Below are 56,148 nucleotides of genomic sequence, written 5' to 3' on the forward strand. Positions count from 1 at the left end.
AGCAAGCATCTCGCGCGCCATTTCAGCATAGCGACCTTCGTCAGAAGGGATTAGGTGACGATAGTTCAAAGTGCCGAACCAAATGATCGTATAGACCACTAGCACAGCAAACGCTAGGCCAAGTTTGACAGGGGGCTTATTCATACGGTATCAAGCAGAATAGCAGCCAATACTTGCCGACCTTCGCCCATCAAAATATTGTAAGTGCGGCAGGCTGCCTGTGAATTCATGATTTCAAAACCCATGCGTGCTTGAATAAGGGGTTTTAGTAGTTCTGGCCGAGGAAAATGCTGACGAGCCCCTGTGCCCAAAATAAATAATTCGGGCTGGCGCGCACAAATTTGCAAAAAATCGGCTTCGGTCAGCGCTGCAAAGTTTGCTACCGGCCAAGCCACTATTGCGCCCGAGGGGCTGACTAAGACGGCATGCTGATAGGTTTTCTGGTTGATCTGAATATAGTCAGTACCATAGCCCGAAATCGTATTTAGGCCGGAATGGTCGTCAGAATGAAGCTTCACGTGCGCGCTCTGTCATAATTGAGTGAATTATAGCCAGCCTCTCTATATACCTATTCCTTAAGAATGGGCATTAGATGGCCAATAGATGACCAGTAGACCGATTGTGAAAACCGTCCTCAAATCCGCAAAACTCAATAACGTGTGCTACGACATTCGTGGCCCTGTGCTCGACCTTGCCCAGCAAATGGAAGAAGAGGGCCAGAAAATTATCAAACTGAATATCGGGAATGTGGGGGTATTTGGCTTTGATCCTCCCGAAGAAATTCAACTCGACATGATTCGTAATTTGGGTAATGCATCCGCTTACTCCGATTCAAAGGGCATTTTTTCTGCGCGTAAAGCGATCATGCATTACTGTCAACAAAAAAATATCCAAGGTGTCACTTTAGATGATATTTATACCGGTAACGGCGTATCTGAATTGATTGTTTTGGCTATGAATGCCTTGTTAAATGATGGTGACGAAGTGTTGGTGCCTGCCCCAGACTATCCCCTTTGGACAGCGGCAGTAAGTTTATCGGGTGGTAACCCAATTCATTATTTATGTGATGAAGCCAATGGCTGGGCGCCCGATCTAAACGACTTACGCAGCAAAATTACACCACACACTAAAGCAATTGTAGTAATCAATCCCAACAATCCGACTGGTGCTATTTATTCCTCAGAAGTGCTCTTGAGTTTAATAGCCATTGCCCGTGAACACGGCCTCATTTTATTTGCCGATGAAATTTACGACAAGATGGTTTATGACCAGGCTGAACATATTTCCTTAGGGGCTTTATCGACCGATGTCGTTACCATTACTTTTAATGGCTTATCGAAAAACTATCGCTCTTGTGGGTATCGGGCTGGCTGGATGGTGGTTTCCGGCGATAAAAGCCACGTTTTAGATTACATTGAAGGTTTAAATATGTTGTCTTCGATGCGTTTATGTGCAAACGTACCAGGTCAATATGCAATTCAAACCGCATTGGGTGGCTATCAAAGCATTAATGACTTGGTAGCCAGTGGCGGACGTTTAGCTCGCCAGCGTGAACTAGCCTGGAACTTAATTACCGCTATTCCCGGCGTGACTTGTGTCAAGCCTAAATCTGCTTTATATCTTTTTCCAAAATTAGATCCCGAGGTATACCCCATTACCGACGATCAAAAATGGATTACTGATTTTTTGCGGGAAGAAAAAGTGTTATTAGTGCAAGGTACTGGCTTTAATTGGGTCAAGCCTGACCATTTCCGCGTCGTCTTTTTACCGCATGAGGATGTTTTACGTGAAGCGATTGGCCGCTTAGCCCAGTTTCTGGAACGGTATCGACTAAAACACGGCACCAACAAAGCGTTAACGACTGCTAAATCATCATGAAAAAAAATGGCTTGAAACCGATTCAGGTCGGTCTTTTAGGAATTGGTACGGTCGGCGGCGGCGTGTTTGCGGTGCTTGAGCGCAACCAAGAGGAAATACAACGGCGCGCGGGGCGTGGTATTCACATTCATACCGTTGCCGATTTAAATGTATCTCGAGCTAAAGAATTGGTGCAAGGTCGGGCTCAAGTGGTTGCTGACGCGCGCACGGTAATTGCCGATCCAGAAATTGATATCGTGATCGAACTTATTGGTGGTTATGGCATCGCCAAAGATTTAGTGATGGAAGCCATTGCTGCTGGCAAGCATGTCGTTACCGCAAACAAAGCTTTAATTGCCGTGCATGGAAATGCCATTTTTGCAGCAGCGCATGAAAAAGGTGTCATGGTGGCCTTTGAAGCTGCAGTTGCTGGCGGGATCCCTATTATCAAAGCATTACGCGAAGGCTTATCGGCTAATCGTATTGAATGGATCGCTGGAATTGTTAATGGCACGACCAATTTCATTTTGTCAGAAATGCGCGATAAGGGCTTAGACTTTGCTACCGTCCTGAAGGAGGCGCAACGCCTTGGGTATGCTGAAGCCGACCCTACTTTTGATATCGAGGGTATCGACGCAGCGCATAAAGTGAGCATTATGAGTGCCATTGCATTTGGTATTCCGATGCAATTTGAACAGGCCCATATTGAAGGTATTACTCAATTGTCAGCTATCGATATTCGCTATGCCGAGCAACTGGGTTATCGCATTAAATTACTTGGCATTACCAAGCGTACGCCTGCAGGCATTGAACTGCGGGTGCATCCCACCTTAATTCCTGCCAAGCGCCTGATTGCCAACGTTGAGGGGGCGATGAATGCAGTGCAAGTTTTTGGCGATGCAGTAGGCACAACTTTGTATTACGGTAAAGGGGCCGGCTCTGAGCCAACCGCTTCCGCCGTTATTGCCGATTTAGTTGATGTAACTCGCTTAATGACAGCTGATCCGGAAAATCGTGTTCCCCATTTAGCTTTTCAACCCGAGGCGATGCAAAACTTACCTATTTTGCCCATGAGCGAAATTACGAGTAGCTATTACTTGCGCCTATGTGTGGCAGATCAGGCAGGGGTCTTGGCAGAAATTACGAAAATTTTGGCTTCACATCATGTTTCAATTGACGCGCTCATCCAAAAAGAAGCGCTCGAAGGTGAAAGACAAACTGATTTAGTGATGTTAACTCATGCGACTAAAGAAAAAAATATGTTGGCAGCAATTCAAGAGATTCAATGTTTGCCGACTGTTATGGCCGACGTTGTTAAGCTGCGGCTTGAAAACTTATCGTAAGTGCGGCTACGTATAGATAAGCACAATGCTGTATCAATCTACCCGCGGTAATAGCCCGCTAGTCAGCTTTCAGGCCATTTTACTTGGTGGCTTAGCTCCCGATGGCGGTTTATATTTGCCAGTGCATTATCCACAAGTCAGCTCGGCGCAACTCGATGCTTGGCGCAAATTAACGTACGCCGATTTAGCATATGAGGTGTTACATTTGTTTTGTGATGACATACCAGCAGCAGATTTACTTGACATCACTCGTAAAACCTATACCGCAGCGGTTTATTGCAATGGTCGGCGCACTGATTTAGCAAGCGATATTACTCCTTTGCATTATTTGGGAGAAGAGCAGGGTACTAGCCTCAGCCTTTTAAGTCTTTCTAACGGGCCTACCTTAGCGTTTAAGGATATGGCGATGCAGTTGCTGGGCAATTTATTTGAATATGCTTTGCAAAAAACGGGGCAACAACTTAACATCTTGGGTGCGACATCGGGTGATACGGGTAGCGCAGCAGAATATGCCATGCGCGGTAAAGCTGGTATTCAGGTATTTATGTTGTCACCGCAAGGTAAAATGAGCGCGTTTCAAGCCGCACAAATGTATTCTTTACCTGATGCCAACATCCATAATTTAGCGCTTACAGGGGTGTTTGACGACTGCCAAGATATTGTTAAAGCAGTAAGTAATGATCTAGAATTTAAAGCCCGCTACCACATTGGTACTGTGAACTCAATTAACTGGGGGCGGGTTGTAGCTCAGGTCGTGTACTACTTTCAAGCCTATTTTCTGGCCACTAAAGCGAATACAGAGCAGGTGTCTTTTGCTGTTCCTTCAGGCAACTTTGGTAATATTTGTGCAGGCCATATAGCGCGCATGATGGGTTTACCAATCGAGCATTTAGTGTTAGCTACGAATGAAAATAATGTACTTGATGAATTTTTCCGCACAGGCATTTATCGCGCTCGTAAAGCGGCGGAGACTTTACATACCACTAGTCCATCAATGGATATCTCGAAAGCCAGTAATTTTGAGCGCTTTATTTTTGATTTATTAGGTCAAGATGGTCAACGGACTGCTGCTTTATTTAAGCAAGTCGAGAAGACTGGCGGCTTTGATTTATCGACTGACCCAGCCTTTCAAGCGATACAGCAGTTTGGCTTTATTTCTGGAAGTAGTAGTCACCAAAATCGCCTCGACACGATTCGTAATATCGATATGCAGTATGGCGTGATGATCGATCCGCATACCGCTGACGGTGTGCAGGTAGCACGCCATCATCTACAGGCGGGGATACCCATGATTGTGCTTGAAACTGCTCTGCCAATTAAGTTTGCAGAGACCATTGAAGCTGCGCTAGGGCGCCCGGCTGATTGTCCGCCTGCTTTTCAAAGTATTAAAACTTTACCGCAACGGGTGCAGACAATGAGACCCGATGTCAATCAGGTGAAAGCTTTTATTACTTCACATCTTCAATAAAAACTATGCTCACTGCTCAAGAAGCTTTAGATCATTTACTGCCGCATGCTCAGGCGGTTAGCGAAGTAGAGCGTGAGCCAACTCAGACAGCTCTAGGACGAGTGTTGGCAGCTGATTTAGCTAGTTTAGTAGATGTACCGCCCCTCGATAATAGTTCGATGGATGGTTATGCAGTACGTTGTGCCGATTTAAGCGCTGCTGATATGACATTGCACATTGGTCAACGTATTCCTGCGGGAACAGTTGGTCAGACATTAGAGTTAAGGCAAGCTGCACGTATTTTCACTGGCGCTCCGATTCCTGAGGGTGCAGATGCGATAGTCATGCAAGAAGAAACCAGCTTGTTACCAAGTGAAATTGCGGGACAAACAGATCGCGTACAGATTCTGCATTTACCTCTCGCGGGGCAATGGATTCGTCGCCGTGGCGAAGATCTTACAGCCGGCAAAGTGGCCTTGTCAGCGGGTACTTTTTTACGTCCCCAAGAATTGGGGGTTGCTGCATCTGCTGGTCTTACCCATTTAATGGTGAAACGCCGCGTGCGAGTTGCTGCATTTTTTACTGGTGATGAACTAGCTTTGCCTGGCGAACCATTAAAGCCTGGCGGAATTTATAACTCGAATCGCGATACTTTATTAGCTTGCTTAAGATCGTTAGGATGTATCCCTACTGATTTAGGTATCGTACCCGATCGCTTAGACGCTACTCGCGCGGCGTTGCGGGCGGCAAGTGTAAATCATGACCTGATCATTACATCAGGTGGGGTTTCGGTTGGGGAAGAGGATCATATTAAGCCCGCTGTTAGCGCAGAAGGACGCTTAGACCTTTGGCAAATAGCAATTAAACCTGGTAAACCATTGGCCTTTGGTGCGGTGCGTAAAGGGGCTGATGTTGCGAGTGGTGAAACTTGGTTTATGGGTCTGCCAGGTAATCCCGTGTCGAGCTTCGTTACATTTTTATTATTTGTCCGGCCATTTATTTTGCGCTTACAGGGTCGTCATGAGATAAACGCACCAAGATATTTTATGCGGGCAGATTTCGATTGGCTCAAAGCCGATCGCCGTAATGAATTCTTGCGAGTTAAGGAGAACGCAGCAGGCGGCCTCGATTTATTTCCTAATCAAAGCTCAGGGGTCTTAACAAGCGCATCATGGGGCGATGGTCTAGTTGACTGTCCGCCAAATCAAGCAATTCAACGCGGTGTAATGGTAACTTATATGCCTTTTAGTGGGCTCCTGAGTTAAGCATCATTCAATCTATAAAATCGTTTAGGATGGCACGATGAAACTACAGTTACGCTTTTTTGCCTCCCTACGCGAAGGCCTCGGTTTAAGCGAGGAATTGGTTAGTGTGCCGCCATCTGTAGTGAATACTGCAGAGTTGCGGATTTGGCTCATGCAGCGGGGTGAAGTTTGGGCGCAATTATTTAATGCCGAACGGCCCATACGTTGTGCTGTAAACCAACACATTGCGGCAGAAGATGTGCGCATCAGCGACGGCGATGAAGTCGCTTTTTTCCCCCCTGTTACCGGCGGCTGAAATGACAGTTCGTATTCAAGTTGCTGATTTTGATTTGAGCACCGAAATTGCTGCGCTACGCTCTGGTGATTTAGAGGTCGGCGCAATTGTTTCTTTTGTCGGTACTGTGCGCGATATGAATAATGGTAGTCAGGTAAACAGCATGGAGTTAGAGCACTATGCTGGCATGACCGAAAAAGCGCTAGCAGCAATTATTGCCGAAGCGAAGGCGCGCTGGCAGATTCGCGACACATTAGTGATTCATCGCATCGGCAAAATGTTGCCTGGCGAGCAAATTGTTTTGGTAGCAGTGACAGGCCAACATCGTGGCGAAGCCTTTGCCGCCTGCGAATTTATTATGGATTACTTAAAAACCGCTGCCCCTTTTTGGAAAAAAGAGGCTACACCCACTGGCGAGCATTGGGTCGATGCTCGCATTACCGATGATGAAGCACTGAAGCGGTGGCAGAAGTAGTAATTTATTGCTATTCAGGTATAGTGAAGAAAAAAGACGATTATTTATTTTATAAATTATTGACCGACATTAAAAAAATTACCCCTAGGAGACAACTATGGTTCAGACAACTATGATTCGTTTATTACAATTAGTGGCTCTTTTTGCCATCAGCTTTTCAAGTGCATTTGCTCAACCTGCAACCGAAGCAGAGGTATCTAAGGCGATGGAAAGGTTGAATGCTGCCATTCTTTCAGGCGATGCGCAAAAGCTCAGTGCAATTTCAGGAGCCCAAGTTAATTATGGGCATTCGGATGGCAGGGTGCAGAACAAAAAAGAATTCATCGATGCTCTAGTTGAACGGAAGTCGGTATTTACTAAAATTGATGTGACTAATCAAAAAATTGTCATGATGGGGGATCTTGCCGTTGTACGTAATCATGTATCGGCTGATATTGCGCCGGGCGGCAAACCAGGGCATGTCGAATTAGAAATTATCTATGTATTTCGAATTGAAGGTGGTGAGTGGAAGTTGATCGGACGCCAGGCATTTAAGATTTAGTTACCCATTACTGCAATTGACTAGGCAATTAAAAATATCCTAAATGTCTCCGGCAGCTTGGTAGGCATATTGATTAAATCCCTACTCAGTAATGTGTGTGGGTAGCAATGTGGCATGCAACTCTCAGCTTGACTCTCCTATTTACTCTATACCTTGGCTAAAGCTTGGGCGAGGTCTTCTTTTAAATCATCAATATGTTCAATGCCAACGCATAAACGCACCGTATCTTCGGTAACCCCAGATTTAGCCAATTCTTCTGGCGAAAGCTGGCGATGGGTGGTTGAAGCAGGATGTGTAGCGAGAGAGCGGACATCGCCAATATTGACTAAACGGGTAAATAAATTTAAGGCGTCTAAGAAACGTTCACCCGCAGCTCGCCCACCTTTAACACCAAAAGTCATTAGGCCCGATGCTTTGCCGCCCATTATTCTTTTTACTAAGGCATGGTCAGGGTGGTCGGGTAAGCCTGCATAGTTAACCCACTGCACCTTCGCCTGTTGTTTCATAAAATTAGCTACCGCTAACGTATTTTCACAAATACGATCCATGCGCAGCGGCAAGGTTTCAATTCCTTGCAAAATTAAAAAGGCATTAAACGGTGAAATAGCAGCGCCCATATTTCTTAGTGGTACTACCCGTGCGCGACCAATATAAGCTGCGGGTCCTAAAGCTTCGGTATAAACCACGCCGTGATAACTCACATCGGGCTCATTAAGTCGCTTAAATTTTTCTTTATGTTCGGCCCAAGGAAACTTGCCAGAATCAATGATGGCGCCGCCTAAGCTATTGCCATGGCCACCCATATACTTGGTTAAAGATTGCACCACAATATCGGCACCATGCTCAATGGGGCGGCATAAATAGGGGCTAGGTACCGTGTTATCAACAATGAGAGGGACGCCATGGCGGTGTGCCATTTCCGCTATGGCAGCAATATCAGTCACGTTACCTTGGGGATTGCCCAACGATTCAACATAAATTGCTTTGGTACGGGCATCGATTAGCGGCTCAAAACTTTTGGGATCATGATAATCGGCAAAGCGAGTTTCAATTCCATATTGAGGCAAAGTATGGGCAAATAAATTGTAGGTTCCGCCATAAAGGGCATTTGAAGAAACGATGTTATCGCCCATTTCAGCGATAGTTTGAATTGCGTAAGTGACTGCAGCTTGCCCTGAAGCCAGTGCGAGGGCAGCGATGCCGCCCTCGAGCGCAGCCACACGTTCTTCAAGCACTGATTGGGTTGGATTCATAATACGGGTATAGATATTGCCAGGCACTTTTAGATCGAATAAGTCGGCCCCATGCTGTGCGCTGTCAAAGGCATAGGCTACCGTTTGGTAAATTGGGGGCACTACTGCCTTGGTAACTGGATCGGGTTTGTAGCCAGCATGTACAGCTTTAGTTTCAAATTTCATATGGTTGCCTCCGGATTAAGACGTTTATTAGTAGTTAGTGTAATTGAGCCCGATAAGATTGGGGTAATTATCAAAAAATTGACAATCAGGAATAGAATTTCTATCTTAATTAGGATAAACATCTGTTTTATAAGGGGTTGGCGATGAATTCACCCAAAAAAGTCATTGGCTTTATTAATCTGGCGCATTTTATTGATCACTATGCCATGCTGGTGTTTGCAGCCGCAGTCATTGTGATGGCGCCAGTATTTAATATGACCTATGCGCAGCTACTGCCGTATGCTACCCCTGGCTTTATTGCCTTTGGTGCTGGGTCGTTAATTAGCGGGTGGCTAGGCGATCGCTGGAGCAGAAGAAATATGCTTGCCATCTTTTTTATTGGCATGGGATCTGCCCTCTTAGGCACTGCCTTGATACAAACACCAATGCAGCTAGGGATTGCACTATTTGCAGTTGGGATCATTGCTTCGATCTATCACCCTGTAGGCATGGCCATGCTAACGTCTTACTCAGCAAAACTGGGGAGGGAACTAGGTATCAACGGTGTTTACGGTAACTTAGGAGTAGCCTCATCAGCACTCATCACGGGCTTAATTTGTGAATATTTAGGCTGGCGTTGGGCTTTTGTTTTACCCGGTGTCATTGCCATCGTCATTGGGCTCATTTTTATGAAAACCATTCATGATGAAAAAATTGCCAAAAAATCCTTGGGCGTGGGTAATGCCAGAGTATCAAAAAATGTGATGGCGCTAGTGGTGGTGTCCTTAGTCTTGACAATTATTGCTAGCTCAACCACTTTTAATGCGATCACGGTAGCGCTGCCAAAATTATTTCAAGAAAGACTCGCCGAGATCACCCAAAATACTGCGCTTTTAGGTTTAATTGCTTCTACGGTTTATGTGTTTGGTGCTTTAGCCCAATATACGATTGGTAATTTGCTGGATAAATATCCGCTTAAAAAGATTTTTATGCCACTAGCTATTTTTTTAGTAGCGATGCTGTATGTTGCAGCAGAAACATCTGGTTTTATGCTAATTCTCGTTTCGATTGGGATTGTGATTAGTATTTTTGGTCAGGTAACTGTAAACGACACGATGGTTGGTAAATATACTTCGGATGAGTGGCGCGCCCGCGCTTTTGCGGTTCGCTATTTCCTGGGCTTTACTGCAGCAGGCGCTTCGGTAGGCTTAGTGGCCTTACTCTATGCCAACGGTGGTTTTACTTTAATGCTACAGGCCTTTGCAGCATTTTGCTTCTTGGTTGTGATTGGCGCCTTTATTTTCCCTACCGAACAAATGAAGACTTCTGCCTAACCGATTCAGCCCAGCCATAAGCCTATATTTTAATTGGGTTTAGAGCGCCTAATTGATATTTTTAAGAATATGTTGCGGCTAGTCTTGACTCTGGCTGGACCACGATGTAATGTAAGCGCATGGCAAGTGGGTTAAGGTGCGAATTATTTCACTTGCTTTACGGTGAATATTTTTGCTTAACGAAAGGATATTGAATATGCTTTTTACTGAATCTCAAAGCCCGATGGATAAGATTTTGAAACTAGCTGGTATTGCTGGAATGATTATTAGTATTACCACTGCATTTTATTTAATTTTCCCTGCTGGCCAGTCAAAAGTCGCTGTATTTTTAGCGTCTTTAGGTATAGCGCTTTTTTTAAGTTATTTGTCTTTTGCAATTCAGGATAAATCAGCCGGTTAAGTTCTTAATAATTCAGCATTTGGCTGCTTGAATCATGACTCTCGAGTGAGGGTCATTTTTTTTGGAGTAAGCGAGCTTTTTAGTTAAGCTTATTAGTTGCCATAATTGCATGGCATACCCATGCAACCGCCCTCAGTAATTTGATTCTGAATCGTGTTTTGCATGCCGGGGGATGAGTCCGAATAGGGCGCAACCTGACAGCCATAGATGGCAATGGATAGCAAAAATAAGGCAATTATTTTGTTCATTTCAAACCTATTAAAGGGGCACGGTAAGGCGTTAGGCTAATCATAAAGCAAGCTCTAATATCGGCTTTGATTTTATCCAATTCTCGGATTTATGGTCGATTGATAGTGTGGTTAATTTTTTTCATCAGTCCACCATAGCCCCGCACAAAATAGCCCACCATGCGCGGTGAAAATGTCATAGCCACCAACCAATACAGGGACCACAAGTAGCGCCCCTCAGAAACGCCAAAGCACCCCATACCAAGAAAGAATGCAAGAATTAGTTTCCTACCAAGCCCAGGGGGTAGCCAGCGGCTAAATAAGGCAGGCGCTTGCGGAGTAAGGGTTGACTGCTCGGTAAATTCTTCTGATTTAGACTTTTCGTTCATGCTCGAATTGATCTCATTAATATAATCCGCCAATCTTATCTGAAGTACCTATTTTAGGGTGTTATTGTTGCACCTATGACAAATGTCGCTAATTCTGAAATTGAAATCACCCCTGAATATGAGGCGGTGATGGAGGCAATTGCTCGGGGTGACCCCTATATTTTTGTGAGTGGCAAAGCAGGCACTGGCAAGACAACCTTAATTGGCTATTTACGTGAAAACCTTGCTGGCAATGTAGTGGTCTTGGCCCCTACTGGAGTAGCAGCCTTGCAAGTGCGTGGTGTGACCATCCACTCTTTTTTTCGTTTTCCTCCTCGACTAATATTTCCTGAAGAAGATATTAAGGTGCTGCGCGATAAGCGCCTGTATGAAGGGATGCGCTTACTCATTATTGATGAAATTTCAATGGTGCGTGCCGACTTGATTGATGCAATGGATTTATTTTTACGCGCGAATGGGCCCAAACGAGGAGAGCCTTTTGGCGGTATACAAGTTATGTTTGTAGGTGATTTATTTCAATTACCTCCGGTCGTAAGAAGTGAAGATATGGAAATATTGCGTGAGCGCGGTTACGAAGGCGCTTACTTTTTTTGTGCCATGGTCTTGCATCGTAAAGCGGTAACCATGATTGAGCTACAAAAAATATTTCGCCAAAAAGATGGTGAGTTTACGCAGATGCTGAATCAAATTCGGCTGAATGAAGATATTGATGCGACCTTAGAGCGTCTTAACGCCCAATGCTTTCAATCAGCGACAACAGCCAAGCAAGATCTTGACCCGTTAAGTATCACTCTCACTACTACCAATGCACGGGCCGACCAAATTAATAATAGTGAACTTGTAGCAATTACTTCTCCGGCAAAAACATATTTAGGTAAGCTAGATGGCAAATTTAATATCGACGAGCGCAACCTTCCTTCGCCCCTTCATTTAGCCTTAAAAATTGGCGCAAAAGTTATGTTTACTGCCAATGACAAAGACTTTCCAAAGAAGTGGGTCAATGGCAGTATTGGGGTAGTGAAGGAATTAAAAAGCGATGCGGTCAAGGTCGAGATTCAGAGTGCTTCCTACATGAATACAGTGGAGGTTAAGTCATTTGATTGGGAATCTTATCAATACGCAATTGAGATGATGTCGGGAAAAATAAAGCCCAATGTAGTTGGCACCTATACCCAAATTCCTTTAATGTTGGCCTGGGCCGTAACCATTCATAAGAGTCAGGGTAAAACCTTAGATAAGGTAAGAGTAGATCTTTCCTCGGGTGCGTTTGCTTCGGGTCAGGTTTATGTGGCTTTAAGTCGCTGCCGTTCAATTGAGGGCATCAGCTTACAAAAACCGATTCAAGTAAGGGATGTGCAATGCGATCCTGAAATTAAGCGCTTTTATGTCGCTTGTTTAACATAGCTAGCGTATTTGAGATAATTTATCGATGAATTCAATTCACCTTGACTTAGAGCATTTTTCCTTTACTGATCTGGCGATTCAATCTGCTTTTGGATTAGGGGGTTTAGTCTTCATCTTGTTATTTCATGGCATTACGATTAACTTTATTTTGATGCGTTTTAATAACATCACCAAATTAGATTTTGTCAGTGAAAAATTCAATTTAGTACTATTTCATTTCTATTTATCATTTGCTTTTATTGCTTTAATTCATATTATTGAAGTGATTCTGTGGGCTGTAATGTTGTTATTACTAGGTTTAGTGCTGAACCCTATCGAAGCCATTTTATTTGCTGGAAGTACCTACACCACAATTGGTTTCATTAGCAATATCATGCCTTTTGAATGGAAAGTATTACCCCTCTTTATTGCCTTTTCTGGCCTATTTTCTGTAGCTTGGACTACTTCGATCATGATTGGTATGACGAATATCTATCGAGATGCGTGGCTGAAAAAACGCGGTGATTTGTAATGCCGATTTTTGCGGTTGGCTGCGGAGCTGGTTTTTCGGGTGATCGTACCGATGCAGCTGCACCCGTGGTGCAAACCTTAATCGAGCGGGGCGGTCCTGCGGCCATTATTTTTGAGAATTTAGCAGAAAGAACCTTAGCAAGCCATCAATTAGCTAAACGCGCTAACCCACAATTAGGGTATGAGCCTTTATTAGAACTTGAGCTGGAACCTATATTGGCGGCTTGCTTGCAGCATCAGATCACCATTGTCGGTAATTTTGGTGCAGCAAACCCAGAGGGGGCTGGCAAAGTCATTCAGGCTTTGGCAAAACGCCTTGGTTTACCTAGTCCTCGGATTGCAATTGTGGTGGGCGATAGTTTGGATGGTAAAAAAGTTGAGACCTTATTGCGCCAGCATTTAGGCGAACAATTTGAGGCGGCGAATTTCGTCTGTGCGAATGCATACCAAGGTGCGCGAGAAATTGCCAATGCAATTTTGGCAGGTGCACAAATTGTCGTAACTGGCCGTGTTGCTGATCCATCGCTTACCCTAGGGCCTGCCATGGCATATTTTGGCTGGAGTGACAATAATTGGAATGCGCTTGCAGGTGCAACGATGGCTGGGCACTTGTTGGAATGTGGTGCGCAAGTGACTGGAGGATACTTTGCTGATCCTGGAGTGAAGGATGTGCCCGAGATTCATAACATTGGTTTTCCAATTGCAGAAATTGCATTTGATGGTAGCTGTGTGATAACCAAAGCAAGCAATACCGGCGGCTTGGTTGATGAACGGACCGTAAAAGAACAACTTTTATATGAACTCCATGATCCTGCTGCCTATATTACGCCTGATGTGGTGGCTGATATTACTCAGGCTACAGTAACTGAAATCGCCCCGCATCGAGTGCGCTTATCTGGTGTTTTGGGTCATCCGCGCACTAATACATTAAAAACAAATGTTTTTTTTGATGGCGGTTGGTTTGGCGAGGGGGAGATTTCGTATGCCGGGCCAAATGCAAAAGGCAGGGCAAGACTTGCAATGGAAATACTACAAAATCGTTTGGGTTCAGCGATGAACTTACGTTTTGATTTAATTGGCATCAGCAGTATTTTTGGTGATGATGCGAATAGTTTTCTCAAAAATGCAATAAAAAATCCTACCCATGGTGAAATTCATGATGTACGCTTACGAGTTGCGGGGCAACACTGTGATTTGAAAATGATTGATTTACTCCTCCGCGAAGTAACAGCATTGTGGACCGGTGGCCCTGCAGGTGGCGGTGGCGTTCGCGTAGCGAAAAGACCAAGACTTTCTATCCAATCTTGCTTAATTGAGCGTGAGCACGTTCCCGCTACATTTTATTTTTTATCAGACTGCTGATGAACTCGATCACCTTATATGAATTAGCGCATGCCCGTACGGGCGATAAAGGTAACTGCTCTAATATTAGCGTTATCGCTTATCAATTAGCGGACTATGAATGGTTAGTAGAACAGCTTACAGTAGAGCGGGTTGCTACCCATTTTGCCTTTCGCCACCCCACTCAGGTCGTACGGTATTTGCTACCCAAGCTGGGTGCTATGAATTTTGTGCTCGAAGGCGTTTTAGATGGTGGTGTAAATGATTCCCTGAATTTAGATATGCACGGTAAAGCCCTATCATTTCATTTACTTACCATGGAAATTGAGTCAAAATAAACCATTAAAAAAAGGAAAAGCCATGCTCGAGACTAAAGATAAGTTATTTAAGCGTTTACCGTTTTTTGTAGTTATTACCAGCTTGTTGATCGGATTAACAACTGGAGTTCAAGACGCTAATTCACAAGCAACAGCGCAAAACTATCCGAATAAACCGATTAAAGCGATTGTGCCTTTTGCTGCCGGTAGTGCTACTGATCAGATTGGCCGTGCTTTTGCTGCCAAGATGTCGGAGATTTTAGGTCAGCCGATAGTGGTTGAGAATAAACCGGGCGCTAACGGCATGTTAGGCGCTGATGCGGTAGCCAAGGCTGATCCTGACGGCTATACAATTTTAATTGGCACCAATAGTACCAATGCAGCATTAAAAAGTTTAATGAAGAAATTGCCTTACGATCAAGATACTGCTTTTGAGGCCATTGGTTTCATGGGTGAAGTACCCCTTATTGTGACGATTAATAATGAAATTCCTGCTAAAACACTCAAAGAGTTTATCCAGATCGCTAAAGATTCTCCTGGTAAAGTCACTTTTGCAAGCGCAAGCAGTTCACAGCTAGTTTCGAGCTCAGTTTTAGCCTCGATGACTGGAGTGAAGATGATTAATGTGCCTTATAAAAGCGGCCCCAATGCGATGACCGATTTAATTGGTGGGCAGGTGATGATGTTTACCGCCGACTTTGCAGTAACCTTGCCCCAAGTTCAGGCTGGCAAAATTCGGGGCTTAGCCGTAACTTCGTTAAAACGATCTAAAGCTATTCCTGAATTACCCACCGTAAATGAAGCCTTAGGTATTAAAGGCTATGAAATTATTGCGTACTTTGCTGCTTATGCCCCAGCTAAAACTCCGCCAGCAATTATTCAAAAGCTAAATGAGGCTTTGAATCAAACTGCTCGTAACAAGGACGTTCAAGAACGTTTTGCTTCATTAGGTTTTGAGGTTGAGCCAGGACCACCGTCTGCCTTGGCTAAGCGCAATACACTTGAAACCATCAAGTGGGCCAAGGCCATTAAAGATGCGGGAATTGAGCAGCAGTAAAATGGAAACACAGTAAGCAGCCCTTTGTTAGGGCTCGCTTAACTCTTTCAGTAGACGAAAAATTTCCCGATATGATTTGGGTGGTTTATTTAACTCCTTCTCTTTGCGGGCACTGCGAATTAAATTCCGCATCGTTTGAATGTCTAAGGCAGGATAGAGCTCAATCAGCTTAGTTAGTGCGCCATCATCGGCAATGAGTTTATCGCGCATGGCTTCGAAGCGATGCATTTTTGCCGTTTCGGCTCGACTAAGGCCTTGAATTGCATCAAGTCGTAACTGAATAGCGGCAATTTCAGCTTCATCTAAAAAGCGCATGAGTTTGCCTAAATGTTGTTTGTGTCTTTTAATTGCCCCAAAAGTTTTAATCTTTTTGGTTTCGGCAATTTCAGCACGTAGGCTTTCTTCGATTGGAATACTAGCCAGCGCATCGCTGCTGAGTTCAGAAAGAACTTCAGCCAATTTTTGACGTTGGGTCATTTGGCGTTTAAGCGCGGATTTGCTGGGCCCTAGCTCTTCTTCATCGGCATTAAAAATCATCAGTCATTTTAACCACCCCTAAGCTTATTTTAGGTAAGATAGCATCTATGATGACTACTTACCGCTTACGACCTTTGCTTTGCGCTTGCTTAGCTAGTTTTTTGCTGGGGCTTTCTTGCCATACGCAAGCCGCTTATCCGGATAAACCGATCAAAATTGTGATCGGCTTTCCTGCTGGCGGCCCTTTAGATACTCATATTCGACTCTTAACTGATAAGTTACAGGCCATTTTGGGTCAGCCTATTTTGGTTGATTACAAAGCAGGTGCTGGAGGAACGGTTGGGGCACTCTTTGTGGCTCAGTCGCCTGCAGACGGCTACACCCTATTGCTCGGTAATACAGGCACGATGGTCATTAACCCTGCTATTTACACGCCACCACCTTATATTTTATTGAATGATTTTCAGCCGGTCGCTCGTACTGCACAACAAGCCCTTGGTTTAATTGTCAATAATGATGTGCCAGTCAAAACCCTTAAAGAATTTATTGCCTACGCAAAAGCGAACCCAGGCAAATTAAATTATGGCTCTGCAGGCAACGGCGGGATTTCTCATTTAGTACCAGAAATGCTAAAACAGGAAACTGGAATTGATATAGTGCATATTCCATTTAAAGGTAGTGCACCCGCTTTTACTGACTTGATGGCTGGACACGTCCAATTTATGGCGGAATCGATTCCTCAAGTAGCAAATTATGCAAAACAAGGCAAAATTAAAGTATTAGCAGTAACTAGTAAAACTAGAAGTATTGCTTTACCTGAAGTACCAACGGTAATTGAAACGGGTGTAGCTAACTTAGAGGTGGTCGGATTTTACGGTGTACTTGCACCGCGTAATACGCCCGCAGAGGCGATTCAAAAATTGAGTAATGCCTTTAAACAAACGCTTGAAACACCGACAATTCAAGAGCGCATGATAGCGCAAGGGGCAGACCCCGCCTTTTTAAGTGCTGAACAATTCACGAAGTTTTTAGCTATTGAAACGCCTCGATGGGCTAAAGTAGTGAAGCAGGCTGGGGCAAAATTAGATTAATTTTATTGATTGATCAAGAGATTTTGGCCTGTCATCTTGGGGGCGAAACCAGCGGCCTCTAATGTTTCAAGTATGACTCGGTTGGTGGCAAAATGCACCGGGGTGTAATCAAACGCACTACAGCAAGGACGCACGACTAAAACGGGTCCAACTAAATTCAGGTCGCCGATATCAATTACTACCGCTGGGTTAGCCAGAACACCAGGTATGGCCGCAACTTTTTCACGTAATAAAGTCATCGCCGCTTGATAATCTACTCCGCTAGTGAGCTGCACCTTAAGGTGAAGTCGTCGATAAGCATTGCTACTAAAATTTTGGATCGTATCACTAAAAATTTTATTATTCCCGATTAGCGTTGCGACGTTATCAGCCGTAGTAATGGTAGTAGAGAAGAGCCCAATTTGCGTAATATTGCCATTAATGCCGCCCGCTACTACGTAGTCGCCCACCTTAAATGGACGAAGCACAATGAGAAAAATACCCGCTGCCAAGTTGGCTAACAACCCCGCCCAGGCGGCGCCAATGGTAATACCAAGGGTGGCAAATAGCGCGGCAAAGCTCGTGGTTTGGAGGCCAAAATTACCTAAGATGCCAATGATTAGCAGAATATTCAGAATTACTGAAATTGCTGCGGCCACATAGTTCTCGACGGTTGGGTCTAGAACTTTTTTTTCCATCCAAGCGCGAACTAATTTAACAGTAAACTGAATTAAAGCTCGTCCAATAAACCAAAATAAAATCGCCGCAACAATTTTTAGACCAATATCAGTTACCGCAGTAAGAATGATATTTTGCATGCGAGTGAAATCGATTTCGGACAGATTCATGATTAAGGTTTATTGAGTTGCAGATCAAGGCCAATTAAATTAACGGGCAAAACTTTGATGATGCCGTGACGAGGGCCGTCAATATCCGCGATCAGAAAAAACGATACTGAAACCACTAGCGGAATTGATAAAAAAAGCGTGCGATTCGCTTTAAAGCTATTGGCGCTAAAACCCACAGCAATGCTCGCAAAGATAGCGATAATAAACAATAAAGCCCAGGCGGGAGCAGGAATACGATTGAGCCAGGCAGCTTGGGTATAACTAGCAGAATTAATGACATCATTCATGCCAGCAGCCACTAAGGCATGAATGGGCGTTTGGTGCTCTTTCAGTGCGGGTAAAACAGTGGTCCATAGTAGATTTTGTTGGCGCTCTAGTTCGATATCGAGTTTTTGAATGTCGCTGGGAGCGAGTGCTTGATATTCGGCAATGCGATATTGCAAGTATTTTTTGAGGTTTAATTTTGTCGCTGTAGCATAGGCGGTCGGCAATAGATCGGCGCGCAGATATTCGGTGCCAATTGCATTGGCCTCAGCCTCTTCATACAATTTACGTTGGTCATAGCGGTTAATCGACATGGAAAAGGTAAAACCGATCATGAGGGCTAATAAGGTAAGTGTGGCGTTTTGCACAATCGATGCATCGGCCGTACTTTGGGGATTGCGCTTCACTTCGATGCGACGCAAGGCGGCGCCAAGCGAAACGGCTGCAGAAAGTACGGAAAAGGTGATGAGTAGTACCCATAAGGGGTGATCAAGAATTGGGCGCATTAGATTCATAGGTGCATTATAGAAGTTTGGCTCTTGCTTTTGGGCACCAGTAAAATGGACCTCAATTAACCCGCATTTCCCTTATTTTCAAGGAATTCCTATGCCAGGCTTACTTCCCAACGTTGATCCAGCTGGATTACTCGAATTTTCAGTGGTTTACACCGACCGCTCACTCAATCATATGTCGCATGATTTTGGTCAAGTGATGCGCGATATTTCGCGCATCTTCAAATGTGCTTACCAGGCCCATTCAACTGTAATTGTTCCGGGTAGCGGCACCTTCGGCATGGAGTCTGTTGCACGTCAATTTGCCGTGAATCAAAAATGCTTTATCTTGCGTAACGGTTGGTTCAGTTATCGCTGGACGCAAATATTTGAAATGGCGCAAATCACAACTGACTTACAGGTTCTTAAAGCACGTCAAGTAGCCGATCAGATTGATGGGGCTTTTATGCCTGCGCCAATCGATCAAGTAGTTGCCCTTATTTTGAAGGAAAAACCCGCAGTTGTTTTTGCTCCCCATGTAGAAACTTCGGCTGGTTTAATGTTATCTGATGCGTATTTAACAGCTGTAGGCAAAGCGGTGCAAGCAGTGGGCGGCTTATTTGTATTGGATTGCATTGCCTCTGGTGCGATGTGGGTCGATATGAAAGCCTGTAATGTTGATATTCTCATTAGTGCGCCACAAAAGGGCTGGAGCGGGCCCCCATGCTGCGCCTTAATTGGTATGAGCGAACGCGCTCGTCAAAAAATAGAGACAACCCAAAGTAATAGTTTTGCACTTGATTTAAAGAAGTGGTTAGTTACGATGGAGACTTATGAAAAAGGGGCTCATGTTTACCATGCCACGATGCCAACAGACACCTTACGGTTAGTGCGCAATGTAATGCAAGAGACCCAAGCCTTAGGTTTTGCCAACCTGCAGGCGAAACAAATTGAGTTAGGCGCAAAGATACGCGCCTTAATGGTAGCAAATGGTTTTAGTTCAGTTGCTGCAGAAGGCTTTCAAGCTCCAGCGGTAGTGGTTAGTTACACCACTGATCCTGAAATTCAGAATGGAAAAAAGTTTATGGCCCTAGGCATGCAAACTGCCGCAGGGGTACCTTTGCAATGTGATGAACGTAGCGATTTTCGGACCTTCCGAGTGGGTTTATTTGGCCTAGAAAAATTGCAACATATTGAGCGCACTGTCGCTCATTTGGAGTCTGCGATCGAACAAGTGAGAGCAGTTGAACAGCTTACGACAGCCCCTGCTTAGGGATTTTTTTAGACAGTACCTGGTAGATGGTCGCAATAGGGAGTTAAACCCGTCGATAAAAAAAGCCGCTGAAATAGGTCAGCGGCTTTTGTTTGGCTATTAACTACTCTTTTTAGCCTCAATAGCAATTCGAATCGTGACATCATCACCTACCGCAGGGACATTTTTGCCCATATTAAATTCCGAGCGCTTTACTTTTGTGATTGCATTTGCGCCACAAAAATCAACCCCAACCATGGGATGTTTTTTACAATCAAAGTTAGTAACCTCAAGCGTTACAGGCTTGCTAACACCTTTTAAAGTAAGAACGCCCTGCATCCCCGTTAATTTATCACCTGAGAAAGTAAATTTATCGGATTTAAATGTTGCGGTGGGAAACTGCGTGGTGGATAAATAGTCTTCAGCTTGAATATGGTTATTGAACGCGCTAGAGCTTGTATCAACCGACTTAGTATCGATCGTAATATCTGCTTTCCCCGTTTTGGCAACGGGGTCAATCGTAATAGTGCCACTAACCGTGTTAAAGCGACTAGTTTGGTTAGATAAACCGAGATGGTTATAAGAAAACTCAGCAAAGGTGTGATTAGGCTCTGTGACGTAATTTTCGGCTGCTGCCATAACCTGCATATTGAAACTCAAACTGCAAATGAAGGTAACGGTACTACATAGATTGATAAATAATTTTGATTGCATTGATTTCTCCGTAAGTAATAAAAAATTCGGTCAGTTTATTTTGAATTTAAAACAAGGTAAATTTTTACTGGTACTTCATTGGCAACCGACTTGGTATCAGCCCAAGCCCCTGCTCCTAAGTCGTAATTCAGGCGCAGTAACTCAAAACTACCATTAAAGGTCATTTGCTTACCTTGGGCCTGATAGCTTGCCATAATTGTAAGGGGTTGGGTTTTATTTTTAATCGTGAGCTTACCTTTTAATTCGAGCTTACCATTCCCCAAATTTTTAATACTTTCAGATACAAATTGCGCTTTGGGAAATGCTTTACTGTTGAACCATTCTTTGCCTTGAGCCTCGTCGCGCAATTCATCGCCCCCAGCGTTAAAACTTGCCAACGCAATCCATAGATCTGCTTTCGCCTTTTCGGGGCTATCTGGGTTGAAACTCACTATCCCCCCAAATTGGTCAAAGCTACCATTAATACTCGAGCCCATTAGTTTGCAGGTGAAGGTAATTTTACTTTTAGCGGTATCAAGCGAATTAAAATCCACTGCCAGAACAGGCCCAGAAAATAAGCTTATTAAGCTACAAATGGCGCTTATTAATAGAGTTGATTTGGCAGTTAATGCTCGCAAAATTTGCATCTTGAATTGATCTCTAAAATTATTTAAAAAAAGACATGCGTTTAAGTAAGCCATCCTTATCCCAAAAATGGTGCTTTAAGGCAGCGAGTACATGTAAGGCCACTAAACTAATGAGAAGATTAGCGAGCACTTCATGAATTTGTTTCAGTAAGCGGCCCGTAGCTTTATCTTTAAGTACTAAATCGGGTAATTCAAAGAGCCCAAAATAATTAACGGTATAGCCTTTCGCCGAGCTCATTAGCCAGCCCAAGATAGGTATGGCAATCATCAGTAGATAAAAGGCTAAATGGGTAAGTTGCATGATGTGTTCTTGCCAGGCTGGTAGCCGAACGGCTAATTCTGGTGCGGGATGGGTCGCACGCCAAAAGAGGCGCACAAAAACCAGCCATAAAACAGTCAGCCCAAGCCATTTATGCCAACTAATCGCCAAAATACGCTCGGGGCTCACGGGCATATCGTGTGCAATAAGGGCGATCGACCAAGTCGTGAGCACCACTATTGCCATAATCCAGTGTAGGGCAATAGCAATATGGGTATAACGCTGTTTCACAGTTTTACTTTAAAAATCCAAAGATCAATTGTAGAATGATTATGGAAAACCAACTTGTCTAGTCTAATCTATTGATTTCACAATGAATTCTATTAGTCAGCCCTACTTAAGCGAGCGGAATGTCCCTCCCCCTATTTTGGTGGAGTTATTTGCCAATTGCGGTATCGAAATTAATGGTCCGCAGCCATGGGATATTCAGGTACACAACCCAAAGACGTATGACGCGATTTTATCAAAATGGTCGCTTGGCTTGGGTGAGTCGTACATGGACGGCTATTGGGATTGTGCCCAACTCGATGAAATGATTTGTCGCCTACTTAGTCAAGACCTTAATGAAACGGTCCATGGGTTTGCACGAATTAGAATGGTTGGCGAAGTAATACGTGCCAAATTATTTAATTTGCAATCAAAAGAGCGTGCTTTTCAGGTTGGTGAGCAACACTATGATATTGGCAATGATATCTTTGAGCGGATGTTAGATCCCCGCATGATGTATTCCTGCGCTTATTGGGAGAAGGCTAATAATTTGGCGCAAGCACAAGACGATAAATTAGAAATGATTTGTCGTAAATTAGAACTCAAGGCAGGTGAAAAATTATTAGAAATTGGCTGTGGCTGGGGTGGCTTAGCTGCCTATGCAGCTAAAAACTATGGTGTAGAGGTGCTTGGTATTACGGTTTCTAAAGAGCAGCAAGCATTGGCACAAGAGCGTTGCAGGGGCCTACCGGTAACGATCGAGTTAATTGATTACCGTGATTTACAAGGCACCTTCGATAAAATTGTTTCGGTTGGCATGTTTGAACATGTCGGTGAAAAAAATTACTTGGCTTATTTTGATGCTGCCAAGCGACTTTTAAAAGACAATGGTTTATTTTTATTGCATACCATTGGCAGTGATGTAGAAGTAACGCGCACTGACCCATGGATTGATCGTTATATTTTTCCGAATGGCAAGATTCCTTGCTCAGCTGAATTAACTAAAGCTTTAGATGGCCGTTTTTTAATTGAGGACTGGCATAATTTTGGCCAAGATTATGATAAAACCTTACTTGCTTGGCATGCTAACTTTGTACAAACTTGGCCGCAGGTAGCAAGCGAATACAGTGAGCGATTTTATCGGATGTGGTCATACTATCTGCTGTCCTGCGCTGGTTTTTTTCGTTCACGCCAAGGTCAATTGTGGCAATTAGTCTTAAGTAAACGCTCGCGTCGAGAAGTTTATCGTTCGATGAGACCATTTCCAACTACCTAATTTCCCGTGGTATTCTGAACTTATTAAAATGAATACTAATAGGGGAGGCATTGTGCATAAAATTAGTCATCGTTTTCTCATTCTTTTTTCGATACTCATCATTTCGCCCTGGCAGGTAGGGGCGGCGCCTAAATTAATGATGTCGGAATATATGGTTCCCAGTGATACCCCAGGAATATCCCTATATGTGCGCAATAAACATCCCCAAGGAATGAAGCAATTTAGTCCAGATAAAACCTTACTCTATGTACACGGCTCTACTTATCCATCGGAGACAGCTTTTGATTTGAGTTTGGGTGGTACTTCGTGGATGGAATATATTGCAGAACGTGGATACGATGTTTGGTTAGTAGATTTGAGGGGCTACGGTAAGTCAACGCGTCCTGCCGAATTAGACTTACCTGCAGATCAGAGTCCACCAATAGTGCGCACTGAGGTAGCCGTCAGTGATGTGAGTAGTGCCGTTAACTTTATTTTAAAAAAACGGAGCATCAATAAAATGAATTTACTGGGATGGTCTTGGGGTACGACTATCATGGGTAAATACACCGCTGAAAATAATCAGAAAGTAAATAAACTAGTGTTATATGCTCCTCAATGGTTACGACAAGGCGGAGCGGCACTAACCGACAAGGGAGGAACCTTGGGGGCTTATCGTGTAGTTACCGTAGAGGATGCTAAGAGCCGGAAATCCGCCGGAGTTCCAGAATATGCACAGGCAACCATAATGCCTGCAGGTTGGTTTGAAAAGTGGGCTGAGGCAACTTTTGAAACAGATCCTTGGGGAAAAAACCAAAATCCAAAAAAACTACGAGCCCCTAATGGGACAGTGCAAGATACGCGTGAATTTTGGGCTGCAGGCAAGCCACTCTATGATCCTAAAAAAATTACTGTACCCGTGATGCTGGTTCATGCCGAATGGGATGCTGATTTACCTAGTTATATGCTACAGGAATATTTTAAGCAATTAACCAATGCCCCATATCGAGTTTTATTGGAAATTGGTGAGGGAACACACTCTATCATTATGGAAAAAAACCGCATGTTAATGTTTGATGGAGTGCAACTGTTTTTAGATAAGAGTTACAGCTCTGAGAAATAAATTCACAAATACCGAGTAAGATATTTGTTTTACCCACTTCATCAAGGAAAACCATGTCATCATCTCAAACCCCAGAACTTACTGCATTACAAGGCCTTGTCTTAGGCAAGGTTGCGCATAATGCTAATTTACTCATTGGTCTTGGTGTGATGATGTTGGTTTTAGGCACCATCGGTTTTTTTGGGCAAACGGTATTTTCGCTGATTTCGGTTAGTGTGTTGGGCGGTTTTGCGATCGCTGCAGGCTTGCTACAAGGCTACCATGCGCTGCAATCACATGGCTGGAAATCTGTAAGTATTCAATTGATTATGTCGCTACTCTATATTGCTGCAGGCTTATATGTATGCTTTTTTCCCCTAGCTAGTTTGGCGGGCTTAACGCTTTGGTTAGCAGTATTCTTTTTCTTCTCTGGCCTGCTGCGTATTTTTTCAGCATTTCAGCATCGGCTGATGAATGGCTGGGTTTGGGCTGCGATTTCGGGCTTAATTTCTATTATTCTGGCTGCTTTAATTATGAGTAGTTGGCCTTCTTCGAGCCTGTGGGTTCCGGGCATGTTAATTGCCATTGAGCTTGTATTACAGGGTTGGTCGCTGGTTATTATTGGCTCGGCTGCTAAAGCATTAGCCAAATAAAACCGTAAATTTGTTTGATTTTGAAAGTAATTGAACCGCCTAATGGCGGTTTTTAACATGTCTTCAACCCATCAGCGCTTAACCTTAAATGCGGCAGCTTACTTAATTTTGGCGACGATTTTATGGGGCGGAAATGCAATAGCAGGGCGATGGTTTGTTGGGCATCTGTCACCAGCCTTACTTAATTTATTTCGTTGGATAATCGCTGCAGCAGTACTGATGCCATTTGCGTGGAAAATTTTATTACCCCAAAGTCTATTGTGGCAGCATAAAAAACGTTTCTTAACCTTAAGCTTATTGGGCGTAGGTTGTTATAACGCTTTTTTATATATCGCTCTCGAAACTTCTTCGCCGATTAATGTCACCTTAATTGGCGCAAGTATGCCCATTTGGATGTTGTTAATTGGTTCTATTTTTTATCAAAATCGAGTCAACCCTTGGCAAATGCTTGGCGCGGTAGTGTCTATCATTGGCGTGACGGTTGTTTTATCCCGAGGCAATTTAGATGGTATTTTGATGCTTAAGTTTGTGCCTGGCGATATGTTGATGGTTGCAGCCACCTTGCTTTGGGCCTGTTATAGCTGGATGCTAAGCAAGCCTGGTAAAAGCCCAGAAAAGCAATGGCCGTGGACTGAATTTTTATTAGCGCAAATAGTCTTGGGTCTAATTTGGTCACTAGTATTTGCGGGCTTTGAATTTAGTTTGGGCTTATCGCAAATTGATTTAAGCCCGAGTCTATCTTGGCCTTTACTTATTTTTTGTGGCCTTGGCCCAGCCTTAATTGCTTATCGATGCTGGAGTGCAGGGGTGGCAATTGCCGGGCCTAATATAGCGGGGTTTTTTGGCAACTTAATTCCTTTATTCACGGCACTTTTTGCCGCCGCTTTGCTGGGGGATATGCCCCATTTATTTCATGCAGCTGCGTTTGGATTAATTGTCGCGGGCATTGTGATTTCTTCTCAGTTAAAAACGCCCAGCAAAAAGGGGTCGACTAATTTAAGGCCTAAGAATTGAGGGCAATAATCATTACAGCTCAGGTAATTTCTGCTACTGTAGAGGCTATGCGTACTTTTCTACTAGTTATTTTGGCTTTTTTTAGCCTCCAAGCTAATGCTGCCGACGCTTGGCCGTCTCGGCCTGTTAAGCTAATCGTACCCTTTTCTGCTGGCGGAGTGCAAGACTTATTGGCACGTTCATTTTCAAATGAGCTAGCTACTGTTTCTGGCCAATCGGTGATAGTAGAAAATCGGGCTGGTGCAGGCGGTACAGTTGGCACCAACTTGGTTGCGAAGTCTGCACCCGATGGCTATACCTTAGTGGTTGCAGCTGCAAGCCACAATATCAATGGCTCACTTTATTCTAAAATGCCTTACGATCCCTTGAAAGATTTTACGGGGGCAGCGTATCTAGGAAATACGGGATATGTATTGATGACAAATGCCGAATTTCCACCCAAGACAGTAGCCGAATTTATTGCTTTAGTGAAATCGAAGCCTGGACAATTTAATTATGCTAGCGCTGGAAATGGCAGCGCCTCACATCTAGCGATGGCTTATTTTACTGGGTTAGCTGGCTTGGAGATGACGCATATTCCAACCAAGGGAACTGGCGAAGCGATTAATGAATTATTAGCGGGTCGCTCTCAAGCTGTGATAGCTGCGAATATTTCTGCTTTGCCATTTGCTAAAGATAGCCGAATTCGTTTTCTGGGGGTAACTTCAGAAAAATTAACTCCCTTTGTGCCTGGGGTACAGCCAATTAACAATACCCTTAAAGGTTATGTTTTTGATAGCTGGTTTGCTTTGTTGGCGCCAGCAGCTACCCCGAAAGAGGTGATTAATAAAATATCGACCGATATTTCCCAGCTCATAAAGCGGCCTGAGATAAGCGAACGTTTTAAAGCACAAGGTATTGAGGTTGGTACCATGACGCCAGAAGAATTGAATCAACTCTTGCGCCGCAACTATGAGCAGATGGCGCAAGTAGTCAAAATATCTGGCGCTAAAGTAGATTAATAAATTCAAGTAGATTTCAGTTGGTGATAGTTTCCCGGTTACGAACTAGTAACCACATGGCAGCCACGACTAGCGCCATACCAAAAACTTGCATGAGGGTCATGGTTTCATCCAAAAAGTACCAGCCCATTAAAATAGTTGCTAGGGGCCCTAAAATACCTGCTTGTGCCGTTACTGAAGAGCCGACCCGTTGAATTGCCAGCATCACTAAAAACATGGGAATGACCGTACAAATACTGGCATTCACTAAACTCAACCAATAAACTTGTGGCATTTGCGTAAATAGGGCGCTTGGTTCATGGAAGCCAATTTGGATTGCGCTAAAGAGAGCAGAAACGGAAGTAGCGTAAGTAACAAGACGCATACTTCCAATGCGGTTTACCATTTCGCCCGCAGCAATTAAATATGCAGCATACATGCAGGCGCTACCTAAGACTAGTAGCGTCCCGAGCCACGCATTTTCTCCCTTGGAGCCGGCATCTTGCAAAAAGACCAGCATCACCCCGAGATAGCCAACAATCATTGCATACCACTGCAGACGAGTAATTTTTTTATGCAGAAAAAAATAAGATATGAGGATGACAATAGTTGGCGTGAGATACAAAATAATTCTTTCTAGCCCTACCGAAATAAATTGCAGTCCTAAAAAATCAAGGTAACTCGAAAAAAAATAACCAATAAAACCTAAACCGAGCAATTTAAGATAATCTGTTTTGGAAAGCGCTGGTTTTTTGTTATTGCGAGATACAAACCAGTAGACGCACCAAAATAGCGGTAATGCAATCAGCATGCGAAGGGCTAATAGGGCTTCAGGCGAAACACCATAGCGATAGGCATATTTAATGATGATGGCTTTACCAGAAAAGAGTACAGCTCCTATGCTCGCCATCACAATACTGGAAAGATACTGTTTTTGGGCTTTAAACAAGGGTAAAGTTCATGAGGTGGGGCTCAGCAAGGTAATTGAGGGTTAGTTATTGTATTTTATCGGCTGGCGCTGATAAACTAGGCAAAAGCAAATCAACAAGGAATTCTGTGCAAAATTTAAAGCCCAAATTTGAACAACTCGATGCCGCTGTTAACCATGTTGGCGATTTAATTGCTAGTCAGAGCATTGCTCTTGGTGCCGCGAAAGGTATTTTGTATAGCTTGACTGAAACTATTGGTTCGATGATTGGTGACGTCGATTTGCCAGCCCATGTACGCTCTGGCTATGAGAGTTTACTTGAAACTGCTCGAGAATTGAATCTGCAGCTCGATAAGCACGTTGATCGTTAAGTTTTTGGCACACTAAGCAGCAGATTACTTTTCTTTTGCTTGGTACCAAAGTTCAGGGCTTAAGGTAATTTGGCCTTGCTCTGTTGAGATGAGCATTTCACCATCTTGTACATTAACATGCATAGTCATGCCGCGTTCAACCCACTTACCAAGTGTTTCAATTGCTTCCTTAGGTAGCGCGATGACCTTTAAATTTTGCGCACGCGTCACTTTATGTTGAATTGCTTGCCACCAAATTTTACTTGCTTGGCCGCCATAGCAAAAGATCGCGACTTGATCTGATCGACCACAGGCTTTGAGAATACGGCGCTCTTCAGGTTGACCAATTTCAATCCATAATTGAATTGCATCCGTTAAATCTTTGACCCAAATATCTGGTTCATCGGTATCGCTTAGCCCTTTGCTAAAGACTAAATTTTCTTGTGCAAGCAGTGAAAATGCAACTAAACGCGCCATCATACGTTCATCGGTTTCCGATGGATGTTTGGCAATCGTTAATGTATGGCTCGCATAATAATTGCGATCGGCATCGGCCAGGTGTAGTTCAACTTTATGGATCGTTGCGCGTAGGGCCATAGTTGTTAATCTAAGCGCATGGTGCGATGGGGAATGCCAGCTTCGTTAAAAATGGCTCCCTCAGGAATAAAATTGAATTTGGCATAAAAGGGTATAGCCGCTATTTGGGCGTTTAAGTAAATGGAATGAATATTAAGCGATTGGGCGTATTGCACGAGTGTCGACAATAGCGCACTTCCTACGCCTTGTCGACGGCAAGCCGCTAATACCGCCATGCGCCCAATCTGGCCGATACCATCTATTGTATATAGGCGACCCGTGCCAATACAGGCCCCATTGAGGAAGGCAAGGGCATGCCAAGCATGAGAATCGATGCTATCTAGCTCTAATTCAATTGGCACGTGTTGTTCCTCTACAAAGACCTCACGGCGTATTGGAGCCGCAAGGGCTTCCGCCTCTTGCCATGATTGAATTAGCAGTTTCATCTTTTGAGTATGCCAAAGAATGGTTAAATACCCCCTAATGATTCGAATTACTGAACTGCGCCTGCCTATTGACCATTCCCCCGAGGATCTGGTTAAGAAAATTATTCAACGGCTTAAACTGCATGCATTTGAGGTGCCCGAATTCTCCATTTTTAAACGTAGTTATGACGCCCGCAAAAATGTTGACCTTGCATTTATCTATACCGTTGATGTTGCGGTGGGTGATGAGCAGATAATCTTAAAGACCTTTAAGGGTGATCAGCAGATTCGACTAACACCCGATACCAGTTACCACTTTGTAACGCAGGCTTCAGCAGCTAATACTGAGCGCCCGGTAGTCATTGGTTTTGGGCCCTGCGGTATTTTTGCCGCACTAGTTTTGGCGCAAATGGGCTTTAAGCCCATTGTCCTTGAGCGCGGGAAGCCAGTTCGCGAGCGCACTCAGGATACCTGGAGTTTATGGCGGAAAAATCGTTTAAATCCGGAATCGAATGTGCAATTTGGCGAAGGGGGTGCAGGAACCTTTTCAGATGGAAAGCTATATAGCCAAATTAAAGACCCTCAATTTTACGGGCGCAAAGTGTTGCAAGAGTTTGTGAGAGCTGGCGCGCCTGCAGAAATTTTATATGTGGCTAAACCTCATATTGGTACCTTCCGCTTAGTGGGTGTAGTGGAAAAAATGCGCCAAGAAATCATTCGCTTAGGCGGCGAAATTCGTTTTGTAAGCAAAGTTGTGGGCTTTCGTATCGAAGCTCAGGCGATTCAGGCAGTGCAATTAGAAGGCGGTGAGGAGCTATTAGCAAATCATGTTATCTTAGCTTTAGGTCATAGTGCTCGCGATACCTTCAAGGTATTGTATGAAGCAGGAGTGTTTATGGAGGCTAAGGCATTCTCGGTGGGGTTTCGTATTGAACACCCACAGTCTGTCATTGATCGTGCCCGCTTAGGTTCGCATCTTGGTCATCCTTTAATTGGTGCTGCTGATTACAAATTAGTTCACCATGCCAAAAATGGGCGCTCGGTTTATAGTTTTTGTATGTGCCCAGGCGGCATGGTGGTGGCTGCCGCTTCAGAGCCTCACTGTGTTGTTACGAATGGTATGAGTCAATACTCACGTAATGAGCGCAATGCCAATGCCGGCATCGTCGTTGGAATTACTCCCACTGATTTTTTACCAGCTAACGCATCAGGTTCTGGGCCAGTCCACCCCTTAGCGGGGATAGAATTTCAACGCACTCTAGAGTCTCAGGCTTATGCTCTGGGTGGCTCGACTTATGAGGCACCGGGCCAGTTGGTAGGCGATTTTTTAGCTGCAAGACCATCTAAAGAGTTCGGCGCTGTTTTGCCGTCCTATCAGCCGGGTGTTCATCTCACTGATCTATCGACGAGTTTGCCAGTCTATGCAATCGAAGCAATTCGGGAAGCAATTCCGGCATTTGAAAAGCAAATTAAAGGCTTTGCCATGGCCGATGCTGTTCTGACTGGCGTTGAAACGCGGACTTCAGCTCCTCTACGTATTACGCGTGGCACTAACTATCAAAGTGTGAACATCAAGGGCTTATATCCTGCAGGGGAGGGGGCTGGTTATGCTGGCGGAATCTTATCCGCTGGAGTAGATGGTATTCGGGTTGCCGAAGCTTTAGCGCTGGATTTGGTAAACCGACGATAATGCGCCATGGCTTTAATCGTACTCACTGATGCAAAACTGGCTTTTGGCCATGTGGACTTACTAGCAAACACCGCTTTTTCCTTAGAAGTAGGAGAGCGCGTAGGATTAATTGGCCGCAATGGCACTGGCAAATCATCCTTACTAAAAATTCTAGCTGGCCTAGAGAAGCTTGATGATGGTACCTTGCAATATCAACAAGGTCTACGCATGGCTTATGTTGCTCAAGAACCTATTTTTGAAGCTCATGAATCAGTGTTTACTGTTGTTTCAGAAGGCGTGGCTATCGCCAAGGCCTTGCGTGCAGAGTACGAAGAATTGAGTGTAGGCGAATGGGATGATGCAGCACATCACCGCCTTGATGAATTGCAATCGAAGCTTGAAGCTATTAGTGGTTGGAATTGGGAGCAACGGGTATATGAAACTCTGGATCGCTTGCATTTAGATCCCGAGGCACAAATTGCGACTTTATCGGGCGGGAATAAAAAGCGGGTTGCTTTAGCACAAGCCTTAGTGGCCATGCCCGATGTTTTGCTTTTGGATGAACCTACCAACCATTTAGATTTAGATTCCATTAGCTGGCTGGAAAGTTTATTAAACGATTTTAATGGCGCCATTTTGTTAGTGACACATGATCGGGCTTTTTTGGATGCCGTTTGTACCCAAATTATTGAACTCGATCGAGGCATTATTCGTACTTATCCTGGCAACTTCACGGCTTATGAAAAACTGAAAGAAGATGAGTTATCGTCTGAATCGCTTGCTAATGCGCGGGCAGATAAGTTATTAGCCCAAGAAGAAGTGTGGATTCGCAAAGGGGTTGAGGCGCGCAGAACTCGGAGCATTAGCCGCATTGTGCGTCTGGAAAAATTGCGCGCAAGTAGGGCAGAACGTCGTGATGCGATGGGCCAAGTGAAGCTAGCGGTATCGGCAGGTGAGCGCAGTGGCAAAATTGTCGCCGATCTGCAATTTGTTTCTAAAGCCTATGAGCGGCCGATTGTGAGTAATTTTACTGCGACGATTTTACGCGGCGATAAAGTGGGCTTACTGGGCCCTAATGGTTCTGGTAAAACAACCTTACTCAAGTTAATTTTAGGAGAAATTACGCCAGACTCTGGAACGGTAACAATGGGAACCCGAATTGAAGTAGCCTATTTTGATCAAATGCGTGAAGCCCTTGATCTGAATGCTTCACTGGAAGATTACATTAGCCCTGGAAGTGAATGGGTAGAAATTAACGGTAATCGCAAACATGTCAAGAGCTATTTGAATGACTTCCTATTTTCCCCCGAAAGAACGAACTCACCCGTGAGTACACTTTCGGGCGGCGAGCGGAATCGCTTATTATTGGCGCGCTTATTTGCTCGACCTGCCAATGTATTGGTGTTAGATGAGCCAACGAATGATTTAGATATTGATACTTTAGATTTATTGGAACAATTATTACAAGATTACCAAGGTACAGTTTTTCTTGTCAGCCATGATCGCTATTTTTTAGACAACGTAGTCACCAGCATTATTGCGAACGAAGGCGAAGGCTTTTGGCGCGAGTACGAGGGTGGTTATGAGGATTGGAAGATTCAGAAAGCCCGTGCTGATGCTATTTTGGCGAGCAAAACTGCCGCACCATCCATGGCAAAAAAGAAAGCCTTATCAAAGTAAATTACTGCGTAGCATACGCGCGCGCAACTCGGCAATTTCTTCTAATAAATCGAGCGCCAAGGCAACTCCTGGGGTATTGAGTTCTAGGTCTTTAGTAAGCGAAGCGGCTAAGCGAGCACGACGGAGGGAGTTGCCACTAAAACGCCAATCTTGCGGACTAGAGCCTGCTGGACTTAAAACGCCCTCAGCAACCCAAGACATAATTTGATCTGCAGGCGTGCTTGCTGCTTGGCATAATTCCACAATGGTCATGTGTACTTCTTCTTCGACCACACTGGTTTGAAAAATAGTGATATTAGTCTGAATCATGGCATCTTCCCCTTTTTCTACGCACGTGGGTTAAAGTCAAATGCTTTGGCAAAATTACTATAGGCCTCTTTATGGGCTTCGCTATCTGCTGGCGGCAAAGTAATGGTGAGCACGGCATAAAGATCACCCGCTTCTTTACCAGGAATGCCGCGACCTTTGAGGCGGAGTTTACGACCACCACTCGAGTTGGCGGGAATATTCATCGCTACTGGACCATCAGGAGTGGGTACGGTGACGCTAGCGCCCAGCGCAGCTTCCCATGGCGTAAGCGGTAAATCCATATAGATATCGCGGCCATCAACGCGATAAAGCGGATGAGGATGAAAAGCAATTTCTAAGTAGAGATCGCCAGCTCCACCTTCACCCATGCCTGGCCCACCTTGCCCCGCTAAGCGAAGACTTTGCCCAGCGCGAATACCTTTGGGAATAGTGACATCAAGTTTGCGTTCCTGTGCGACTAAATTACCATTCTGATCATAAGTAGGCATTTGCAGACTAATGCTGCGCTTAGCACCCTGAAAGGCATCGTTGAGATCAATCATAATTTTGGCGTGATGATCTTGGCCTTTAAAGTTCATATTGGCACTACGTCTTTGTTGACGTTGACCTCCTCGTGCTTGTCGCCCAAATAAGGATTCAAAAAATTCACTTTGGTCACCACCATAGTTGCCATCGTTGAATTCAAAGCCTGAATTCCAATCGGGTGGCGGAGTAAAGTCTTGACCGCTTTTCCATTGGCTGCCCATTTGATCGTAGGCCGCCCGTTTTTCTGGGTCTTTGAGTACCGCAAAGGCTTCACCAACTTGCTTGAAGCGCTCTTCGGCGCCTGCTTCTTTGCTTACATCAGGATGGTATTTGCGCGCCAGTTTACGGTAGGATTGTTTAATCTCATCTTGAGTTGCGGTGCGGGCAACACCAAGCGTTTCGTAATAGTCCTGAAATTTCATGGTTTGATTTTACAGATAATTTTTAAGGTGCCAGATCAAACACTAGCACTTCCGCAGCCTGCCCCTGCCTAAGGTGGAGATGTTCTTCCTCGGCAATGAGTAAGGCATCACCTGCCTGTAGAAGCTGTTCATTAACCATTAATGTTCCCCGAACTAAATGTACATAAGCTTTACGCTGAGGATTAAGTTTGAGATCAGCAGTTTGCGCACCAGAAAATAAACCAGCATAGAGTTTGGCGTCAGCCGTCATAACTACTGAATTATGAGCACCATTAGGCGAAGCAATTAAGCGCAGCTGACCCTCTTTTTCTAAGGTGGGAATCGTTTTTTGCTCATAACTAGGGGTAATTTCTGCTGTACTTGGCTCAAGCCAAATTTGTAAGAGGTGGGTGGTGGTATCGTGCGCATGATTAAACTCGCTGTGGGTTACTCCTGTGCCTGCACTCATCCGTTGTACGTCACCTGGTGGAATGCCTTCGACATTACCCATGCTATCTTCATGTGCAAGCACACCCTCGAGTACATACGTAATAATTTCCATGTTCCGATGAGCGTGTTTACCGAAACCTTTGCCAGCTGCCACCCAATCTTCGTTAATCACCCTTAAATTGCCCCAGCCCATAAAGCGGGGATCGTGATACCCCGCAAAAGAAAAAGAGTGAAAACTTTTTAGCCAACCATGATCTGCATAACCACGTTCGTTTGACTTACGGAGTAATTGCATGCTTTAACTAGGGTCGACTTTATCAGGAAATGTAGTTGAAGAGTATTGAATGATTGCGCTGGAAAAAGCTAATAATAAAATCGCTCCCGCCATAATTAATATCTGCAGATTAGCTTCATGATTAGTGCTAACTATATCGATGATCAAACGGGTCACTGCCGTTATTGCCACGGCTATGAGAAAGCGAACTGGCATCCGGTTGGTTTTAAAGTAAACCCCAATCATGGCGCCAATTTCTAGATAGATAAATAGCAAAATGAGTTCACCAACAGTGGCAAAGCCTTTTTGGAACATGGCAATAAAGGCGTCTCCCGCTGACCAAACCGTAGCCATACCAATAGCAAATAAAGCCAGCCGATGAAAAATAGAGACCAGTAGGTTGCCAAACGGAATCGACCAGCGCTCAAAATTGCGTTCTAGCTTTGAAACCTCACGTGGTGTATCGGATTGCATGAAGACTCCTTTCATGGTGCCTGGTTGAATTTATATTGGGCATTGATGATGCTAAACGATTCGGCCAAAAACTGCTAATAGAACGCAGTTTCCCCTTAATTGAGTCCTATTCGTTGTTATTTGGACTCTTACTAGGGGTATTTTGCGGGTATGACAACCGCTTAAAAAGAGGCACAAGCGATAACTAGATAAACTAGGGGGATGCGGGGACAAATATCGATTCGAGTAGCTTGGCTGATACTGGCTCTGGCTATTTTCACCTACCTTTTTGGCTTAGATAGTCGCTTTGCCCCCAAAAATGGTGACGAATATGTGTATATGCATATTACGCGTATGACTGCAGAAGCGCAGACCTGGTTGCCACTGCAATCGGCCCTAGAGGGGATGCAAAATACTAAGCCCCCCTTATTATTTTGGCAAGGCATCGCCACAGCGGGCTGGGGTAATCATTGGTCTTTATGGAATTTGCGCTGGCCGAGTGTCTTATATACTGGCCTTACCGCATTTTTTCTATTCCTAGCGGTGCGGCGCTTTACCCGCGACTGGCGTACTGGCTGTTTGGCAGCCTTCATTTGGCTCAGTTTTTTTGCGAGCTATCGATATGGGCGCCCCTTTCTCACCGATCCACCCGAAGTCTTTTGGCTTACCTTACCGTTCTTTGCTTTGTTGTATTGGGGTCGCGCAGCGTTTGAATCAAAATGGCTTTTTCCATTTTGCGCAGCGGGGTGTTTTGGCATTGCTTTTCTTTATAAGTCATTTGCCTATGTTGTACCGGTATGCCTTGCTATAAGCCTTTGGTATTGGCGTTTTCGACATCGTTCTATTACTCAAGTCATGCGTAGCGATGGCTTAAAGATCATCGGCATTGGCATTCTAGCGCTAGCAATTTTTTCTTTATGGTTTGTAATTGATCCAGAGCCGGCAGCAGTTTGGCGTGAATTCGTGGTCGGCGAAAATGCGGGTAAATTTGAGATACGTAATTTTGCCTATCTACAGGATTTGCTATGGGGTGGAGATAGCCTATGGATGCTACTAGTGGCTTTCCTCGCGAACACGGGTTTATTTATTTTTGTTTTGCTTTCTACCTTGGCGCAAAGTTGGCGCGAGCGCCATCGTAGCAGCATGGAAGAAGTGCTCCTCTGGTTACTCATCCTTACTTTCCTCTTAATTTTTAGTTTGCCAAGTCAACGCTCCGGTCGATATTTATTGCCGGTCATGCCAGCTGTTGCTGCCCTCATTGCTATACATTGGAATCGTTTGCCGCTCTGGGGATTTCAACTTGCCTTACTGCTTGAGCTCTTGATAGTGCTGGCATTCGTTTGGTTTGGGTGGAATTTATCATGGCCGTTTGCTTTTTGGCATTGGGTTCTATTGGCTGCCGCGTTAGGCACTGTGTTAATCGGGCTCTGGCGCCGGGAGGCAACTAAACTAAGCGCTTTAGTGAGCAGTTTTATTGCTTGCACCTTGCTAGCTAGCAGCCTTGGGCCATTAGAGTCGCAATTAGGGCGTTATAGTCCGACAACAATTGCAGCAATCGAGAATCAAGATGTATGGGTACCGTGTGATTATCGGGCTAAAGATGAAGAATATCGCTTGCTTATGCCTGGCGCTCGAATTCATGGCTATCAACAAGATGCAGCCCACAATATAGCTAAGCTCAGCAGCCAATATCCTTTATTTGCCGTGCATTCATCACCTGCAGAACAATTGGTTTTGTGCGAGGGTTGTAAAATTATTGGACAGCGTAGTGAAATGCGCGCACGGCAAAGCGAGGATGAAATTTTGGCGATTCTGTTAGGTCAAATTAACCAAAATTTATTTTTGAACGAATACCTGATTGCCGCACCTGCTGTTGATTTATCAACTAGCCTGCGACTAAAGGAAGCTTGTCGATGAAGCGAATTTTTAGTTTAACGGCTTTATTGCTTGCTGCTGCTTATGCCATTTTTTATCTGAATGGCTTACCAGTTTGGTCTGAGTTTAGGCCACCCTTGTTTGATGTTGGGGCAGCAGTCAGAGAAAAAACGCCTAGTAATGTAGCTGCGAATCTAATGTGGAACGCGTTTGATCCTCAGCAGACTGGTGCTTGGGTTGCTAGCTCAATGGCAGCCTCTGTGCACGCAGCATCTTTAATTCCATTAAGTGATGGTAATTTAAGGGCATTTTGGTTTGCTGGAAGCCGTGAGGGGGCGGCTGATGTAGTGATTCTTTCTTCGATGCTCAATACCAAAACGGGTCATTGGAGTGAGCCAACCGTAGTAATGGATCGCGTTACTGCCGAAAAAGGGCTATCGCGTTATATCGCTAAATTGGGTAACCCAGTTCCAGCATGGGATACCGATGGACGCTTACGACTATTTTTTGTCACAGTATCTGTGGGTGGTTGGGCTGGTAGTTCAATTAGCACGATCGTATCTAATGATGAAGGTATTAATTGGGAGCGGCCAAACCGCTTAATTACTTCGCCTTTCTTAAACCTCAGTTCTTTAGTGAAATCATCTGCCATCCGTTTTGCTGATGGTCGTTTAGGCTTACCTTCTTATCATGAATTGCTGGGTAAGTTTGGTGAGTTCCTGCGTCTTGATGCGCACCGAGTCATTGATAAGCGTCGTATGAGCTCGGGAAGAACAAGCCTACAGCCGCTTGTTTTTATTGAGTCGACCGAACAAGCTACAGCTTTTTTTCGACAAGCGCGTAGCATTGGGCCAGCCCAAATTCCAATTAGTATGACCCATTCCGCTGGTTATTGGTGGGAGCAGGCTAGTGACCTGCTGTTGCCTAATCCCAATTCTGCGATTGCCGGAGTGCAATTACCCGATGGCACTAGATTATTGGTATTAAATGATTTGGCAGTGGGTCGGCATCGCTTAGTCTTATTGATGGCGACTCCGCAAGAGACTCGATATTCTTCTTGGCGCTTAATTTCTGTGCTTGAAGACGATAGCAAATTACCTGAAGCCGAACGCCGCGAATTTTCCTATCCATTTTTAACTGTGACCAGCAATGGCGATGCGCATTTGGTTTACACCTGGGATAGAAAAAAAATTCGTCACTTACAGCTGCCTGCAGAGTGGCTTAAAAATCGGCGGAGTGACCTCAGCCCATCATGAGCACACTTATCAATACCATTACCGCATTGTCAGGACAGCAATTACTCGCTTTGTTAGAAATGGCCATCACTTGTTCAATCATTTTACTTTGGTTTAGTGAGTTGATTTTTGCGCAAAGTTTCTCATTACTCATGCGTAGCTTATTGCTTTGTGGCTTAACCGGGACTTTATTTTTGCCCAGCGAGTATTGGAATTATTTAGGCGCTCCCCTCGAGTTACCTTTAGTTGCATATGTACGGGGTATGGTTGGTGATTTGAGTGTGCTTACACTCTTTTTATTATGGGCTAGTTTTTTCTTGCGCGAGAAATTATTGCTACCGCTGCAGTTCAAATTAGGCTTAGTTTTTATCGCACTGGTTTTTTATCCACTCGCCCTAGGTTTAAGTATGTTTGACCCGTATGCATGGGGATATGGGTCGTGGATTTTTTTGCTGGCTGTGCTACTAGTAGCCTTAATTGTTTGGTGGGCGCGTAGCTATGGCTTGGTATTGGCAATCGCACTGGCTTTAGCAGCGTGGGCATTTCAATGGCATGAGTCGAGCAATTTATGGGACTACTTAATCGACCCCTTTTTGTGCCTTTGGGCTTTATTGAGTTTGGCAATTAACTACTACCGGCCAAACCCAATAAAGGGATTTACAGATGAAGCTTAATCAGGAATATTGGCTTTCCGAATCAGTGGGCCCCAGCGATTGATCTCTTTCTCAAGGTGATCTTTTAGGCCCTGCTCAGATACTTTTGCCATTGGCACAATATCGATACTCGATTCATCCATGCGCGCTTTAATGGTGGGGTCACTTAAAGCCGCCTTCAAAGCCGTATTGAGTTTTTTTAGTACGGGCGCAGGCGTGCCCTTAGGTGCATAGATACCGTGCCACACTTTGACATCAAAGCCTTTTAATCCTGACTCATCTAAAGTAGGGATATTGGGTATGCTGGGTAACCGTTTTGGTGTGGTGACCCCATAGGTTTTGACTTTATCGGATTTAATAAACGGTAAGGTTTGGGTAGTTTGATCACATAATAAATCCACTTGCCCTCCCAAAAGATCGTTGAATGCGGGGCCAGTACCTTTATAAGGAATGGTTGTGAGTTTTACACCAATTGCATCCATAAAGACTAAGCCACATAATTGTGAAACTGCTCCTGGGCCAGCATTAGCCATGGTGACTTTTTTCTCATTCTTTTTCAAATAAGCAATGAGTTCTTTGAGATTATTAGGAGGGAAATCTTTACGTGCTAATAGCACCATGGGTACATCGACTACTTGACCGATGTATTCGAAATCTTTCATTGGGTCATACGCTAATTTATCATTTAGAGCAGGCGCAGTAGCCATGCCGATGTGATAAATAAATAAGGTATAGCCATCCGGTTTAGCTTTGGCGACTTTATTAGCAGCAACCGTACCGCCAGCCCCCAAGACATTTTCAACGATGATGGTTTCGCCCAGTGACTTACCCATTGGCACTGCAATTAGGCGCGCCACAATATCCGTTGGCCCACCTGCCGCAAAGGGGACGATTAAGCTAATGGGCCGAGTAGGAAATTTTTCATCGGCTTTGCTTTGGGCGTAGGCCAAGCTTAGGCATGATAGGGCGCTAATACCTAAAAGTAGAGAAAAGACTGGTATCGCAAAATGGTGGCGCATTTTTAGTAATTTCATTGGGGAAGTCTCCGATAGATAGCTCTTTTATTCTGCCACTAGCAATGATTTGAAAAGATAGGTGTTTACCAGCAATTTAGCGCCAAAATAAGGGCTATTTGGCTTGATTGAGGGTTCTTTGCGCCAATATTACGACTGGCCGATCGATCATGCGCCCATCCAATTTGACAGCTCCTCCGTGGGATTCATAGTCCGCTTTTATAACCCGTTTAGCCCACTCAATTTCGGCACTACTAGGGTCAAAGGCTTGGCGTACTAAGCCAATTTGTTTAGGGTGAATACATAATTTACCGCCAAAGCCCATGCGTTTAGCCCGGGCAGCGTCAGCGCTAATCCTGTTTTCATCGGTCGTGCTAGTTGTTACGCCATCAATTGGGGGTGCAATTTCGGCCACCCGTGATTGAAAGACTAATTGGAAACGGGCAGTGAGTAGTTCACTTTCTTGCTCATCACACACCATTCCTAAATCAGCTTGTAAATCTAAATTACCCAAAGCTAAACGTAAAACTTGTTGGGCATTGGCAATTTCTTTGAGTCGATCAAGGCCGAGCGCAGTTTCTATCATTGGAATAATGGCAGTGTTGGGTAAAATTTGCGCAACACCATTAATTTGGTCGAGCGATTCACTTTTTGGAATTAGTAAACAGGGCGCATAGATTTCCTGTGCCAGGGATAAATCGGCACCATAATATTTTGTTCCTGGGGCATTAATACGGATGACCAGCTGTTTTTTTTGAGCCGTGCTAAACGTGCCCCAAGCTTCCCGTAATTGGGTTCGCGCAGTTTCTTTATCATTTGGACCAACTGCATCTTCGAGATCAATAATGACGCCACTAGCCCCGCTATTAAGGGCTTTAAGAAAGCGATCAGACCTAGTACCTGGGACAAACAAAAAGTTGGTACAAAAGGCGAGCGAAGTTTCAAGAGGGCTCATGATCACGGGGCTTTAATAAAAAACCTATTTTATGACAACTACGAATGTGCCAAAGGGCTTCGATCGCTGCAGTCATTTCATCTGCACTTGCCCCGCCACTAAATTGTGCTAAGCGCATGGCTTTTGCGGTTATTTCGGGGCGACTAAGGGTATTGCCAGGATCGCCTTTGGGTTCATCGACGCGCCCCTCAAGGCATCGACCATCGGTCAAAAAGACTTTGACTTTGCCAATCCAACGTTGGGGGTAAGCTTGATCAACCTCGTCATCTAAAATCATGGTTACACGATCACGTAAATTACAAATGGCCTCATCGTGATAGTGGGTGGCAAATTCAGATAAGCCTAAAAATTGATAGTAAGCCGCTAAAGCTAAGACTGTGCCCATTGAAAATTTGGATTGGTGGACTGAGCTTGGATCAATTACAAGTCCGAGAACATCAATGGCACCTTGATGCACCAATGCTTCAATGCGCTGAATATCACTCGCTTGCAGTTGATACCTCTGCATGACCTGAAGAAGGGCATCAGCCGCAGGGTGCGTATGGCGACACGAGGCATGATATTTAAAGCTGGTCTCTGCTAAGGCCCACCGTTGTCCGAGGCCATCTAATAATTTTTTGGGATCGGCATCGCTCGACATGCCTGCCGCCAAACCTTGCGGCCCTTCCAAAATATGTTGCGCTCCAGTAAAGCCGGCTTGGGCTAGATAGGCAGACATGAGGCCTGCCGCTGCGGCATGCGCGGTATGTAATTGTTTTGAATCTGCAGCATCGCGTAAAAATTCCCATAAACCAGCCGATTGGGTTCCTGCAGAGCCAAAGGCATGCAGCATTTGCGCAGTAGAGAGATTGAGTAAGCGACCTACTGTTGCTGCCGCGGCGAGGGTGCCAGCAGTGCCCGTAGTGTGAAAGACTTTATAGTGCGATCGACCTAAAAATTCTCCCACCCGAATGCCGACTTCATAACCTGCTACTGCCGCCACTAACAATTCTTCGCCTGACCGACCTAAGGCCTGAGCACAGGCTAGCGCTGCCGGAAAGACTATGGTGGCGGGATGAAAAACTGAGCCGTTATGCACATCATCTTGCTCGGCCACATGTGAAGCCGCAGCATTAGCCATGGCTGCTAAGTAGGGACTAGAGGGTTGACGCGTCAAGAGTATTTCTGCAGTACCTGCAAGATTAGTTTGGGAATGACTGAAATGGGGCCCCATTTGTTGGGAAAATTGCGCGATGATTTCTACTGGCTTAGCACCTTTTCCGGCGATTACTGAACCAAACCAATCAACCAATAAATCCTCGGCGCGATTCATGACGCTGGCAGGAATTGCTTGAGCAGATAAGTTTGCCGCGAAGTGGGCTAATTCAGCTGAGTAATTTTTCATGGTTGAAAGGGGAGATATTTAATTTAAAACTGCAGTAGCTTGCATGGTGAGCCAGCCTTCATGATCTTGTGCCCACACCTGAATGGTTTTACCACTAGGATCGCTAGTGATATCTGGAACCGCACAAACGGTAAATGGGTTAAGGTCAAAGCTAGGTCGGATGGCACGAAACTCAAAATGCTTGAGGGTGCAATTTGAAATACTTTGCCGCACTAAATCAACTAGTAAAGTTGCAATTAAGGGTCCATGCACGATTAAGCCAGGGTAGCCCTCAACCTCAGTGACATAGCGTCGATCGTAATGAATTCGATGGCCATTAAAAGTAAGGGCAGAATAACGAAACAAAAGCACATCGGTCGGGGTAATTGTTTTAGTCCAGCGCGCATTTTGGGGTGCGGGGGTAGGAGCGATCGGTTTTTCGTTAGCGCTAGGCGAATCGCGGTAAACAATATCATGCTCTTCGATTAAAGCTAAACCCGCTTGATTTGAAATGGTATGGCGTACCAAGACAAATATAAGATCGCCGCTGCGGCCTGCTTTATGCGTTACTGATTCAATAGTTGATACCTTTTCAATTTGATCGCCGACACGTAATGGGTTAAGAGGGTTAGGCCAGTCGAGGCGCCCACCTGCCCACATCCGTCGTGGCAATGGCACGGGCGGTAAAAAACCACCGCGTTGGGGATGACCATCAGGACCAATTTCTGTTTGGCGTGCATGCGGCAAAAAATAAAGCCAATGCCATAGTTCGGGTAACGCTAAAGCTGTAGGCTCAGAGGGATTGACGAGATCGGGGTAATCGAGTGTGGCAGCCAAGCAATTGATTGGCGCTACGGTAACTTGATCATGGACGACTTCAGTTTTGCCAACCCACTCTTGCAGGTGTTTGATGGTATTCGGTTCGATGCGCATACGCTATTGTGCTACGGCAATAGTAAGCTTGCCAGCCCCGCTAGTGCTGCGCAACCCAGAACTGGCATGACCCCTTTTTTATAGCGTAACAGGGCAATGGCTGCGCCAATAAAGATCAGGATACTGAACCAAGAAATCGTACCTGCTAAACCATGGGGAAAGAAGACGTGGTAGGCAAAGAACAGGCCAAGATTGGCAATCACGCCAACGACTGCTGCGGTTATTGCAGTTAGGGGCGCTGTAAAACTCAGCTTGCCATGTGTCGATTCGATGAGCGGTGCGCCAAGCAAAATAAATAAGAAAGATGGTAAAAAAGTAAACCAAGTAACGACAGTCGCAGCAAAGGCACCAGCCCAAAAGGCATTCATACTGCCAAAAAGATGTTGGGCGTAGCCCGCTAAAAAACCAACGAAGGCCACAATCATAATCAAAGGTCCAGGCGTGGTTTCACCTAAAGCAAGTCCGTCAATCATTTGCCCTGCAGTAAGCCAATGGTATTGATCAACCGCGCCCTGATAAACATAGGGTAGTACAGCATAAGCGCCGCCAAAAGTGAGAAGGGCAGCTTTGGTAAAAAACCAAGCCAGTTGCGGGTAAAGTGATTTCCAATCAAAGAGTGCAATGAGTAAGGCTATCGGGGCAATCCATAGACCAAGACCAACAACTGAGTGCATGATGAATTTTTTTAAATGGAAACGGGCATGTTCGGGTATTGGCGTGTCATCATCAATTAGGGCCGGTACATTTGTCCCGTCAGATTTTTTGCCATGGGAACTTCCTGTGATGGCAAACACAGTGGGATAACGCTTGCCTCCCCACATGCCGATTAGCGCAGCCAAAATAATAATTATTGGAAACGCTAAATTGAAAATAAAGATGGCGATGAAGGAGGCTGCTGCAATGTACCAAAGCGCTTGATGTTTAAGCGCTCGTGAGCCAATGCGCTGAACTGCCTGAATGACTATTGCAGTAACGGCGGGTTTGATGCCAAAAAAAATCGCCGCAATAATCGGTACTTGCCCAAAGCGGATGTAAACCCACGAAAGCGCAATTAAAATAAATAAGGATGGCAGCACGAATAAACTACCCGCTAAAATTCCACCAAGATTGCGATGCATTAACCAGCCAATATAAGTTACTAGTTGCTGGGCTTCGGGCCCCGGTAAAACCATACAGTAATTTAGCGCATGCAAAAAACGGCGCTCTGATATCCAGTGGCGTTTTTCAACGACTTCTTGATGCAAGATAGCGATTTGCCCAGTGGGGCCGCCAAAACTAATAAAACCGAGCTTAAGCCAAAAACTGAGCGCCTCGCGCAGTGCGACTGGCTTCAAACTGATCCTGAATCGATTGCGGTGTGACTAAAACCACAATCGACATAAATAATTTCGCCAGTGATACCGCTCGATAAATTCGACAGTAAAAAGGCTGCCGTATTGCCAACATCATCGATAGTGACATTGCGGCGTAAGGGGGCCGAGCTAGCAACGATATTGAGAAGCTTACTAAAGTCTTTGATACCAGAAGCAGCAAGTGTTTTAATTGGACCAGCTGAAATTCCGTTGGTGCGAATACCTTTGGGTCCTAAGCAACTTGCCAAATAACGTACCGACGATTCTAAGGAGGCTTTCGCCAGCCCCATTAAGTTGTAATTCGGAATCGCGCGCAAAGCGCCTAAATAAGTCAGGGTTAGTAAAGAGGCATCAGCGCTAAGCCAAGGCATGGCCTCTTTAGCTAAAGCTGGGAAGCTGTAGGCCGAGATGTCATGGGCAATACGAAAATTTTCACGGGTAAAGCCGTCTAAAAATTCGCCCGCGATTGCATCGCGTGGGGCAAAGCCAATCGCATGAACTAGCCCATCGAATTGGGGCCAATGTTTGCCTAAATCCACAAACAAGGCTTTTATTTGATCATCGCTACTAACATCGCAGTCAAATATGAGGCTAGTTTCGAATTCTTTAGCAAATTCAACGGCTCGATCTTTGAAGCGCTCGCCGACATAAGTGAAGGCGAGTTCAGCCCCTTCACGCCTGCAGGCAGTGGCGATGCCATAGGCTATGGAGCGGTTTGACAATAGTCCGGTAATGAGAATTTTTTTGCCAGCGAGAAAGCCCATCTTAGATCCTTTGCATCAAATGTGGTTTGCTATCTACAATTGTTGCATATGCTTCGTCTTAAACCCCCAATTCGCACCCTAGCGAGCTATCTGACAGTTAGCTTCGCTTTATTACTACCGGTGCCCCAAGCCTTAGCCAGTGAGGGAATAGCCCAATACGGTAACCCTAAGTATGCCACTGGGTTTCCCCACTTTGATTATGTCAACCCCCTAGCGCCACGGGGTGGCACCTTAACTTTGCCCAATCCGGACCGGCGCACGAGTTTTGATAAGTTCAATCCTTTTACGCTGCGTGGGGTTACCGCTCCAGGCGTAGCGCAACTGATGTTTGAATCGCTGACAGTAGGCAGTGCCGACGAAGTATCTAGCGCTTATGGCCTCATTGCCGAAGATATTGCGGTGGCCAAAGACAAAATGTCAGTTACTTTCCGAATTCGGCCGCAAGCGAGTTTTTCAGATGGTAGCCCTATTTTGGCGGCTGATGTGAAACATAGCTACGACACTTTAATGAGCAAGCTAGCTAACCCCCAATTTCGCACCGTCTATGCCGATGTAAAACAAGCAGTCGTGATTTCGGAGCGCGAGATTCGGTTTGATTTTAAAAATCGCAATACCGAGTTACCGGTTATGGTTGGCTCCCTACCTATTTTTTCACGCTTCTGGGGCAAGCGACCTGATGGCTCGATAACTGCTTTTGATAAGTTAGCGTTTGAAATCCCCTTGGGAAGCGGACCCTATTTAATTGAGTCATATAAAGCGGGTAAGACCATGATCTTTAAACGTAACCCCCGCTACTGGGCTGATCAACCCAACTTCAAGGTCAATGTCCGGATCGGTTTCTTTAATTTCGACCGCGTGGTCTATAAGTTGTATAGCGATGATGCCGTCCGATTAGAAGCATTTAAAGCTGGAGAGTTTGATGCATTAGTCGAGTATCGCGCCAAGAATTGGGCGAAAAGTTTTGTCGGGCCGAAGTTTAATGATGGCACTTTATTGAAAAAAGATTTTCCGAATTTTAATGGCGCTGGCATGCAAGGCTTCGCGATGAATTTGCGGCGACCTCTATTTCAAGATGCACGAGTACGCCAAGCCTTAGGCTACGCCTTAGATTTTGAATGGCTTAATCGACAGCTTTTTTATAATCAATATAGTCGTATTAATAGTTACTTTACCAATAGTGATTTGAGTGCCAATTTTGCTGGCGAAACGGTTCCCACTGCTGCTGAAATGAAATTATTGCTACCCTTGCAGGCGCGCTATCCCCAGTGGGTTCCCCCTGCAGTTTTTGGTGCGATGCCTGCGGCTCCGTCAACTGCTCCGCCAAGCAGTTTGCGACAAAACTTACGTAGCGCTCGTGATTTGTTAGCCCAAGCGGGCTGGACTTATCGGGATGGGGCCTTACGTAATGCCAAAGGCGAACAGTTTCGCTTTGAGATGGTTGAAGATGGCCCCTTCTTTTTGCGTGTCATCTCAGCTTATGTGCGCAATTTAGAGAAGCTCGGCATTAAAGTTGAAATTCGCACTAGCGACTTTGCTTTGCATCAAAAGCGTATGGATGAGTATGATTTTGATATGACCACCATTCGTTTTCCTGATTCGCAAAGCCCTGGTAATGAGTTATGGGATCGTTTTGGTAGTAATGCGGCCAAAGAAAAGGGTTCTGATAACGTCATCGGGGTGCAATCACCAGTAGTCGATGCACTCATTGACGCAATTGTAAAAGCCGAAACTCGTGAGCAACTGACCACGGCTAGTCGTGCTCTCGATCGCGTCTTGTGGAATAGTTATTACGTCATTCCGCAGTGGTACAACCCCACGCATCGGATCGCCTATCGTAAAGAGATGCGCTTTCCCAAGCCGCCTTTGTACTACATGGCTGAGGGCTGGATTTTATCGAACTGGTGGCGAGAGGAAAAATAATGCGCGGACAAATCTGGGCCTATATTCTGAAGCGCTTACTGTTAATGATCCCCACAATTTTGGGGGTCTTGACCCTCACCTTTGTAGTTGTACAGTTTGTGCCTGGTGGTCCTGTTGAGCAATTAATGATGGAGTTAAAAGGGAAGGGCGACGCAGCGGTGAGCGCTGAGTCATCCGGCGGTGGCAGTAATTATCGGGGACGTCAAGGTTTAGATGCTGAACGTTTAGCGGAAGTAAAAGCCTTGTATGGCTTTGATAAGCCGCCTCTAGAGCGTTACTTCACCATGCTAAAACGCTTTATCCAATTTGATTTGGGTGAAAGTTATTACCAACACCAACGGGTCTGGGATTTAATTGTGACGAAGCTACCGGTTTCAATCAGTATTGGCTTATGGACTTTTTTTATTACCTATTTAGTCTCGATCCCCCTAGGTATTGCGAAGGCAGTGCGTGAGGGCTCGCGTTTTGATGCGGTGACTAGCTTACTGATTTTGGTGGGCTATGCCATTCCAGGATTTGTTTTGGGGGTTTTACTCTTAGTCTTGTTTGGTGGGGGCAGTTTTTTACAAATATTTCCTTTGCGAGGACTTACTTCTGACAATTGGAATGATTTAAATCTTCTCAGTAAAATTCTAGATTATTTATGGCATTTAGTCTTACCCATTACGGCCATGGTCTTAGGCAGTTTTGCGGTCATTACCATGCTGACCAAAAATTCTTTTTTGGAAGAGATTCGAAAACAATACGTTCTTACGGCAAGGGCTAAAGGCTTAACAGAGCGTCAGGTTTTGTGGAAGCATGTATTTCGCAATGCTTTATTACCATTGGTGACGGGTTTCCCAGCGGCTTTTATTGGCGCTTTTTTTGCTGGCTCATTACTCATCGAAACCTTATTTTCACTTGATGGCTTAGGCTTGTTATCTTATGAATCAGTTATGCGCCGTGACTATCCCGTGGTGTTTGGTACTTTATATCTCTTCACATTAATTGGGCTATTTACCAAGTTGATTTCTGATCTTTGTTATGTATTCATTGATCCGCGTATTCAGTTTGGTGCTGGAGGAGGCTCTTGAATCGCTGGGCGCGCTTTAAAGCCAATCGTATTGGCTATGCCAGCCTATGGATTTTTACGATTCTTTTTGGATTAAGTTTGTGTGCAGAACTCATTGCCAATGACAAACCATTGATTGTTCGCTATCAAGGCCAGTTTTATTTTCCGATTGCCCATAACCCTGCGGAAACAGTGTTTGGTGGCGATTTTGCTACCCCAACTGATTTTTTAGATCCCGATATTCGTCGCAATATCACGACGCATGGGAATTGGGCAATCTATCCACTAATTCCCTATAGCTATGAGACGCTGAATTATTTTTCCCGCGAACCAAATCCTGCAGCCCCCTCGGCTGAAAATTGGCTTGGCACCGATGATCGTGGTCGCGATGTGCTTGCACGTTTAATTTACGGCTTACGTTTATCCATTTTGTTTGGCATTGCTTTAACGGTAGTGGGTGTCTCAGTAGGCATTATCACAGGCTCCTTAATGGGTTTTTTTGGCGGTAAGTTTGACTTAGTGTCGCAACGCCTCATTGAAATTTGGTCGGCAATGCCCGAATTATATTTACTTATCATTTTTGCCTCGATCTTCAATCCGAGTATTTGGTTATTAATTATTTTATTAGCTGCTTTTGGATGGATGGGGATTTCCGATTATGTACGCGCTGAATTTTTTCGTAATCGTGCGCTTGAATATGTACGTGCTGCGCGGGCCCTTGGGCTCACCAATTTACAAATAATGCGGCGTCATATTCTGCCAAATAGTTTGACACCAGTTATTACCTTCCTACCATTTCGCATGAGTGCGGCGATTCTTTCTTTAACCAGCCTAGACTTTTTAGGCTTAGGTGTTCCCCCTGGTACTCCTAGCTTGGGTGAATTACTGTCCCAAGGCAAAGGAAATTTAGATGCCTGGTGGATTTCAATTTCAACTTTTATTGTGCTAGTGGCCCTATTACTTTTACTGACTTTTATGGGCGAGGCTTTACGTGACGCATTTGATTCGCGGAAAAGTGGTTCTTTAGCGGGGTTACCGAGTGGTGTCTGAGTTAGATCGAACCAGTTTGTTGCGCTATGAAAATGTGTCCATTTCTTTTGGTGTTGGGCGCCGTGAAAAATTTGCCCTCCGCGACTTTAATTTATCCATTGGCGTTGGCGAGCGGGTAGCCTTAGTGGGCGAGTCGGGTTCTGGTAAAACCCTTTCTGCTTTAGCACCTTTGCAATTAGAGCCCGAAGGCGCTAAGGTCAGCGGCAAAATTTGGTGGCATGGCGATGCTGGGTTAGATGCCCATGCCAGCCGCGAAGTGAATCTATTAAGTTTGCCAATTGAGCAAATTCGCTCGATTCGGGGGCGCGAAATTGCGATGATTTTTCAAGAGCCAATGACAGCGCTAAATCCGCTATATACCATTGGCAATCAGGTAATAGAAGCGGTATTGATTCATCAACCGCTACTCTCGAAGGCCCAGTGCGTTAGTGCAGCAATCAGCCTCTTGAAAAAAACTGGCATTGCAGAAGCCGAGCGGCGTTTTTACGACTATCCTCATCAGTTATCAGGTGGGCAGCGTCAACGCGCGATGATTGCGATGGCGCTGGCTTGTAAGCCCCGACTTTTAATCGCCGATGAACCGACTACCGCTTTAGATGTGAGCTTGCGATTACAAATTTTAGATTTGTTGAAAGATTTACAAGAAGAAGCCAAGGCGGATGGTGGCATGGCTATTTTATTAATTACCCATGATCTGAATTTAGTGCACCACTTTGCGCATCGGGTTGCCGTACTGAATCAAGGTTGCCTAATGGAAGTAGGACCAACCGAGCAAGTGTTTAAGCATCCAGAGAATGCATATACCGCAGCTTTAGTAAATAGCGAACCTGTACGGGAATTATTACCACTGATGCCATTAGCACCGGTTTTGCTAGAAGCGCATGATTTATCCGTTTCATATCCCAGCTCTGCGCGTAAGGGCTGGTTTGCCAAAGCGCCGCAACATACGGTTTTAAAGCAGGTTGGTCTGACCTTACGGCAAGGTCAAACGATTGGCGTGATTGGCGAATCTGGCTCTGGCAAAACAACTTTAGGAATGGCTATTCTCGGTTTATTAGGTGATTCAAGTGCCGTGACCTCGGGTGAGGTGGATGTGTTGGGGCAAGTGTGGGGCAAGTTAAATGCGCTCCAACGCCGCGCAATGCGCTCAAACTTACAAGTGATTTTTCAAGATCCATTTGGCTCTTTATCTCCCCGCATGACGGTGCTGGAAATAGTAGCCGAGGGTCTTGATGTGCATTTTCCAAAATTAAGTGCGCCTGAGCGTGAGGCCCGGGTGGTAGATATCTTGCGCGAGGTTGGCTTAGATCGTTCAGTATTAAATCGTTATCCCCATGAATTTTCGGGAGGTCAGCGCCAGCGTATCGCTATAGCGCGAGCCTTAATTTTGCGACCTCAAATTTTAGTGTTAGATGAACCCACTTCTGCACTCGATGTGACGATTCAAAAACAAGTTCTGGCCTTGCTCAGCCAACTGCAGCACAAATATAATTTGGCTTATCTCATCATTAGCCATGATTTAGCCGTGATTCGGGCTATGTCGCATGAGATTATGGTTCTAAAAGGGGGCAAGGTTATCGAGCGGGGGGATACTGAAATGGTCATCGCTAACCCGCGCCATGCTTACACGCGCGATCTGTTTAAAGCTGCGGAACTCACTTAATCTTCCCCAGCCCCTTTATTTTTTGATAGAATCGAGTAATGTCACTGAAAAATGAACAGATTACCCTTGCAAATCAAGGGCTTATAAATTGCCTCAAGCCTTTAGCAGGAATAATTTGCTTGGCTTTTGTGTTTTCGACCGCGGTACAGGCTCAATCGCTAGCCGATAACGGTAAAGAAGCGAATAAAGACGCCATTAGCGAGACGACGAAAGACGCGTATAAAGACACTGGCAAGGACAGCAGTAAAAGTCTATTCGCGCGGGTCACAGATAAGCTCGTTGGTTCGGTTACCGGTAACTCGGAAAATCTCATTAATCAGGCGATGGAAATGATTGGTGTGCGCTACCGTTGGGGTAGTGAGTTTGCTCAGTCTGGCTTTGACGCTAGCTCCTTCGTAAGTTATGTTTTTAATGATAAGTTGAGCTTTTTGCTGCCCCGCAAGTCATCCCAAATGAGTCGAGTGGGTAAGCCAGTCTCCCGCGAGGAACTGCAGCCTGGGGACTTGGTATTCTTTAACACCATGCGTTTAACCTTTTCTCACGTTGGCATTTATGTTGGGGATAACAAGTTTTTACATTCGCCCGCCAAAAATGCCAGTGTGCGGGTTGACGATATGCGAGAGGTCTATTGGGATAAGCGTTTTGATGGTGCTCGACGTTTAGATGGCTCCGATTCCTTCAGTGATGAAGAGCGCAATGCCCTGATGAAAGAATTTAAGGCCCTTAAGAAAACCACCCGTAATCTCTAAGCCTCCTTTATACTCACCAATTGGTGAATTTAGAGCACATAGCTACAAGCATCGCATTTTGTGTATGTGGCGCGAAGTAAAAGAAAATCACCCCCAATAAACCTGAACAGATTACCTTTTTAAATGCTTTTCAGGCTACCCTGATGGCAGAATTTTATGGATGCAATTCAAACTAAGCGCATTGTTGAAACTGCGCTCCTCTGTGCTCAAGAGCCCATCACCACGGTTGATTTAACCCGTCTATTTGTCGAAGAGGTGAGTGCCAAAGAGTTGGAAGTTATTTTGCTCGAACTGCAAGGAGAGTGGCAAGAGAGTGGTATGGAATTAGTCCGCATTGCTACCGGCTGGCGCTTTCAAAGCCGCTTATCGATGCGCGAATACCTCGATCGCCTCACGCCGGAGAAGCCCCCTAAATATTCACGGGCAGTCATGGAGACGTTGGCGATTATTGCGTACCGTCAACCCGTCACGCGTGGTGAGATTGAAGAAATTCGTGGTGTTACCGTCAGTACCAATGTGATGAAACAGTTAGAAGACCGCTCTTGGGTTGAGGTCATTGGCCATAAAGAGACGATCGGTCGCCCTGGCTTGTACGCGACGACCAAACAATTTTTAAATGATCTTGGTTTAAGCAATTTACAAAGCTTGCCGATGCTAGAAGACGCTAATCCATCTATGGAGCCTTTGGCGCAAGCGGTAATTGAGTTTGAAACGAAGTTAAGCGTTACCGATGTGATTGAAACCAACCCAATAGACCGCCCCAATGAGTAGTGATAACAACGACGCCGCAGCAGGATCAGCGCCCACCAGTACAGTACCCGCGAATGCAGCGCCCGCTGATTCCACCCCTGCTAGCGCAACTGCAGTAAATAGCGAAGGTGGTGATACGAGTTCAGCAGTTCGTCCTCGACGCCCGAGTAAGCATCCATTTAAATCACGCAATTTTCGTGATAAAGCGAAGCGCGAAGGCGATCGCTCAGGTGGCCACCAGCCTAATCATCAGTCTAACCACAAACCCAATCATGCGGTAGCGAAAGCTGATCCAGCTTTGGCCGCAGAAAGCGCAGCCCTATTTAATGCAGTTGTATCGGGAGAATTTGATGCTGCTCTAGATGCCCCTGAATTGGAAACCGTGGCTACGCCCTTATTAAATGATGAGGATGAATCTGCGATTTCACATCAAGCTAGCGAAATAAAAAGTAATGAGTTAAATATCAGCGATGATTCTGAGGATGAAGACAGCGCAAACAACGATTTAAGTAATCTGCAGTTTTCTAATGTGGATGATTTGCCCTTAAGCATGCGCGATGAAGTCTGGTCAGATCTAGACGGTTTAGATGATGATGCGGATGACGAAGATACGGTTAAATTACATAAAGTTTTAGCTGATGTTGGCATGGGCTCCCGTCGCGAAATGGAAGACTTGATTGTGCAAGGGCGCGTCTCAGTCAATAGTATGCCGGCGCATATTGGCCAGCGGGTGGGCCCTACCGATCAAGTCCGAATTAATGGCAAGCCGGTACATCGCAAAATTCATACCAAACCACCGCGCGTTATTTTGTATCACAAGCCCGCTGGTGAAATTGTGAGTCAATCTGATCCTGAGGGTCGTCCTACTGTTTTTGACCGCTTGCCTAAAGCCCGACAGGGTCGCTGGATTGCGGTTGGGCGCCTAGACTTTAATACTGAAGGCTTATTGCTATTTACCACTTCCGGTGAGCTAGCTAACCGTTTAATGCATCCACGTTATGGGGTTGAGCGAGAATACGCTGTGCGCATTTTGGGCGAACTGAGTAATGAGCAACAAACTGAGCTGAAAAGTGGCATTCAACTTGACGATGGGCAGGCTCGCTTTTTACGCCTTTCTGCTGGTGGAGGCGAGGGCGCTAACCGCTGGTATCACGTGGCCTTAACTGAAGGTAAAAATCGTGAAGTACGCCGGATGTTTGAAGCTACGGGACATACTGTGTCGCGTTTACTTCGCACGCGCTACGGTATTTTTCTCTTGCCACCCCGTTTACGACGGGGCAAATGGGAGGAGGTTCCCCCTGAAGGCGTTACCCAATTAATGAAAGCGGCGGGTTTAAAGGTGCCACAGGGCGGTCAAGACAAAGGTCGTTCTGGGCAAGGTCACCGCCAGGGGGCTGGTCAAGGTTCCCACGGCCGCATTGGCGGCGCAAACTCAGTCGATAGCCCTGATTTTCAGCCTGATCCAATGCAAACCTCAGTTTCTTATTGGGGTTCAAGAGAGGCCTTACAGTTAGCGAGCCAACATCGCGGCTTAACCCATCAAGGTCGTTCGGGTAATGGCGGTAATAGCCATGGAGCCAGTAACGGCAGCAGTAAATACAAAGGGAAAAAGGTGCACCATGGGCATGCCTTTAATCCACCAGGTACTGGGGGAGGAGGCAAACTAGGCGGTGGTTCACCTGGAAATGGCCCTAAAAGAACCGGTCCTAAAGGACGCAAGCCTTTTCATAAAGGCCCCAGAAAGCCACGCACCCCCAGCGAAAGCTTCTGATTTCACTCAGGTTTTCCTAAATCAGCTATAATTTCGCTCTCGTAGTTTGTTTGTAGTAACCAGCCGATGTTGCGATCAACGTAAGCTGGCCTGTTCTGAATTTAAGAATATGGGCTTTGAAGCCCATTTTTTTTTGGGGAATCGCGTGAAAGAACAGCAAGTTATTGCTGCCGAGGTGGAAAATTTAGGCTATACGCTCGTTGATATTGAGCGTGAGGGCCGCGGTTTGCTGCGCATCACGATTGAAAACCCCGATTTTGAACGTTTAGTTTCAGTGCAAGATTGCGAAAAGGTAAGTCATCAATTGACTTACACCCTGCCAGTGGAAAACATTCCGTACGAGCGTTTGGAAGTTTCCTCGCCAGGTCTCGATCGCACAGTAAAAACAGCCGCTGATTTTATGCGGTTTGTGGGTTTTGAAGTCGATTTGAAATTACGGGTAGCGGTTGCGAACCGTAAGCATTTCCAAGGGGTATTGCAAGGTTTGGTGAGTGGTGAATTGAATTCTGCCGATGCCAAATTTGGTTTAATTTTTGCAGCAAGTGATGGTACGCCATCAGAGTTGGTTTTTTCATTGGCCGAGGTAGAAAAAACTCGGTTAGTCCCTGTTATTGATTTCAAAGGAAAAAAATCATGAGTCGAGAAGTTCTCATGTTGGCAGATGCGCTAGCGCGCGAAAAGAATGTGGATCGCGAAATTGTTTTCGAGGCCCTTGAATTAGCGCTAGCATCAGCAACAAAAAAACGGTACGACGAAGGTGTCGATATTCGCGTATCCATTGATCGCGAAAGTGGCGAGTATGAATCTTTTCGTCGTTGGTTAGTTGTGCCCAACGAAGCTGGATTGCAAGAGCCAGATAAAGAAATTCTGCATTTTGAAGCGCAAGAACAAATTCCTGAAATGGAAGTTGGCGACTTCATTGAAGAGCAAATTGAATCGATGGCTTTTGGGCGTATTGGTGCGCAAGCTGCCAAACAAGTTATTTTGCAACGCATTCGTGATGCGGAACGCGAACAAATTTTGAATGATTATCTCGAGCGTGGCGAAAAGGTTATGACGGGCACAGTTAAGCGTGCTGATAAAAATGGTTTGATTGTTGAGTCTGGTCGAGTAGAAGCCTTATTACGTCGCGATCAAATGATTCCAAAAGAAAATTTACGCTCGGGCGACCGAGTTAGAGCCTATATTCTCAAAGTTGACCGTGAGGCACGGGGCCCGCAAATTGAACTCTCACGCACTTGTCCCGAGTTTTTAATAAAATTATTTGAAAACGAAGTTCCTGAAATGGAGCAGGGCTTATTGGAAATTAAAGGCGCTGCTCGTGACCCTGGTATTCGTGCCAAAATTGCGGTCGTAACTTACGACAAACGAATTGACCCAATTGGCACTTGCGTTGGCGTACGTGGTACGCGCGTGACTGCGGTGCGCAACGAGGTTGCTGGTGAGGCGGTAGATATTGTTTTGTGGTCCGAAGACCCGGCCCAATTTGTCATTGGCGCATTAGCACCAGCACAGGTTTCATCTATTGTGGTTGACGAAGAGCGCCATGCCATGGATGTGGTGGTTGACGAAGAGAACCTCGCCATTGCTATTGGCCGTAGCGGCCAAAACGTGCGCTTAGCCAGCGAATTAACAGCTTGGCAAATCAATATCATGACGCCTGAAGAGTCGGCTGAGAAAACCGAGAAAGAGGCAGTTGTCACGCGTCAATTGTTTATCGATAAACTCGACGTCGACCTTGAGGTGGCTGAGATTTTGATCGCAGAAGGCTTTAATACTTTAGAAGAGGTGGCTTATGTTCCCCTCACTGAAATGTTAGAAATCGAAGCCTTTGATGAAGATACGATTAATGAGCTTCGTACCCGTGCGCGCGATTCTTTATTAACCATGGAAATTGCTAAAGAAGAACGCTTGGGCGAAGTATCTCAAGATTTACTGTCGCTCGATGGCGTTACGCCAGAGTTGCTTGCTAAATTAGCTCAAAACAATGTCCACACTCGTGATGATCTCGCTGAGCTGGCGGTAGATGAACTGGTAGAGGCAACCCAGATTGACGAAGAAACTGCGAAAACGCTCATCATGAAAGCGCGCGAACATTGGTTTACTTCATGAGAGGAAGCAGGGTATGGCAACAACCACAGTAAAAGCACTCTCTCAAGAG

The 56,148-nt window shown here is 45.2% G+C and carries 61 protein-coding genes (2 of these 61 cut by a window edge); 37 read left to right on the forward strand and 24 right to left on the reverse strand.

Annotated elements, in window-relative coordinates; translation table 11 throughout:
* Positions 1 to 144, reverse strand: the 5' portion of a protein-coding gene (locus LZG75_RS09345) for a glycosyltransferase family 39 protein (RefSeq protein WP_233937310.1). It extends 1,533 nt beyond the left edge of the window; 144 of the gene's 1,677 nt are visible here — the first part of the coding sequence; the start codon lies at positions 142 to 144; its stop codon lies beyond the left edge, outside the window.
* The gene (locus tag LZG75_RS09350; RefSeq protein ID WP_233924247.1) at positions 141 to 518 is read right to left on the reverse strand and encodes an Mth938-like domain-containing protein; all 378 of its coding nucleotides are present in this window, start codon (positions 516 to 518) and stop codon (positions 141 to 143) included. Before LZG75_RS09350 ends, LZG75_RS09345 begins: the two co-directional genes overlap by 4 nt.
* A 103-nt stretch (positions 519 to 621) precedes the next feature.
* Here LZG75_RS09350 and LZG75_RS09355 point away from each other — a divergent pair, with 103 nt between their 5' ends.
* From LZG75_RS09355 to LZG75_RS09385, 7 genes are all read left to right on the forward strand, one after another.
* Positions 622 to 1,878, forward strand: a complete 1,257-nt coding sequence (locus LZG75_RS09355; protein ID WP_233924380.1) for a pyridoxal phosphate-dependent aminotransferase — start codon at positions 622 to 624, stop codon at positions 1,876 to 1,878.
* Positions 1,879 to 1,889: 11 nt separating this feature from the next.
* A complete protein-coding gene (locus LZG75_RS09360) occupies positions 1,890 to 3,200 on the forward strand; it encodes a homoserine dehydrogenase (RefSeq protein WP_233937386.1) in 1,311 nt (436 codons plus the stop codon).
* Positions 3,201 to 3,225: 25 nt separating this feature from the next.
* Complete coding sequence (gene thrC / locus LZG75_RS09365) at positions 3,226 to 4,668, forward strand: threonine synthase (protein WP_233924248.1); 1,443 nt, start codon at positions 3,226 to 3,228, stop codon at positions 4,666 to 4,668.
* Between the two features lie 5 nt (positions 4,669 to 4,673).
* Complete coding sequence (gene glp, locus LZG75_RS09370) at positions 4,674 to 5,912, forward strand: gephyrin-like molybdotransferase Glp (RefSeq protein WP_233937311.1); 1,239 nt, start codon at positions 4,674 to 4,676, stop codon at positions 5,910 to 5,912.
* Positions 5,913 to 5,949: 37 nt separating this feature from the next.
* The gene (moaD, locus tag LZG75_RS09375; protein WP_233924250.1) at positions 5,950 to 6,207 is read left to right on the forward strand and encodes a molybdopterin converting factor subunit 1; all 258 of its coding nucleotides are present in this window, start codon (positions 5,950 to 5,952) and stop codon (positions 6,205 to 6,207) included.
* 1 nt (position 6,208) lies between these two features.
* Positions 6,209 to 6,661, forward strand: a complete 453-nt coding sequence (gene moaE, locus LZG75_RS09380; RefSeq protein ID WP_233924251.1) for a molybdopterin synthase catalytic subunit MoaE — start codon at positions 6,209 to 6,211, stop codon at positions 6,659 to 6,661.
* 97 nt (positions 6,662 to 6,758) lie between these two features.
* Positions 6,759 to 7,202: a nuclear transport factor 2 family protein gene (locus LZG75_RS09385; RefSeq protein ID WP_233924252.1), complete on the forward strand. Its 444-nt coding sequence runs from the start codon at positions 6,759 to 6,761 to the stop codon at positions 7,200 to 7,202.
* Positions 7,203 to 7,348: 146 nt separating this feature from the next.
* On the opposite strand, the gene LZG75_RS09390 is transcribed toward LZG75_RS09385, so the two are convergent.
* Positions 7,349 to 8,620, reverse strand: coding sequence for an O-acetylhomoserine aminocarboxypropyltransferase/cysteine synthase family protein (locus tag LZG75_RS09390; protein WP_233937312.1), 1,272 nt, complete (start codon positions 8,618 to 8,620; stop codon positions 7,349 to 7,351).
* A gap of 143 nt (positions 8,621 to 8,763) precedes the next feature.
* Here LZG75_RS09390 and LZG75_RS09395 point away from each other — a divergent pair, with 143 nt between their 5' ends.
* Both LZG75_RS09395 and LZG75_RS09400 read left to right on the forward strand, forming a co-directional pair.
* Complete coding sequence (locus LZG75_RS09395; RefSeq protein ID WP_233924254.1) at positions 8,764 to 9,933, forward strand: MFS transporter; 1,170 nt, start codon at positions 8,764 to 8,766, stop codon at positions 9,931 to 9,933.
* Positions 9,934 to 10,129: 196 nt separating this feature from the next.
* The gene (locus tag LZG75_RS09400; protein ID WP_233924255.1) at positions 10,130 to 10,333 is read left to right on the forward strand and encodes a hypothetical protein; all 204 of its coding nucleotides are present in this window, start codon (positions 10,130 to 10,132) and stop codon (positions 10,331 to 10,333) included.
* A gap of 92 nt (positions 10,334 to 10,425) precedes the next feature.
* On the opposite strand, the gene LZG75_RS09405 is transcribed toward LZG75_RS09400, so the two are convergent.
* Together LZG75_RS09405 and LZG75_RS09410 are read right to left on the reverse strand one after the other, a co-directional pair.
* The gene (locus LZG75_RS09405) at positions 10,426 to 10,581 is read right to left on the reverse strand and encodes a hypothetical protein (RefSeq protein WP_233924256.1); all 156 of its coding nucleotides are present in this window, start codon (positions 10,579 to 10,581) and stop codon (positions 10,426 to 10,428) included.
* An 89-nt stretch (positions 10,582 to 10,670) separates the two neighbouring features.
* Complete coding sequence (locus tag LZG75_RS09410) at positions 10,671 to 10,949, reverse strand: hypothetical protein (protein ID WP_233937313.1); 279 nt, start codon at positions 10,947 to 10,949, stop codon at positions 10,671 to 10,673.
* Positions 10,950 to 11,024: 75 nt separating this feature from the next.
* Here LZG75_RS09410 and LZG75_RS09415 point away from each other — a divergent pair, with 75 nt between their 5' ends.
* From LZG75_RS09415 to LZG75_RS09435, 5 genes are read left to right on the forward strand one after another with little or no spacing between them, the layout of a single operon-like run.
* Positions 11,025 to 12,353, forward strand: a complete 1,329-nt coding sequence (locus LZG75_RS09415) for an ATP-dependent RecD-like DNA helicase (protein WP_233937314.1) — start codon at positions 11,025 to 11,027, stop codon at positions 12,351 to 12,353.
* A gap of 25 nt (positions 12,354 to 12,378) precedes the next feature.
* The gene (locus LZG75_RS09420) at positions 12,379 to 12,864 is read left to right on the forward strand and encodes a hypothetical protein (protein WP_233937315.1); all 486 of its coding nucleotides are present in this window, start codon (positions 12,379 to 12,381) and stop codon (positions 12,862 to 12,864) included.
* Positions 12,864 to 14,225, forward strand: coding sequence for an acyclic terpene utilization AtuA family protein (locus LZG75_RS09425; protein WP_233937316.1), 1,362 nt, complete (start codon positions 12,864 to 12,866; stop codon positions 14,223 to 14,225). The genes LZG75_RS09420 and LZG75_RS09425 overlap by 1 nt, the downstream gene beginning before the upstream one ends.
* Complete coding sequence (locus LZG75_RS09430) at positions 14,225 to 14,542, forward strand: hypothetical protein (protein ID WP_233937317.1); 318 nt, start codon at positions 14,225 to 14,227, stop codon at positions 14,540 to 14,542. Before LZG75_RS09425 ends, LZG75_RS09430 begins: the two co-directional genes overlap by 1 nt.
* A gap of 22 nt (positions 14,543 to 14,564) precedes the next feature.
* Positions 14,565 to 15,578, forward strand: a complete 1,014-nt coding sequence (locus LZG75_RS09435; RefSeq protein ID WP_233937318.1) for a tripartite tricarboxylate transporter substrate binding protein — start codon at positions 14,565 to 14,567, stop codon at positions 15,576 to 15,578.
* Positions 15,579 to 15,605: 27 nt separating this feature from the next.
* Here the strand turns inward: LZG75_RS09435 and yjgA are convergent, their stop codons facing one another.
* On the reverse strand, positions 15,606 to 16,115 hold the full coding sequence (gene yjgA, locus LZG75_RS09440) for a ribosome biogenesis factor YjgA (protein ID WP_233924263.1): 510 nt from the start codon (positions 16,113 to 16,115) through the stop codon (positions 15,606 to 15,608).
* Between the two features lie 47 nt (positions 16,116 to 16,162).
* Here yjgA and LZG75_RS09445 point away from each other — a divergent pair, with 47 nt between their 5' ends.
* A complete protein-coding gene (locus LZG75_RS09445; RefSeq protein WP_370635193.1) occupies positions 16,163 to 17,146 on the forward strand; it encodes a Bug family tripartite tricarboxylate transporter substrate binding protein in 984 nt (327 codons plus the stop codon).
* Positions 17,147 to 17,148: 2 nt separating this feature from the next.
* Here the strand turns inward: LZG75_RS09445 and LZG75_RS09450 are convergent, their stop codons facing one another.
* Together LZG75_RS09450 and LZG75_RS09455 are read right to left on the reverse strand one after the other, a co-directional pair.
* Positions 17,149 to 17,973, reverse strand: a complete 825-nt coding sequence (locus LZG75_RS09450) for a mechanosensitive ion channel family protein (protein ID WP_233924264.1) — start codon at positions 17,971 to 17,973, stop codon at positions 17,149 to 17,151.
* Between the two features lie 2 nt (positions 17,974 to 17,975).
* Positions 17,976 to 18,752, reverse strand: coding sequence for a hypothetical protein (locus LZG75_RS09455; RefSeq protein WP_233924265.1), 777 nt, complete (start codon positions 18,750 to 18,752; stop codon positions 17,976 to 17,978).
* 91 nt (positions 18,753 to 18,843) lie between these two features.
* On the opposite strand from LZG75_RS09455, the gene LZG75_RS09460 reads away from it, so the two are divergent.
* Complete coding sequence (locus LZG75_RS09460; protein WP_233924266.1) at positions 18,844 to 20,001, forward strand: aminotransferase class V-fold PLP-dependent enzyme; 1,158 nt, start codon at positions 18,844 to 18,846, stop codon at positions 19,999 to 20,001.
* 99 nt (positions 20,002 to 20,100) lie between these two features.
* On the opposite strand, the gene LZG75_RS09465 is transcribed toward LZG75_RS09460, so the two are convergent.
* The 3 genes from LZG75_RS09465 to LZG75_RS09475 are packed head-to-tail and all read right to left on the reverse strand — an operon-like array spanning position 20,101 to position 21,870.
* Positions 20,101 to 20,694 carry a YceI family protein gene (locus tag LZG75_RS09465; RefSeq protein ID WP_233937319.1) on the reverse strand — a complete coding sequence of 198 codons (594 nt, stop codon included), beginning with the start codon at positions 20,692 to 20,694 and terminating at the stop codon, positions 20,101 to 20,103.
* A 35-nt stretch (positions 20,695 to 20,729) separates the two neighbouring features.
* Positions 20,730 to 21,320 (reverse strand): YceI family protein, encoded by a 591-nt coding sequence (locus LZG75_RS09470; RefSeq protein ID WP_233924268.1) that lies wholly within the window; start codon positions 21,318 to 21,320, stop codon positions 20,730 to 20,732.
* 19 nt (positions 21,321 to 21,339) lie between these two features.
* Positions 21,340 to 21,870, reverse strand: a complete 531-nt coding sequence (locus LZG75_RS09475; protein ID WP_233937320.1) for a cytochrome b — start codon at positions 21,868 to 21,870, stop codon at positions 21,340 to 21,342.
* Between the two features lie 82 nt (positions 21,871 to 21,952).
* Between LZG75_RS09475 and cfa the strand changes: the two genes are divergently transcribed.
* The 5 genes from cfa to LZG75_RS09500 are packed head-to-tail and all read left to right on the forward strand — an operon-like array spanning position 21,953 to position 26,871.
* Complete coding sequence (cfa, locus tag LZG75_RS09480; RefSeq protein ID WP_233937321.1) at positions 21,953 to 23,122, forward strand: cyclopropane fatty acyl phospholipid synthase; 1,170 nt, start codon at positions 21,953 to 21,955, stop codon at positions 23,120 to 23,122.
* Between the two features lie 52 nt (positions 23,123 to 23,174).
* A complete protein-coding gene (locus tag LZG75_RS09485; RefSeq protein WP_233937322.1) occupies positions 23,175 to 24,224 on the forward strand; it encodes an alpha/beta fold hydrolase in 1,050 nt (349 codons plus the stop codon).
* 53 nt (positions 24,225 to 24,277) lie between these two features.
* Positions 24,278 to 24,856, forward strand: coding sequence for an HdeD family acid-resistance protein (locus LZG75_RS09490; RefSeq protein ID WP_233937323.1), 579 nt, complete (start codon positions 24,278 to 24,280; stop codon positions 24,854 to 24,856).
* 42 nt (positions 24,857 to 24,898) lie between these two features.
* The gene (locus tag LZG75_RS09495; RefSeq protein ID WP_233937324.1) at positions 24,899 to 25,870 is read left to right on the forward strand and encodes a DMT family transporter; all 972 of its coding nucleotides are present in this window, start codon (positions 24,899 to 24,901) and stop codon (positions 25,868 to 25,870) included.
* Positions 25,867 to 26,871 carry a tripartite tricarboxylate transporter substrate binding protein gene (locus tag LZG75_RS09500; RefSeq protein WP_233937325.1) on the forward strand — a complete coding sequence of 335 codons (1,005 nt, stop codon included), beginning with the start codon at positions 25,867 to 25,869 and terminating at the stop codon, positions 26,869 to 26,871. The genes LZG75_RS09495 and LZG75_RS09500 overlap by 4 nt, the downstream gene beginning before the upstream one ends.
* A 16-nt stretch (positions 26,872 to 26,887) precedes the next feature.
* Here the strand turns inward: LZG75_RS09500 and LZG75_RS09505 are convergent, their stop codons facing one another.
* Positions 26,888 to 27,799, reverse strand: a complete 912-nt coding sequence (locus tag LZG75_RS09505; RefSeq protein WP_233937326.1) for a DMT family transporter — start codon at positions 27,797 to 27,799, stop codon at positions 26,888 to 26,890.
* Between the two features lie 107 nt (positions 27,800 to 27,906).
* Here LZG75_RS09505 and LZG75_RS09510 point away from each other — a divergent pair, with 107 nt between their 5' ends.
* On the forward strand, positions 27,907 to 28,149 hold the full coding sequence (locus LZG75_RS09510) for a hypothetical protein (protein WP_233937327.1): 243 nt from the start codon (positions 27,907 to 27,909) through the stop codon (positions 28,147 to 28,149).
* 24 nt (positions 28,150 to 28,173) lie between these two features.
* Here the strand turns inward: LZG75_RS09510 and LZG75_RS09515 are convergent, their stop codons facing one another.
* A complete protein-coding gene (locus LZG75_RS09515) occupies positions 28,174 to 28,725 on the reverse strand; it encodes a YaeQ family protein (protein WP_233924276.1) in 552 nt (183 codons plus the stop codon).
* 5 nt (positions 28,726 to 28,730) lie between these two features.
* Positions 28,731 to 29,150 (reverse strand): GNAT family N-acetyltransferase, encoded by a 420-nt coding sequence (locus LZG75_RS09520; RefSeq protein ID WP_233937328.1) that lies wholly within the window; start codon positions 29,148 to 29,150, stop codon positions 28,731 to 28,733.
* Between the two features lie 37 nt (positions 29,151 to 29,187).
* On the opposite strand from LZG75_RS09520, the gene LZG75_RS09525 reads away from it, so the two are divergent.
* Positions 29,188 to 30,819 carry an NAD(P)/FAD-dependent oxidoreductase gene (locus tag LZG75_RS09525; protein WP_233924278.1) on the forward strand — a complete coding sequence of 544 codons (1,632 nt, stop codon included), beginning with the start codon at positions 29,188 to 29,190 and terminating at the stop codon, positions 30,817 to 30,819.
* Between the two features lie 6 nt (positions 30,820 to 30,825).
* Entirely contained in the window at positions 30,826 to 32,478 is a 1,653-nt protein-coding gene (locus tag LZG75_RS09530; protein WP_233937329.1) for an ABC-F family ATP-binding cassette domain-containing protein, read from the forward strand.
* Here the strand turns inward: LZG75_RS09530 and LZG75_RS09535 are convergent.
* Genes LZG75_RS09535 through LZG75_RS09550 form a run of 4 tightly spaced genes read right to left on the reverse strand, consistent with a single transcriptional unit; the run spans position 32,470 to position 34,911 of the window.
* The gene (locus tag LZG75_RS09535) at positions 32,470 to 32,787 is read right to left on the reverse strand and encodes a chaperone modulator CbpM (RefSeq protein WP_233924280.1); all 318 of its coding nucleotides are present in this window, start codon (positions 32,785 to 32,787) and stop codon (positions 32,470 to 32,472) included. The two genes, LZG75_RS09530 and LZG75_RS09535, sit on opposite strands and share 9 nt — an antisense overlap.
* Positions 32,788 to 32,804: 17 nt before the next feature.
* Entirely contained in the window at positions 32,805 to 33,734 is a 930-nt protein-coding gene (locus tag LZG75_RS09540; protein ID WP_233924281.1) for a DnaJ C-terminal domain-containing protein, read from the reverse strand.
* 22 nt (positions 33,735 to 33,756) lie between these two features.
* Positions 33,757 to 34,458, reverse strand: coding sequence for a pirin family protein (locus tag LZG75_RS09545; RefSeq protein WP_233937330.1), 702 nt, complete (start codon positions 34,456 to 34,458; stop codon positions 33,757 to 33,759).
* Positions 34,459 to 34,461: 3 nt separating this feature from the next.
* On the reverse strand, positions 34,462 to 34,911 hold the full coding sequence (locus LZG75_RS09550) for a phosphate-starvation-inducible protein PsiE (protein WP_233924283.1): 450 nt from the start codon (positions 34,909 to 34,911) through the stop codon (positions 34,462 to 34,464).
* Positions 34,912 to 35,112: 201 nt separating this feature from the next.
* Here LZG75_RS09550 and LZG75_RS09555 point away from each other — a divergent pair, with 201 nt between their 5' ends.
* Genes LZG75_RS09555 through LZG75_RS09565 form a run of 3 tightly spaced genes read left to right on the forward strand, consistent with a single transcriptional unit; the run spans position 35,113 to position 38,674 of the window.
* The gene (locus tag LZG75_RS09555; RefSeq protein WP_233924284.1) at positions 35,113 to 36,807 is read left to right on the forward strand and encodes a glycosyltransferase family 39 protein; all 1,695 of its coding nucleotides are present in this window, start codon (positions 35,113 to 35,115) and stop codon (positions 36,805 to 36,807) included.
* Entirely contained in the window at positions 36,804 to 38,021 is a 1,218-nt protein-coding gene (locus tag LZG75_RS09560) for an exo-alpha-sialidase (RefSeq protein WP_233924285.1), read from the forward strand. Before LZG75_RS09555 ends, LZG75_RS09560 begins: the two co-directional genes overlap by 4 nt.
* On the forward strand, positions 38,018 to 38,674 hold the full coding sequence (locus LZG75_RS09565) for a hypothetical protein (RefSeq protein WP_233937331.1): 657 nt from the start codon (positions 38,018 to 38,020) through the stop codon (positions 38,672 to 38,674). The genes LZG75_RS09560 and LZG75_RS09565 overlap by 4 nt, the downstream gene beginning before the upstream one ends.
* On the opposite strand, the gene LZG75_RS09570 is transcribed toward LZG75_RS09565, so the two are convergent.
* From LZG75_RS09570 to fabI, 6 genes are all read right to left on the reverse strand, one after another.
* Complete coding sequence (locus tag LZG75_RS09570; RefSeq protein WP_233937332.1) at positions 38,671 to 39,687, reverse strand: tripartite tricarboxylate transporter substrate-binding protein; 1,017 nt, start codon at positions 39,685 to 39,687, stop codon at positions 38,671 to 38,673. The genes LZG75_RS09565 and LZG75_RS09570 overlap by 4 nt on opposite strands.
* A gap of 94 nt (positions 39,688 to 39,781) precedes the next feature.
* Positions 39,782 to 40,621 (reverse strand): CoA ester lyase, encoded by an 840-nt coding sequence (locus LZG75_RS09575; protein WP_233937333.1) that lies wholly within the window; start codon positions 40,619 to 40,621, stop codon positions 39,782 to 39,784.
* Positions 40,608 to 42,005 (reverse strand): MmgE/PrpD family protein, encoded by a 1,398-nt coding sequence (locus LZG75_RS09580; protein WP_233937334.1) that lies wholly within the window; start codon positions 42,003 to 42,005, stop codon positions 40,608 to 40,610. Before LZG75_RS09580 ends, LZG75_RS09575 begins: the two co-directional genes overlap by 14 nt.
* Positions 42,006 to 42,023: 18 nt before the next feature.
* The gene (locus LZG75_RS09585; RefSeq protein WP_233937335.1) at positions 42,024 to 42,917 is read right to left on the reverse strand and encodes a MaoC family dehydratase N-terminal domain-containing protein; all 894 of its coding nucleotides are present in this window, start codon (positions 42,915 to 42,917) and stop codon (positions 42,024 to 42,026) included.
* 11 nt (positions 42,918 to 42,928) lie between these two features.
* Entirely contained in the window at positions 42,929 to 44,251 is a 1,323-nt protein-coding gene (gene chrA, locus LZG75_RS09590) for a chromate efflux transporter (protein ID WP_233937336.1), read from the reverse strand.
* A complete protein-coding gene (gene fabI / locus LZG75_RS09595; protein WP_233924292.1) occupies positions 44,248 to 45,033 on the reverse strand; it encodes an enoyl-ACP reductase FabI in 786 nt (261 codons plus the stop codon). The genes chrA and fabI overlap by 4 nt, the downstream gene beginning before the upstream one ends.
* Positions 45,034 to 45,081: 48 nt before the next feature.
* On the opposite strand from fabI, the gene LZG75_RS09600 reads away from it, so the two are divergent.
* The 10 genes from LZG75_RS09600 to infB all read left to right on the forward strand — a co-directional run.
* Positions 45,082 to 46,953 carry an extracellular solute-binding protein gene (locus tag LZG75_RS09600; protein WP_233924293.1) on the forward strand — a complete coding sequence of 624 codons (1,872 nt, stop codon included), beginning with the start codon at positions 45,082 to 45,084 and terminating at the stop codon, positions 46,951 to 46,953.
* A gap of 11 nt (positions 46,954 to 46,964) precedes the next feature.
* Positions 46,965 to 48,026: a microcin C ABC transporter permease YejB gene (locus tag LZG75_RS09605; RefSeq protein WP_233924383.1), complete on the forward strand. Its 1,062-nt coding sequence runs from the start codon at positions 46,965 to 46,967 to the stop codon at positions 48,024 to 48,026.
* Positions 48,023 to 49,054 carry an ABC transporter permease gene (locus LZG75_RS09610; RefSeq protein WP_233937338.1) on the forward strand — a complete coding sequence of 344 codons (1,032 nt, stop codon included), beginning with the start codon at positions 48,023 to 48,025 and terminating at the stop codon, positions 49,052 to 49,054. Before LZG75_RS09605 ends, LZG75_RS09610 begins: the two co-directional genes overlap by 4 nt.
* Positions 49,047 to 50,717, forward strand: a complete 1,671-nt coding sequence (locus tag LZG75_RS09615) for a dipeptide ABC transporter ATP-binding protein (protein WP_233937341.1) — start codon at positions 49,047 to 49,049, stop codon at positions 50,715 to 50,717. The genes LZG75_RS09610 and LZG75_RS09615 overlap by 8 nt, the downstream gene beginning before the upstream one ends.
* Positions 50,718 to 50,755: 38 nt before the next feature.
* Positions 50,756 to 51,466: a C40 family peptidase gene (locus LZG75_RS09620; RefSeq protein WP_233937343.1), complete on the forward strand. Its 711-nt coding sequence runs from the start codon at positions 50,756 to 50,758 to the stop codon at positions 51,464 to 51,466.
* A 156-nt stretch (positions 51,467 to 51,622) separates the two neighbouring features.
* Complete coding sequence (gene scpB, locus LZG75_RS09625) at positions 51,623 to 52,237, forward strand: SMC-Scp complex subunit ScpB (RefSeq protein WP_370634814.1); 615 nt, start codon at positions 51,623 to 51,625, stop codon at positions 52,235 to 52,237.
* A complete protein-coding gene (locus LZG75_RS09630; RefSeq protein WP_233937346.1) occupies positions 52,230 to 53,987 on the forward strand; it encodes a pseudouridine synthase in 1,758 nt (585 codons plus the stop codon). Before scpB ends, LZG75_RS09630 begins: the two co-directional genes overlap by 8 nt.
* A 145-nt stretch (positions 53,988 to 54,132) precedes the next feature.
* Positions 54,133 to 54,624, forward strand: coding sequence for a ribosome maturation factor RimP (gene rimP / locus LZG75_RS09635; RefSeq protein ID WP_233924298.1), 492 nt, complete (start codon positions 54,133 to 54,135; stop codon positions 54,622 to 54,624).
* Complete coding sequence (gene nusA / locus LZG75_RS09640; RefSeq protein ID WP_233924299.1) at positions 54,621 to 56,099, forward strand: transcription termination factor NusA; 1,479 nt, start codon at positions 54,621 to 54,623, stop codon at positions 56,097 to 56,099. The genes rimP and nusA overlap by 4 nt, the downstream gene beginning before the upstream one ends.
* A 13-nt stretch (positions 56,100 to 56,112) precedes the next feature.
* On the forward strand, positions 56,113 to 56,148 hold the 5' portion of the coding sequence (gene infB / locus LZG75_RS09645; protein ID WP_233937347.1) for a translation initiation factor IF-2. Its footprint extends 2,736 nt past the window's final position; 36 of the gene's 2,772 nt are visible here — the first part of the coding sequence; the start codon lies at positions 56,113 to 56,115; its stop codon lies beyond the right edge, outside the window.

This window comes from Polynucleobacter sp. IMCC30063, from assembly GCF_021395235.1.
Lineage (GTDB): Bacteria > Pseudomonadota > Gammaproteobacteria > Burkholderiales > Burkholderiaceae > Polynucleobacter.

What these genes read in the sequence shown, in the direction of transcription:
- thrC (WP_233924248.1), top strand. Translation starts at nt 3,226, where the DNA reads ATGCTGTATCAATCTACCCGCGGTAATAGCCCGCTAGTCAGCTTTCAG.
- glp (WP_233937311.1), top strand. Translation starts at nt 4,674, where the DNA reads ATGCTCACTGCTCAAGAAGCTTTAGATCATTTACTGCCGCATGCTCAG.
- moaD (WP_233924250.1), top strand. Translation starts at nt 5,950, where the DNA reads ATGAAACTACAGTTACGCTTTTTTGCCTCCCTACGCGAAGGCCTCGGT.
- moaE (WP_233924251.1), top strand. Translation starts at nt 6,209, where the DNA reads ATGACAGTTCGTATTCAAGTTGCTGATTTTGATTTGAGCACCGAAATT.
- LZG75_RS09385 (WP_233924252.1), top strand. Translation starts at nt 6,759, where the DNA reads ATGGTTCAGACAACTATGATTCGTTTATTACAATTAGTGGCTCTTTTT.
- LZG75_RS09390 (WP_233937312.1), bottom strand. Translation starts at nt 8,620, where the DNA reads ATGAAATTTGAAACTAAAGCTGTACATGCTGGCTACAAACCCGATCCA.
- LZG75_RS09395 (WP_233924254.1), top strand. Translation starts at nt 8,764, where the DNA reads ATGAATTCACCCAAAAAAGTCATTGGCTTTATTAATCTGGCGCATTTT.
- LZG75_RS09400 (WP_233924255.1), top strand. Translation starts at nt 10,130, where the DNA reads ATGCTTTTTACTGAATCTCAAAGCCCGATGGATAAGATTTTGAAACTA.
- LZG75_RS09405 (WP_233924256.1), bottom strand. Translation starts at nt 10,581, where the DNA reads ATGAACAAAATAATTGCCTTATTTTTGCTATCCATTGCCATCTATGGC.
- LZG75_RS09410 (WP_233937313.1), bottom strand. Translation starts at nt 10,949, where the DNA reads ATGAACGAAAAGTCTAAATCAGAAGAATTTACCGAGCAGTCAACCCTT.
- LZG75_RS09415 (WP_233937314.1), top strand. Translation starts at nt 11,025, where the DNA reads ATGACAAATGTCGCTAATTCTGAAATTGAAATCACCCCTGAATATGAG.
- LZG75_RS09420 (WP_233937315.1), top strand. Translation starts at nt 12,379, where the DNA reads ATGAATTCAATTCACCTTGACTTAGAGCATTTTTCCTTTACTGATCTG.
- LZG75_RS09425 (WP_233937316.1), top strand. Translation starts at nt 12,864, where the DNA reads ATGCCGATTTTTGCGGTTGGCTGCGGAGCTGGTTTTTCGGGTGATCGT.
- LZG75_RS09430 (WP_233937317.1), top strand. Translation starts at nt 14,225, where the DNA reads ATGAACTCGATCACCTTATATGAATTAGCGCATGCCCGTACGGGCGAT.
- LZG75_RS09435 (WP_233937318.1), top strand. Translation starts at nt 14,565, where the DNA reads ATGCTCGAGACTAAAGATAAGTTATTTAAGCGTTTACCGTTTTTTGTA.
- yjgA (WP_233924263.1), bottom strand. Translation starts at nt 16,115, where the DNA reads ATGATTTTTAATGCCGATGAAGAAGAGCTAGGGCCCAGCAAATCCGCG.
- LZG75_RS09445 (WP_370635193.1), top strand. Translation starts at nt 16,163, where the DNA reads ATGATGACTACTTACCGCTTACGACCTTTGCTTTGCGCTTGCTTAGCT.
- LZG75_RS09450 (WP_233924264.1), bottom strand. Translation starts at nt 17,973, where the DNA reads ATGAATCTGTCCGAAATCGATTTCACTCGCATGCAAAATATCATTCTT.
- LZG75_RS09455 (WP_233924265.1), bottom strand. Translation starts at nt 18,752, where the DNA reads ATGAATCTAATGCGCCCAATTCTTGATCACCCCTTATGGGTACTACTC.
- LZG75_RS09460 (WP_233924266.1), top strand. Translation starts at nt 18,844, where the DNA reads ATGCCAGGCTTACTTCCCAACGTTGATCCAGCTGGATTACTCGAATTT.
- LZG75_RS09465 (WP_233937319.1), bottom strand. Translation starts at nt 20,694, where the DNA reads ATGCAATCAAAATTATTTATCAATCTATGTAGTACCGTTACCTTCATT.
- LZG75_RS09470 (WP_233924268.1), bottom strand. Translation starts at nt 21,320, where the DNA reads ATGCAAATTTTGCGAGCATTAACTGCCAAATCAACTCTATTAATAAGC.
- cfa (WP_233937321.1), top strand. Translation starts at nt 21,953, where the DNA reads ATGAATTCTATTAGTCAGCCCTACTTAAGCGAGCGGAATGTCCCTCCC.
- LZG75_RS09490 (WP_233937323.1), top strand. Translation starts at nt 24,278, where the DNA reads ATGTCATCATCTCAAACCCCAGAACTTACTGCATTACAAGGCCTTGTC.
- LZG75_RS09495 (WP_233937324.1), top strand. Translation starts at nt 24,899, where the DNA reads ATGGCGGTTTTTAACATGTCTTCAACCCATCAGCGCTTAACCTTAAAT.
- LZG75_RS09515 (WP_233924276.1), bottom strand. Translation starts at nt 28,725, where the DNA reads ATGGCCCTACGCGCAACGATCCATAAAGTTGAACTACACCTGGCCGAT.
- LZG75_RS09520 (WP_233937328.1), bottom strand. Translation starts at nt 29,150, where the DNA reads ATGAAACTGCTAATTCAATCATGGCAAGAGGCGGAAGCCCTTGCGGCT.
- LZG75_RS09525 (WP_233924278.1), top strand. Translation starts at nt 29,188, where the DNA reads ATGATTCGAATTACTGAACTGCGCCTGCCTATTGACCATTCCCCCGAG.
- LZG75_RS09530 (WP_233937329.1), top strand. Translation starts at nt 30,826, where the DNA reads ATGGCTTTAATCGTACTCACTGATGCAAAACTGGCTTTTGGCCATGTG.
- LZG75_RS09535 (WP_233924280.1), bottom strand. Translation starts at nt 32,787, where the DNA reads ATGATTCAGACTAATATCACTATTTTTCAAACCAGTGTGGTCGAAGAA.
- LZG75_RS09540 (WP_233924281.1), bottom strand. Translation starts at nt 33,734, where the DNA reads ATGAAATTTCAGGACTATTACGAAACGCTTGGTGTTGCCCGCACCGCA.
- LZG75_RS09545 (WP_233937330.1), bottom strand. Translation starts at nt 34,458, where the DNA reads ATGCAATTACTCCGTAAGTCAAACGAACGTGGTTATGCAGATCATGGT.
- LZG75_RS09550 (WP_233924283.1), bottom strand. Translation starts at nt 34,911, where the DNA reads ATGCAATCCGATACACCACGTGAGGTTTCAAAGCTAGAACGCAATTTT.
- LZG75_RS09555 (WP_233924284.1), top strand. Translation starts at nt 35,113, where the DNA reads ATGCGGGGACAAATATCGATTCGAGTAGCTTGGCTGATACTGGCTCTG.
- LZG75_RS09560 (WP_233924285.1), top strand. Translation starts at nt 36,804, where the DNA reads ATGAAGCGAATTTTTAGTTTAACGGCTTTATTGCTTGCTGCTGCTTAT.
- LZG75_RS09565 (WP_233937331.1), top strand. Translation starts at nt 38,018, where the DNA reads ATGAGCACACTTATCAATACCATTACCGCATTGTCAGGACAGCAATTA.
- LZG75_RS09570 (WP_233937332.1), bottom strand. Translation starts at nt 39,687, where the DNA reads ATGAAATTACTAAAAATGCGCCACCATTTTGCGATACCAGTCTTTTCT.
- LZG75_RS09575 (WP_233937333.1), bottom strand. Translation starts at nt 40,621, where the DNA reads ATGAGCCCTCTTGAAACTTCGCTCGCCTTTTGTACCAACTTTTTGTTT.
- LZG75_RS09580 (WP_233937334.1), bottom strand. Translation starts at nt 42,005, where the DNA reads ATGAAAAATTACTCAGCTGAATTAGCCCACTTCGCGGCAAACTTATCT.
- LZG75_RS09585 (WP_233937335.1), bottom strand. Translation starts at nt 42,917, where the DNA reads ATGCGCATCGAACCGAATACCATCAAACACCTGCAAGAGTGGGTTGGC.
- fabI (WP_233924292.1), bottom strand. Translation starts at nt 45,033, where the DNA reads ATGGGCTTTCTCGCTGGCAAAAAAATTCTCATTACCGGACTATTGTCA.
- LZG75_RS09600 (WP_233924293.1), top strand. Translation starts at nt 45,082, where the DNA reads ATGCTTCGTCTTAAACCCCCAATTCGCACCCTAGCGAGCTATCTGACA.
- LZG75_RS09620 (WP_233937343.1), top strand. Translation starts at nt 50,756, where the DNA reads ATGTCACTGAAAAATGAACAGATTACCCTTGCAAATCAAGGGCTTATA.
- scpB (WP_370634814.1), top strand. Translation starts at nt 51,623, where the DNA reads ATGGATGCAATTCAAACTAAGCGCATTGTTGAAACTGCGCTCCTCTGT.
- LZG75_RS09630 (WP_233937346.1), top strand. Translation starts at nt 52,230, where the DNA reads ATGAGTAGTGATAACAACGACGCCGCAGCAGGATCAGCGCCCACCAGT.
- nusA (WP_233924299.1), top strand. Translation starts at nt 54,621, where the DNA reads ATGAGTCGAGAAGTTCTCATGTTGGCAGATGCGCTAGCGCGCGAAAAG.